This window comes from Streptomyces sp. NPDC045678 (assembly GCF_056432085.1).
Genome location: NZ_JBWKJS010000006.1, coordinates 145,485 through 201,972, shown reverse-complemented (window position 1 = coordinate 201,972; position 56,488 = coordinate 145,485). Strand labels below are relative to the sequence as shown.

Here is a 56,488-nt window from a genome sequence, read left to right as displayed (position 1 = left end):
CGCGCGCTGTCCGTGAAGCGGGCGCCGTGGGGCAACATGTACGAGTTCTCGATCACCTTCTCGACGGTGGCCGTCGGCGTGTACCTCGCCCTGCTCCTCGCCAAGAAGAACGTGCGCTGGATCGGCCTCCCGCTGGTCACCAGCGTCCTGCTCGACCTGGGCATCGCCGTCACCTGGCTCTACACCGACAGCGCCCCGCTCGTCCCCGCGCTCCACTCGTACTGGCTGTGGATCCACGTCTCCACGGCGATCTTCTGCGGCGCGACGCTCTACATGGGCGCGCTGTCCGCGCTGGTCTACCTCTTCCGCGACCGCTTCGAGGTACGGCTCACCGACGGCCGCGTCGCCGCGTCCGAGCGCGGCCTGGCCCTCGCCCTGCGCGACAAGAAGGGCCCGGCCGGAGCCCGCCTGATGCTGTGGGCCCGCGTCGCGGGCAACGACATCATGTCCCGCCTGCCCTCCTCGGCCTCCCTGGACCGCCTCTCCTACCGCATCAACGCGGCGATCTTCCCGCTGTGGACGTTCACGATCGTGGCGGGCGCGATCTGGGCGGGCGACGCCTGGGGCCGCTACTGGGGCTGGGACCCCAAGGAGGTCTGGTCCTTCGTCACCTGGGTCGGCTACGCCTGCTACCTCCACGCCCGAGCCACGGCCGGCTGGAAGGGCCGCAAGGCCGCGTACATCGCCCTGGCCGCCTTCGCCGCGTACCTGTTCAACTACTACGGAGTGAACTTCCTCTTCGGCGGAAAGCACTCGTACTCGGGGGTCTGACCCCCACACGCGAAAAGGAGCTGGGCCCCTTCCCGTGGGAAGGGGCCCAGCTCCTTTTGCTTGCTCACTGCTGCGGAAATGCGGTAGCGAAAGTGGCCATCCAGCGCGTCCAGCACGACACAACGCCATCCACTCCCGACCTTGTGTACACATGGCACACTCGGTACGCTTGAGCGCATGACGCTACCGCTGCCCATAGAGTCCATCCGCGACGTACGTGCGCACCTGGCCGAGGTCGTGGAGCGCGCCGATCGTCATGACGTGCCCACCGTGATCACCCGACGGGGCAAGCAGGTCGCCGCCGTCGTCTCCATCGAGGTGCTGCGCAAGTACCAGGAGTGGGAAGAGCGCGAGATCAACCGGATCATCGACGAGCGCATGGCCAACCCCGCACCCGGCATCCCGATCGAGGACATCATGAGGGAGACGCTGGCGCGCGGTGAGTGAGTACCGGACCGTCTTCCGGCCGGAGGCACAGGCCGAGCTCCGGAAGATCCCTCGCGACCTGGCCCTGCGCATCCTGGCCAAGCTGACGGAGCTGGAAAGCGATCCCCTCGGCTTCAACACCACCGCGCTCGTGTCACAGCCGGAGCGCCGTCGACTGCGGGGCGGGGACTACCGGGTCGTCTACACGATCGACAACGGAGAGCTCATGGTGTGGGTCGTCCACGTCGGGCATCGCTCCTCCATTTACGACACCTGATCCGACACAGGATCGACGAAGGGGTTGACTCCCGGAGGAGTCAACCCCTTCTGACGTGTGTGTTGGCCAAATCAACGATGTGGTGTTACTTCATCCGCTCAGACGTTGAAGCGGAACTCCACCACGTCCCCGTCCTGCATCACATACTCCTTGCCCTCCATGCGCGCCTTGCCCGCCGCGCGGGCCTCCGCTACCGAACCCGTTTCGACCAGGTCCTCGAAGGAGATGACCTCGGCCTTGATGAAGCCCTTCTGGAAGTCAGTGTGGATGACACCGGCTGCCTCGGGGGCCGTCGCGCCCTGGGGGATCGTCCAGGCGCGGGATTCCTTCGGGCCTGCCGTGAGGTAGGTCTGGAGGCCGAGGGTGCGGAAGCCGACGTGGGCGAGGGTGGCGAGGCCGGGCTCTTCCTGGCCCACCGACTGGAGGAGTTCGAGGGCCTCGTCCTCGTCCAGTTCCGCGAGGTCGGACTCCAGCTTCGCGTTGAGGAAGATCGCCTCCGCGGGGGCGACCAGCGCGCTCTGCTCGGCCTTGAACGCGTCGTCCGTCAGCTCGTCCTCGTCGACGTTGAAGACGTAGAGGAAGGGCTTGGTGGTGAGGAGGTGCAGGTCGTGGAGGAGTTCCTCGTTGCCGGAGCCCTGGACGATGCCCGCCGAGAAGAGCGTGTCGCCCTTCTCCAGGATCTCCTTGGCCGCCTCGACCGCCTTCACCTTCGGGGCGATGTCCTTCTTGATGCGCGACTCCTTCTGGAGGCGCGGCAGGACCTTCTCGATCGTCTGGAGGTCCGCGAGGATCAGCTCGGTGTTGATCGTCTCGATGTCGTCCTTGGGCGAGACCTTGCCGTCGACGTGCACGACGTTCTCGTCCTTGAAGGCACGGATGACCTGGCAGATCGCGTCCGACTCGCGGATGTTCGCGAGGAACTTGTTGCCGAGGCCCTCGCCCTCGCTCGCGCCGCGCACGATGCCGGCGATGTCGACGAAGTCGACCGTCGCCGGGAGGACCTTCTGGGAGGAGAAGATCTCGGCCAGTTTCGTGAGGCGGGGGTCGGGGACGCCGACCACGCCCACGTTGGGCTCGATCGTGGCGAACGGGTAGTTGGCCGCCAGCACGTCGTTCTTGGTCAGGGCGTTGAACAGGGTCGACTTGCCGACATTCGGCAGACCGACGATTCCGATCGTGAGCGACACGTTGCGACTTCCCGTACGTGAGGGCTGTGGGTGGACGGCCCGGAGGGCCGGAACGACCGTGGGGCGATCCCCCAGTCTACGGCGTGCGTCCGCCGCCCCCGCCTGCCCGTCGCCTCCGCTTCGAACGGATGGCCAAGGTCGGCCCAAGGGCGTGTCCCGCGCCGGATTCCGCGCCGCGCCCCGCCTAGGTTGGTCCAGTGGAGCAACACAGGACGCGTCCCCCTCAGTCCGGCCCCAGGACCACCTCACCGGCCAGGCCCCGCCGGCCCGCCCCGCTGCCCCCGCAGGGACGGCCCGCCGCCGCGGGCACGACGTACCGGTCCGCGCCCCGCCCGCGCCGTCCCGTTCCACCGTTCGTCCGGGCCCTGCGAAGGGCCCCTCTGTACCGCGCGCTGCGGCGCATGCCCAACCCCCGTCTGACCGGGCTCGGCAGCGGTCTCTTCTGCACGGCGGTGATGTTTCTGCTCGCCTGCCTGCTGCATCTGATCGGCGACGGTTCCGTCGTCGCGTACGGCGTGCTCTTCGTGCCCGTCGCCGCCCTGACGGCCCTCTGGGTGCGCCCCGCCGACCTGGTCACCGCCCCCGTGGCCGTACCCATCGCCTTCGCCGCCGGGGTGCTGCCCGTGGCGGAGGGCACGGCCGGGTTCGGCGGTCAGTTCATGGGGGTCGTGACGACGCTGGCGCTCCAGGCCGGCTGGCTGTACGGCGGAACGCTCCTCGCCGGGATCATCGTGACCGTACGGAAGGTTCGGCTGATGCTGTTGCGGAGGCAGGGGCGGCTGACAGCCGGTGGCGGTGGCGGTAGCGCTGGTAGCGGGGGCGGGGGCGGGGCTTCCGCCGGGAAGGCAGGGAACGCCGGGAACGCCGGCACCACGGGGAAGCGCCTGCCCACCGCCTAGCGTCCCGCCCTACGCCTCCGCCGCCGCCATCGCCGCTCCCACGATCCCCGCGTTGTTCTGCAGCTGCGCCGGGACGATCTCCGCCGAGATGCCCTCGATGAGCGGCAGGAACTTCTGCGACTTGCGGCTGACGCCACCGCCGATGATGAACAGCTCGGGCGAGAACAGCATCTCCACGTGCGCGAGGTACTTCTGTACGCGGCGTGCCCAGTGCTCCCAGCTCAGGTCCTCGTCCTCGCGCGCCTTGGAGGAGGCCTTCTTCTCCGCGTCGTGGCCGCGCAGCTCCAGGTGGCCGAGCTCCGTGTTCGGGACCAGGCGGCCGCCGGTGAACAGCGCGCTGCCGATGCCCGTGCCGAGGGTGAGCAGGATGACCGTGCCGGTACGGCCGCGGCCCGCGCCGAAGTGCATCTCGGCGACGCCTGCCGCGTCCGCGTCGTTCAGTACGGTGACCTCGGTACCGCCCAGCCGCTCGGAGACGAGCTTCTGGATGTCCGTGCCGATCCAGCTCTTGTCCACGTTGGCGGCGGTACGAGCCGTGCCGTTGGTGATCACGCCGGGGAAGGTCGCGCCCACGGGGCCCGTCCAGCCGAAGTGCTGGACGACCTCGCACACGCCGTCGACCACGGCGTCCGGGGTCGCCGGTTGGGGGGTCAGCACCTTGTGGCGCTCTTCTGTCAGGTCTCCACGATCCAGGTCAACGGGAGCGCCCTTGATCCCGGATCCGCCGATGTCCACACCGAAGATCTGCATGGCTCCCACCGTACGACGCCCGCACCCCGGACGCGGGACGGCCCGGCCGCCTCCACGGCACTCGACCGCCCGCGCCGCCTCAGCGCCGCGACCGTCCACGCCGCCTCAGCCCTGCGACAGCTCCGCCGCCTCGGCGCGCAGGTCCCTGCGGAGCTCCTTGGGCAGCGAGAAGGTGATGGACTCGTCGGCCGTCTTGACGGTCTCGACGTCGCCGTAGCCCCGCTCGGCGAGCCACTCGATGACACCGTCGACCAGCACGTCCGGCACGGAGGCGCCCGAGGTCAGGCCGACCGTCGTCACGCCCTCGAGCCACGACTCGTCGATTTCGCCGGCGTTGTCCACCAGGTACGAGGCGGCGGCGCCCGCGTCGAGGGCGACCTCGACCATGCGGATGGAGTTCGAGGAGTTCTTGGAGCCGACGACGATCACCAGCTCGGCGTCCTCGGCGAGCTTCTTCACCGCGATCTGACGGTTCTGCGTGGCGTAGCAGATGTCGTCGCTGGGCGGCGAGAGCAGGTTCGGGAACTTGCCCTTCAGTGCGTCGACGGTCTCCATGGTCTCGTCCACGGAGAGGGTCGTCTGGGAGAGCCAGACGACCTTGTCCGGGTCGCGGACCTCGACGTTCGCGACGTCCTCGGGGCCGTCGACCAGCGTGATGTGGTCGGGCGCCTCACCCGACGTACCGATGACTTCCTCGTGGCCCTCGTGCCCGATGAGGAGGATGTCGTAGTCCTCCTTGGCGAACCGGACCGCTTCCTTGTGGACCTTCGTGACCAGCGGGCACGTCGCGTCGATGGTGGCGAGCTTGCGCTCCGCGGCCTCCGCGTGGACGGTCGGGGCCACGCCGTGCGCGGAGAACATCACGATGGACCCCTCGGGCACCTCCGCCGTCCGGTCGACGAAGATCGCGCCCTTCTTCTCCAGGGTCTGCACCACGTACTTGTTGTGGACGATCTCGTGGCGTACGTAGATCGGGGCCCCGTACTGCTCCAGGGCCTTCTCGACGGCGATCACGGCACGGTCCACGCCCGCGCAGTAGCCACGGGGAGCGGCGAGCAGGACACGGCGGGAGCCAGGCGTAGCAGTCATGCCCCCCATCGTAAGGCCGCGTCCAGCGCGTCAAAGATCGCCCGGTTGGGGACACTGGGGACCTGCGTTGATCTAGGCGTCGCTCTTACGGCGCTCCACGGAGGCACGGAGGCACGATGTCCGGACAGTCCGCCAGTACGGGAGCCCACGCCGAGCCCTCGGGGGGCGCCGAGTCCCCACGAGGTGACGGGCTGCGGCGCAGCCTCGGCTTCCGCGACCTCGTGGTCTACGGTCTGCTGTTCATCGCTCCCATGGCGCCGGTCGGCGTCTTCGGGACGCTGGACGCGAAGTCGCACGGCGCCGTCGCCCTCGTCTATCTGATCGCCACGGTCGCGATGGCGTTCACCGCATTCAGCTACGCGCAGATGGTGCGGGTCGTTCCCCAGGCGGGGTCCGTGTTCGCCTACGCGCGCGCGGGGCTCGGCAACGGGCCCGGGTTCATCGCCGGGTGGATGGCGATGCTCGACTACCTCCTCATTCCGGCGGTCGCGTACCTCTTCTCCGGCATCGCCATGAACTCGCTGGTTCCGTCGGTGTCCCGGTGGGTGTGGACGGCGCTCGCGGTGCTCATCACGACCGCGCTGAACCTGTGGGGCGTGCGGACGGCGGCGCGGGTGGGCTTCGCGGTGCTCGCCCTGGAGGTCGTGGTCCTGCTGGTCTTCGTCGTGGCCGCGGTGGTCGTGCTGGTCAGGGACGGTGCTACGCGCGACTGGCTGTCGCCGCTGGCCGGGGACGGGTCACAGGGCGCGTTCGCGCTGTCGGCGGTGGTGGGCGCGGTGTCGATCGCGGTCCTGTCGTATCTGGGCTTCGACGCGATCGCCTCCTTCGCGGAGGAGGTGACGGGCGGGTCGGCGAAGGTCGCGCGGGCGGTGCTGGTGTGTCTGGCGCTCGCGGGCTTCCTGTTCATCCTCCAGACGTATCTGGTGGCCCTCCTGGAGCCGATGTCGTCGGCCGAGCTCGCGGCGGACCCGGGGAAGCAGGGCACGGCGTTCTACGACGCGGTGGACTCGGCCGCGGGGTCGTGGCTGCACGATCTGGTGGCCGTCAGCAAGGCGATCGGGGCGGCGTTCGCGGCGTTGGCCGGGCAGGCGGCGGCGGGGCGGCTGCTGTTCGCGATGGCGCGGGACCGGCGGCTGCCGAGGATTCTGTCGAAGACGGACTCCGGTACGCCGCGGATCGCGCTGCTGTGCGCGGCCGTCGTGACGCTGGTGGCCGCGGTGTGGGCGGCCCGCAGGGACGACGGCATGGACCACCTGGTGTCGGTGGTCGACATCGGCGCCCTGACGGCGTTCCTGCTGCTGCACGCGAGCGTGGTGGGCTGGTTCGCGCTGCGCCACCGGGACGCGGCGTTCTCCTGGTGGCGCCACGTCCTCGTCCCGGTCCTGGGGGCGGCGATCGTGGTGGCGGTCATCTGGGAGGCGTCGGGCTCCGCCCAGGTGGTGGGGGCGGTGTGGCTGGGGGTGGGGCTGGTGGTGCTGGTTGCTCAGGGGGCGGATCGCGGTGCGGGCGCGGGGGCATCGAAGGCGTAGGGCGCCTCTTCGCGGGCCGGGCCTCCCGTGCGGAGCCCGCCCCCCCGGCGGGCCCCGCCCCGTCCTGCCTCCCGTGCGCCTGCGGGTCGCTCTCGGCTGGTCGCGCAGTTCCCCGCGCCCCTGGGGTGGTCCGGGCCGCAGTGCGTGTGCGGGACGGTGGGGGTTGAGCGCGCAGTTCCCCGCGCCCCTGAGGGGCGCGCCTCTCGGTCGTGCGTTCGGCCGGGGTCACCAGGGGCGCGGGGAACTGCGCGACCAGCCGCAGACGACCCGCACCCGGCCAGAGGCAGCAGGTACACGCGCAGGGCCCCGCGCCAGGCAGGCGGCAAGGCACGACACCGCAAAAGGCCGGGCGGCCCGGCTACGCTCGGCGCATGGCTCTCAACACGTCCGCCGACGCGCCGATCCCCGTCGGCGAGGTGTCGCGGCTCATCGGTGGGTGGATCGACCGGCTCGGTGCCGTCTGGGTGGAGGGGCAGATCACGCAGCTGTCCCGCAGGCCCGGTGCCGGCGTCGTCTTCCTGACGTTGCGCGACCCGTCGCACGACATCTCCGTGAGCGTCACCTGCTACCGCCAGGTGTTCGACGCGGTGGCGGACGTCGTGTCCGAGGGCGCCCGCGTCGTCGTACGCGCGAAGCCGGAGTGGTACGAGCGGCGGGGTCAGCTGTCGCTGCGGGCCGCCGAGATAAAGCCCGTCGGGGTCGGTGAGCTGCTCGCCCGGATCGAGCAGCTCAAGAAGAGCCTGGGCGCGGAGGGCCTCTTCTCGCCCGAGCGCAAGAAGACGCTGCCTTTCCTGCCCCAGCTCATCGGGCTCGTCACCGGCCGTGCCTCCGCCGCCGAGCGCGACGTCCTGGAGAACGCCCGGCACCGCTGGCCCGCCGTCCGCTTCGAGGTGCGCAACGTCCCCGTTCAGGGCGTCCACGCCGTGCCGCAGGTCGTGCAGGCCGTGAAGGACCTGGACGCCCACAACGAAGTCGACGTGATCATCGTGGCGCGCGGCGGCGGCAGCGTGGAGGACCTGCTCCCCTTCTCCGACGAGCAGCTCGTGCGCGCCGTGGCCGCGTGCCGTACGCCGGTCGTGTCCGCCATCGGTCACGAGCCGGACAACCCGCTCCTGGACCACGTCGCGGACCTGCGCGCCTCCACCCCCACCGACGCCGCGAAGAAGGTCGTGCCGGACGTCGGCGAGGAGTACGAGCGCGTGCAGTGGCTCCGCGACCGCGCCCGCCGCAGCATGGACGCCTTCCTCGACCGGGAGACCCGCGGCCTCGCGCACGCCCTCGGCCGCCCCTCCATGGAGCACCCGCACCGCATGGTCGAGGAGCGCGAGGAGCAGGTCTCCGCGCTCGTCGACCGCAGTCGGCGCACGCTCGGGCACCTCCTCGACCGGGCCGGTTCGGAGCTGGCGCACACCCACGCGCGCGTAGTGGCCCTCTCCCCCGCCGCGACCCTCCAGAGGGGGTACGCGGTGCTGCAGAAGCCGGACGGCTCGGTCGTCCGGTCCCCCGAGGACGTGGACGCCGACGACGAGCTGAAGGCACGCGTCGCCGAGGGCGCCTTCACCGTACGAGCGGTACCGGCGGCGCGAACCGCACAGAGTGACCACGATGACGAGAATTAGGGTGGGCGCATGACCAGCACAACGGACGACGTCACCGGCTCCACGGACGCGCTCGGCTACGAGCAGGCGCGGGACGAGCTCATCGAGGTGGTGCGCCGCCTGGAGACCGGCGGCACGACCCTGGAGGAGTCGCTCGCCCTGTGGGAGCGCGGCGAGGAGCTGGCGAAGATCTGCCGGCGCTGGCTCGACGGCGCCCGCGCCAGGCTCGACGCGGCTCTGGCCGGCCCGGAGATGGACGACGAGGCGGACGACGAGACGCACGCCGACGGCGTCTGAGCAGAAACAGCGCTGACCTGCGGTTTGTGAACCGGATCACGCAGCTCCAGTTTTGATTGAAAGTTGAACAGTGGCGGCGTACTGTCGTAGTCGTGAGCCCGGTGACGGGTTCCGCAGACACCCCGTACGTTCAAGAAGGTTGATTCATGTCTCTCGCACTTGACCCCGCCGCCCAGGACCTGCTCTTCCGCGAGGCCCGCACCGCGAACACCTTCACCGACGAGCCGGTCACCGACGAGCAGGTCCAGGCCATCTACGACCTGGTCAAGTACGGCCCGACCGCCTTCAACCAGTCGCCGCTGCGCGTCACCCTGGTCCGCTCCCCCGAGGCCCGCGAGCGCCTGGTGCAGCACATGGCCGAGGGCAACCGTCCGAAGACGGCCACCGCGCCGCTCGTCGCGATCCTGTCCGCGGACAACGAGTTCCACCACGAGCTCCCCGCCCTGTTCCCGCACTTCCCGCAGGCCAAGGACGTCTTCTTCGCGGAGCGCCCGGCCCGTGAGCAGGCCGCCCTGCTCAACGCCGCGCTGCAGGCCGCGTACTTCATCGTCGGTGTCCGCGCCGCCGGTCTGGCCGCCGGTCCGATGACGGGCTTCGACCCGGCCGGCCTCCAGAAGGAGTTCCTGGACGACGACCACACCCCGCTGATGGTCGTCAACATCGGCAAGCCGGGCGAGGACGCCTGGTTCCCGCGCTCCCCGCGCCTGTCCTACGACGACGTCGTCACCACGGTCTGAGCGGAGCGGAGCGAGCCCCCTCGCGCCTGCCCCACGACATGCGAAAGGCCCCCGGCACATCGCCGGGGGCCTTTCCGTCTCTGCGACCAGGAAGTTCAGGACATCTTCAGCGACTCGGCCATCTTCGCCAGCTGATCGAAGGACGCCGTGCCCGTGACCACCGTCGTGGCGCCCTCCCCCTCGATCACCAGGGCGTCGTACTTCGAGCCCTCGTACCGCTGCCAGGTGCGGCCGCCGATCTCGTCGGCGGCCTCCGACTTCGAGGCGTTCTGCGTGACCCTCTTGATGAACGCGGACGGCTTCTCCGTCGACTGCTCGATCGCCACGTACTGCTCGTCCGGATCGAGGAAGCCCAGGTGCCAGGTGTCGTGGTCGGCGCCGTTGAACCGCACGGACGTCGGCTTCCACGCCTTGGCCAGGCCTTCGGGCGCCGCCACGGGGTAGGCCGCGGCCCGGCGGGCCGTCAGGAGCTCCACGCGGTAGTCGACCCGCTTCACGGAGCTCTTGGACTCGTTGTGCGGGACGAAGATGTAGATCACACCCGCGACGAGTGCGATCACCACCAACGACCACAGCATGTTCTTGACGGTCTGAGTGCCTTGTCTTCCTGCCACGCCCCCATGGTCTCAGGCGCGGCCCGCGCACCTTCCCCCGGTCTCGCCCTCACCGCCCTCCGCCGCTCATGCGTGGGGCCCTCTGCTCATTTTGTCGGCCTACGGATAGAGTCGTTCACAATCCCTCATCCGGCCGTCGTCGTATCAAGCAGAAAGGTGCGCTCCGATGACCGAGCATCATCTCCCGTCCGAGCTCGAGGTCTCTCCCGAGGCTCCCGACCGCAACCTCGCCCTGGAGCTCGTCCGGGTCACCGAGGCCGCCGCCATGGCCGCGGGACGCTGGGTCGGCCGCGGCGACAAGAACGGCGCCGACGGCGCCGCCGTGCGCGCCATGCGGACCCTCGTCCACACCGTCTCGATGAACGGCGTCGTCGTCATCGGCGAGGGCGAGAAGGACGAGGCCCCGATGCTCTTCAACGGGGAGCGCATCGGCGACGGCACCGGCGCCGAGGTCGACATCGCCGTCGACCCCATCGACGGCACGACGCTCTGCGCGAAGGGCATGCCCAACGCCATCGCCGTGCTCGCCGCCGCCGACCGCGGCGCCATGTTCGACCCGTCCGCCGTCTTCTACATGGACAAGCTCGTCACCGGCCCCGAGGCCGCGGACTACGTCGACATCAACGCGCCCGTCTCGGTCAACGTCCGCCGCGTCGCCAAGGCCAAGAACTCCTCGCCCGAGGACGTCACGGTCATGATCCTCGACCGCCCCCGGCACGAGGGCATCGTCAAGGAGATCCGCGAGACCGGCGCCCGCATCAAGTTCATCTCGGACGGCGACGTCGCGGGCTCGGTCATGGCCGTCCGCGAGGGCACGGGCGTCGACCTGCTGATGGGCATCGGCGGCACCCCCGAGGGCATCATCTCGGCCTGCGCCATCAAGTGCCTGGGCGGCACCATCCAGGGCAAGCTGTGGCCCAAGGACGACGCGGAGCGCCAGCGCGCCATCGACGCCGGTCACGACCTGGACCGCACGCTCTCCACGGACGACCTGGTCAAGGGCGACAACGTCTTCTTCGTCGCGACCGGCATCACCGACGGCGAACTGCTCCAGGGCGTCCGCTACCGCGCGGCGACCGCTTCCACGTCGTCCCTGGTCATGCGCTCCAAGTCGGGCACGATCCGCAAGATCGACTCCGAGCACCGGCTGTCGAAGCTGCGCGCGTACAGCGCGGTCGACTTCGACCGCGCGAAGTAGGGCCGCGGACGGTCGAACCGGGCTGTCGTATGTCGATGGGGGCGTCCCGTGCGGGGGGGGGCGCCCCCATCGGCGTACGCACACAGGTGTACGCGGTCCGCCGCGTGTGTCCTATCCCGCCGCGGCTATCCCTGCCGCGTGCGCCGCTTTCTGCAGCTCCAGGTCGCGCCTGCGGCGGCGGGCCAGGACCACGCGGCGCTCGGCGGCGGTGAGGCCGCCCCACACGCCGTACGGCTCGGGTTGCAGGAGGGCGTGCTCGCGGCAGTCGACCATGACGGGACAGCGGGCGCAGACGCGCTTGGCGGCCTCCTCGCGGGAGAGCCGCGCCGCGGTCGGTTCCTTGGACGGGGCGAAGAAGAGTCCGGCCTCGTCACGGCGGCACACGGCCTCCGTGTGCCACGGGGCGTCATCGTCCCGATCTCGCACTGGCTCACGCTGGGCCGGGACAGCGGCGACCTGCGGAGACTGATGCGACGACGGTTGCAGCACGGTCTACTCCTGACGACGGCTTCGCGAGCGAGAGACGATGCAGCAAGCTCTACCCGCTGTGTGCGCGCCTATGCACTGAGTTCCGATGTCCGGAAGTCCGGACTCCCCGCGCCCCCCGAGTGCCCCGCGTACGCCCTCAGTGCCCGAGGTGCTTGCGCAGCTGCCGATGCAGATCACGGACGAGCTTGCCGCGCTTGGGCCGGGCCTCGATGCTGCCCATGACCGCTACGCCGTCCACGAAGACGACCGGGGCGTCCTGGTCCGGGGAGTCGAGCGTGTCCACCTCGTAGCTGCCGAGGACGCCCGTGCCGCTGCCGCGCAGCGAGACGTTCTCCGGGACGTGGACCTCGACCGAGCCGAAGAGGGCGAACGCCTTGATGACGACCTGGCGGTGCTCGAAGATCGCCTCGCTCAGGTCGATCTCGACGCTGCCGAACACGGCGTACGCATGGGTGCGCCGGCCCACGCGCCAGCGGCCGCGGCGCACCGAGCCGCTCAGCACCGCGACGAGGTTCTCGTCCGCGACCGGCGGGACGACGCCCGGGGACGGCCGGGACGGCGCGGGCTCGACGGCGGGGCGGCGGGCGGACGGCTGCTCGTGCGCCGCCGGCAGGTCCCGCACCAGCGGCTCCAGCTCGGCCATGGTCTTGGCGCGGTAGACCCCGTCGATCCGCTCGGCGTGCTCGTCGGTGGTCAGGCGGCCCTCGGCCAGGGCCTCCCGGAGTATGTCCGCGGTGCGGTCCCGGTCGGCGTCGGAGGCACGGAGCGCTGAGGGCTGCTGCTTTTCGAGGTCCACACCGGCAGCGTACCCAAACGCGATAGATCGCGACTACCCCTGTGGACAACCGGCCGCCGGTTACTGAGCCTTACCTCACAAACCCGGCCGGGTCAGCGCGCTCTACGCTGGTTGACGCGTCGCCAATGGAGGCCGCGCCGCTGTCTGCCGAGTGAGGAATGGCCGCAATGCCAGAGTTTGAGTACTCCGATCTGCTTCCCCTGGGAGAGGACACCACCCCGTACCGGCTGGTGACCGCCGAGGGTGTCTCCACCTTCGAGGCCGACGGGCGGACGTTCCTCAAGGTCGACCCGGAGGCCCTGCGCAAGCTCGCCGCCGAGGCCATCCACGACATCCAGCACTACCTGCGCCCCGCGCACCTCGCCCAGCTGCGGCGCATCGTCGACGACCCCGAGGCGTCGGGCAACGACAAGTTCGTGGCGCTCGACCTGCTGAAGAACGCGAACATCGCGGCGGCCGGCGTGCTCCCGATGTGCCAGGACACCGGCACCGCCATCGTCATGGGCAAGCGCGGCCAGAACGTCCTCACCGAAGGTGAGGACGAGAAGGCGCTCTCCAAGGGCATCTTCGACGCGTACACGAAGCTCAACCTGCGCTACTCGCAGATGGCTCCGCTCACCATGTGGGAGGAGAAGAACACCGGTTCCAACCTGCCCGCCCAGATCGAGCTGTACGCGACGGACGGCGGCGCCTACAAGTTCCTCTTCATGGCCAAGGGCGGCGGCTCCGCCAACAAGTCGTTCCTCTACCAGGAGACGAAGGCCGTCCTGAACGAGGCCTCCATGATGAAGTTCCTGGAGGAGAAGATCCGTTCACTGGGCACGGCCGCGTGCCCGCCGTACCACCTGGCGATCGTCGTCGGCGGCACGTCCGCCGAGTTCGCCCTGAAGACCGCGAAGTACGCCTCCGCGCACTACCTGGACGAGCTGCCGGCCGAGGGCTCCCCCACCGGCCACGGCTTCCGGGACAAGGAGCTGGAGGAGAAGGTCTTCGAGCTGACGCAGAAGATCGGGATCGGCGCGCAGTTCGGCGGCAAGTACTTCTGCCACGACGTGCGCGTGGTGCGCCTGCCCCGGCACGGCGCCTCGCTGCCCGTCGCCATCGCCGTCTCCTGCTCGGCGGACCGCCAGGCCACCGCGAAGATCACCGCGGAGGGCGTCTTCCTGGAGCAGCTGGAGACGGACCCGGCGCGCTTCCTGCCGGAGACCACGGACGAGCACCTGGGCGAGGAGGAGAACGTCGTCAGGATCGACCTCAACCAGCCCATGGACGACATCCTCGGCGAGCTCACCAAGCACCCGGTGAAGACCCGCCTCTCGCTCACCGGCCCGCTGGTCGTGGCCCGCGACATCGCGCACGCCAAGATCAAGGAGCGGCTCGACGCGGGCGAGGAGATGCCGCAGTACCTGAAGGACCACCCCGTGTACTACGCGGGCCCGGCGAAGACCCCCGAGGGTTACGCGTCCGGTTCCTTCGGGCCGACCACCGCCGGGCGCATGGACTCCTACGTGGAGCAGTTCCAGGCCGCCGGCGGCTCCAAGGTCATGCTGGCCAAGGGCAACCGCTCCAAGCAGGTCACGGACGCGTGCGACGCGCACGGCGGCTTCTACCTCGGCTCGATCGGCGGTCCGGCCGCGCGTCTCGCGCAGGACTGCATCAAGAAGGTCGAGGTCGTCGAGTACGAGGAGCTCGGCATGGAGGCGGTCTGGAAGATCGAGGTCGAGGACTTCCCGGCCTTCATCGTCGTCGACGACAAGGGCAACGACTTCTTCCAGAACCCGGCTCCGGAGCCGACGTTCACGCACATCCCGGTGCGGGGCCCGGGCCTGGCGTAGCACCGGTGCGGGGGTGCGCCCCGTCAGGGGCGCGGGGAACTGCGCGACAAGCCACAGCGCACCCGCGGAGACAGTCCGCGCAGCCCCCCCCCAGGCCTCAGGCGAACCGCTGGTTCGCCGCTCCCGTGCACTTCTGCAGCCGCACCGGCTCCTTGGCCCCCGCGAGGGTCAGACAGAGCCCGGTGTCGGCGGCGGGACGCACCGTGCCCGCGTCACGGACGAACTTCTGGTTGCCGCCTCCGTGGCAGTTCCAGAGCGTGACCGCGGTGCCTTCCTCGTACGCGCCGTCGGGCACGTCCAGGCAGCGGTCCTGGGTGAGGCCGGTGTGCAGCGAGCGCTGTCCACCGGTACCGCCGTCGTACCACCAGGTCTGGTTGCGGTTGCCGGTGCAGTCCCAGCCCTGGACCTTGCTGCCGTTGCGGCTCTTCGAGGCGTCGACGTCGACGCAGGTGCCGGTGGCCGCGTTCTTCAGGGGCCGGTACGCGTCGTCCCAGGCGCCCTCGTACAGCTTCGGGCTGCCCGTGCTCGCGGGGTCGGCGCAGCTGCCCTCGCGCTGCTCGGAGCGGTAGATCTGCGTGAGGCAGGACGCGAAGGCGGCGTGGCCGCGGGCGTTGGGGTGGAAGGACTGGCGCACCGAGTTGGAGTCCGGCGGGAACGGGTTCGACACGTCCACGTAGAGACCGCGCGCCCAGGTGTCCTCCATGCAGACCTCGTGGCCGTGGAAGAGGCGGGAGTTGTCGAGGTAGGTGGCGCCCGCGTTCCGCGCGGCTTTGCGCATGCCGGTCTCGAAGGCCGGGACCGCGGTGTTGCGGCCCCACTCGGTGTCGGAGTCGTAGCCGAGCCCGCCGCAGGCCAACTTGCCGGGGAACTTGGGGTTGTCGCGGAAGTCCGGGCCGATCGGGCTGGGGTAGCCCATGGCGACGAGTTTGTAGTCGCCCTCCTGGTAGCCCGCGTCCTTCATGACGGTCTTCAGGTCGCGGATGGACTGCTCGACCTTGGGGACGAGGGCGTCGACGCGCGCCTGCCAGCCGTCGTTGTACTTGCCGGCGCAGGGCCCCTGGAGGAGCAGGTAGCGGGTGACGCAGTCCGTCATCACGGGGGCGAACTGGAGGTCGTCGTTGGCGCCGATGACGAGCAGGATCGTCTTGATCTTCGTGTTGCGCGCCTTCACGGCGAGGTTGTCGCTCTGGACCAGCTCGTCGGCGTACTGCTTCTGGCCGCCGATCCTGATGTTGACGGTCTGCGCGCCGGAGCAGGCGACGTTGTACGTCACGTCGGCGGGGATGCCGGTGCGGTGGATGGCGGCGTCCGGCGAGCGGTGGCACCAGTTGTCGGGGCCGTCCGTGCCGGGTTCGTACGTGCCGACGCCCTCGCCGGAGATCTCGCTGTCGCCGAGCGAGATCAGGCCGGTCTTGCGGTCGGCCATCGGGCGCTCGGCGGGGCTGCCGTAGAGCTTGGTGGCCTCCGCCGCCCGGATCTTCTCCAGCTCGGGCGGCAGGGGCGTCGCGGCCGTGGCCCTCGCCCCACCGCCGTCCGCCGCCTGGGCGGGTGCGGCCGCGGCCGTGCCGAGCACGACCGCCATCGCGGCGGCCGCCGCGAACGAACATCGCAGCCGTCCCCTGCCGCCGTTTCGCCCGCTGCCTCTGATGCGCTTCATTGCGCCTCCCCGGTGTGGTGTTACCCAGGGTTTTTACTGGTCAGTAGCAGGCTTGGGAATACCTGGAACAAGACAAGTGCTCAACTTTCTACGGGGTTTGAGCGGAGAGGTAGGTTCAGCGCATGACCAGCGACGCCAGCGACGGCCACACCGGCGAGTACCGGACCGAGCACGACTCCATGGGCGAGGTGCGGGTCCCCGCGCACGCCAAATGGCGCGCCCAGACCCAGCGGGCGGTGGAGAACTTCCCCGTCTCGGGGCAGGTCCTGGAGCGCGCCCACATCGCCGCGCTCGCCCGGATCAAGGCGGCCGCCGCCAAGGTCAACGCGGAGCTCGGGGTGGTCGACAAGGACGTCGCCGACGCCATCGCGGACGCGGCGGCCGAGGTCGCCGAAGGGCGCTGGGACGACCACTTCCCCGTCGACGTCTTCCAGACCGGCTCCGGCACGTCGTCCAACATGAACACCAACGAGGTCCTCGCCACCCTCGCCACCGAGCGCCTCGGCCGCGACGTGCACCCCAACGACCACGTCAACGCCTCGCAGTCCTCCAACGACGTCTTCCCGTCCTCGATCCACATCGCGGCCACGGGCGCGGTCAGCAACGACCTGATCCCCGCGCTCGAACACCTCGCCGCCGCCCTGGAGCGCAAGGCCGAGGAGTTCTCGGACGTCGTGAAGTCCGGGCGCACGCACCTCATGGACGCGACGCCGGTGACGCTCGGCCAGGAGTTCGGCGGGTACGCGGCCCAGATGCGGTACGGCGTCGAGCGGCTCCGCGCCTCGCTCCCCCGCCTCGCCGAACTGCCGCTGGGCGGCACCGCCGTGGGCACCGGCATCAACACGCCGCCCGGCTTCTCCGCGGCCGTCATCGCCGAGGTCGCGCGGACCACGGGGCTGCCGCTGACCGAGGCGCGCGACCACTTCGAGGCGCAGGGCGCGCGGGACGGCATCGTCGAGACCAGCGGGCAGCTGCGCACGATCGGCGTCGGCCTGACGAAGATCGCGAACGATCTGCGGTGGATGGCGTCGGGCCCGCGCACCGGCCTCGCCGAGATCAGCCTGCCGGACCTCCAGCCCGGCTCCTCGATCATGCCCGGCAAGGTCAACCCGGTCATCCCGGAGGCGGCGCTGATGGTCGCCGCGCAGGTCACGGGGAACGACGCGACGGTCGCGGCGGCGGGCGCGGCCGGCAACTTCGAGCTGAACGTCATGCTGCCGGTCATCGCCAAGAACGTCCTGGAGTCCGTCCGGCTCCTCGCCAACGTGGCGCGCCTGCTCGCCGACCGCACCGTCGACGGCATCACCGCGCACCGCGAACGCGCCAGGGAGTACGCCGAGTCGTCGCCGTCCGTCGTGACGCCCCTGAACAAGTACATCGGGTACGAGGAGGCGGCGAAGGTGGCGAAGAAGTCCCTCGCGGAGCGGAGGACGATCCGCGAGGTCGTCCTCGAATCCGGGTACGTAGAACGGGGCGATCTCACCCTGGAACAGCTGGACGAGGCGCTGGACGTCCTGCGGATGACGCATCCGTAGCGACACCGCCTCTCGGCACAGGCGGGCGTCTAGTATCTGTGCATGACAGACCTCGACGGGAAGACGGCGGCCGGTGGCGGGGTGGCGCGGTGGGCGCCCGGTGACCACATCCTGTGGCGGTACCGGGAGAACTCCGGGAACCGGGTCCACATCTGCCGCCCCGTCACCGTCGTGCGGGACACCGACGAGCTGCTCGCCGTGTGGATGGCGCCCGGCACCGAGTGCGTGAAGCCGGTGCTCGCGGACGGCACGTCCGTCCACGACGAGCCGCTGGCCACCCGCTACACCAAGCCCCGCACCGTCCGCCGCGACCGCTGGTTCGGCACCGGCGTCCTGAAGCTGGCCGGGCCGGACGAGCCGTGGTCGGTCTGGCTGTTCTGGGAGCCGGGCTGGCAGTTCAGGAGCTGGTACGTGAACCTGGAGGAGCCGCGGACCCGTTGGTCCGGAGGCGTCGACTCCGAGGATCACTTTCTGGACATCTCCGTGAGCCCGGACCGCAGCTGGCGCTGGCACGACGAGGACGAGTTCGCCGAGGCCCGCAGGGTCGGTCTGATGGACGCGGGAAAGGCCGCTGACGTACGTGCGGCGGGCCGCGCCGCGCTCGACGTGATCGCCGCTTGGGGGGCGCCGTTTTCGGACGGCTGGCAGCACTGGCGTCCCGATCCGTCCTGGGTCGTACCGTCCCTTCCGGATGACTGGGACCGTACGCCCGCGCATGTGTCGTCATGAGACCCTTGATGCGCCCCCGTGGTTCAAACGTAGGATCGTCCTCCGCAAGGGCGCACAGCAGTAACTCCGAGGGTCTGCGCGGTGCCTGACAGGAAGTCATCGAGGGGCGGCAGAACGTGAGCGAGGACCGCAGAGGTCAGGCCGAGGCCTTTGATGCCATCGGGCAGCACTACGACGACGCCTTCCCGCACAAGGAGGGTCAGCTGGCCGCGGGGCGCCACCTCATGGCGGCCCTTCCGGCCGGTTCCCGGGTCCTGGACGTGGGCTGCGGCACCGGTCTGCCGACCGCCCGGCAGCTGACCGAATCCGGCCACTCGGTGCTCGGCACGGACATCTCGACGGGCATGCTGGACCTGGCGAGAAAGAACGTGCCCGCCGCCGAGTTCCGACAGCTCGACATCGCCGACCTGCGGGCCGAAGGATCCGGCGGAGTCGGCAGGTTCGACGGCATCACGTGCTTCTTCGCCCTCCTGATGCTGCCGCGCGCCGAGATCCCCGAAGCACTGCGGCTGCTGCACGGCCTGCTGCGGCCGGGCGGCCTGATGGAGCTGTCCATGGTCGAGGCCGACCTGGACGACGCGGCAATTCCGTTCCTGGGGCACACAATCCGGGTATCGGGTTACCTGCGGGACGAACTGCGGCAGGTCGTGCGGGACGCGGGATTCGAGATCACCGGCGAGGACACGTATGCGTACGCCCCCGCAAGCACCGACGCACCACCCGAGCACCAGGTCTTTCTGCACTGCCGACGCGGCTGAGAGCCTGTCCTTGAACCCCCGTCGTTCGCGCGGAGCGCGGGCGCAGTGGCGTTCGGTGCGTGCGATCGGCGTGCGGCGTGCCGGGTCATGTGGCGGAGCCACCTGTCCTGACACGCCGTGCGCCGAGCGTGCGTGCCGGCCTCGGGGCGCAGGCGGGGGTTCGAAGACAGGCTCTCAGCAACGTGCAACGCTGGACGGCGCGCACCGCGCGCAGCCCCGGACGGACGGATTCAGAACGCGTGACGGAGCACCTCACCCCCCACGAGGGTCGCAAGGCACCAGCTGCCCGGCCGACCGCCCCCGCGGATGCCCGCGGGGCGCTGCTGCGTTCCCCGGAGACTTCGGAGGGCGGTGGCAGCACAGCCGTGCCGTCCTTCGGTGAGCACACCCAGCCCTCGGCCGCCGAGCCCGACCCGCACCGCCCGCGCCCCGTGCCCGAGAGCGGCGTGCCGTCCCAGGCGGGCCCCGCGCCCGTGGGGCCGCCGGACGGCGAGGAGCGGCGCTCCGGTCAGCCGAGGCCGCCCGGCACGGGCCCGGTGGCGATGCGGCGCGACGGCGACCGGCTGCGCTTCGTGGGCGCCGCGACCCGGCGCATCGCCCGCGGCATCGACCTCGACGAAATCGTGATGGGGCTGTGCCGGGCGACGGTGCCGACGTTCTCCGACGCGATCCTGGTCTATCTGCGCGATCCGCTGCCGGTCGGCGACGAGCGGCCCACGGGCCCGCTGGTGCTGCGGCTGCGCCGCACCGACCGGCTGCGCTCCATCGAGGAGGGCGGCGAGGAGCCGGACACCGACGGCGGCAGCACGCTGCCCGCGCTGCAAATGGTGCAGCCCGACATCACCGACGTGACGGGCAGCGCCGAGCTGTGCGAGGTGCGGCCCGGCGGCGCGCTCGCCGAGGTGCTGCGCGGGGTGCGCCCGGTCTTCGCCGACTCGGCGGCGGCGCGCGCCGCGCTGCCCGAACTGCTCGGCGAGGGGCGGACCCTGCCGGGCGGGCAGCGGGGCATCCTCGCGCCGCTGCGGGGGCGCCGCCGGGTGATCGGCGCCGCCGTGTTCCTGCGCCGGCCCGACCGGCCCGCGTTCGAGGCGGACGACCTGCTGGTCGCCGCCCAGCTCGCCACACACAGCGCGCTCGGCATCGACAAAGCGGTCCTGTACGGCCGCGAGGCGTATATCGCCGACGAGTTGCAGCGCACCATGCTCCCCGAGACGCTGCCGCGCCCGACCGGCGTGCGCCTCGCCTCGCGCTATCTCCCGGCCGCCGAGACGGCCCGGGTCGGCGGCGACTGGTACGACGCGATCCCGCTGCCCGGCAGCCGTGTCGCCCTGGTCGTCGGTGACGTCATGGGGCACTCCATGACGTCGGCGGCCATCATGGGCCAGCTGCGGACGACCGCACAGACCCTGGCCGGGCTCGACCTGCCGCCGCAGGAGGTCCTGCACCACCTGGACGAGCAGGCGCAGCGGCTCGGCTCCGACCGCATGGCGACCTGCCTGTACGCGGTGTACGACCCGGTCTCGCACCGCATCACCATCGCCAACGCGGGGCACCCGCCGCCCGTCCTGCTGCACCTGGGCGGCCGGGCGGAGGTCCTGCGGGTGCCGCCGGGCGCCCCCATCGGCGTGGGCGGCGTCGACTTCGAGGCCGTGGAGCTGGACGCCCCCGCGGGCGCGACGCTGCTCCTCTACACGGACGGGCTCGTCGAGTCCCGCCTGCGCGACGTGTGGACCGGCATAGAGCAGCTGCGCGAACGGCTCGCCGCCACCGCCCAGCTGACGGGCCCGGACCACCCGCCGCCGCTGGAGGCGCTCTGCGACGAGGTGCTCGACATGCTCGGCCCCGGCGACCGGGACGACGACATCGCGCTGCTCGCCGCCCGCTTCGACGGGATCGCGCCGAGCGACGTGGCGTACTGGTTCCTCGAACCGGAGAACGCGACGCCGTCCCGGGCCCGTCGGCTGGCCCGCAGCGCGCTGGCCCGCTGGGGCCTCGAAGAGCTGACCGAGTCGGTGGAGCTGCTGGTCAGCGAGGTCGTGACGAACGCCGTGCGGTACGCGTCGCGGCCGATCACGCTGCGTCTGCTCCGCACCGACGTGCTGCGCTGCGAGGTCGGCGACGACGTGCCGCAGCTGCCCAGGCTGCGCCAGGCGCGTGCCACGGACGAGGGCGGCCGCGGCCTGTACCTGGTCAACAAGATGGCGCGGCGCTGGGGCGCCACGCGGCTGAGCACCGGGAAGGTCGTCTGGTTCGAGTTGAACCGGAGCTGACAGGACCCGGCGACGTACGGGCAAGTACACGGAAAGGCGCCCCGGACCTCGATGGTCCGGGGCGCCTCTTCTCGTTGCGGAACCTGTGTCAGTCCCTGCTGGGCCTGCCGTCCTCCGGGTCCGGGGGCCCGTCGGTGTCCGTCGGGCCCGGGTCGGCCGTCGGCGTCGGGGTCGTCTTGGTCGGCGTCGGCGTCGGGGTCGGCGTCGTCGACGACTTCGTCGGGGTCGGCGTCTTCGACGGCTTCTTCGTCGGCTCGTCGTCGTCCTCCGGCGCCGTCGGCGTGCTCGACGGGTCCTTCGGGGCCTTCGACGACGGGTCGGGGACCGGCGCGATGGCGGCGCCCATGTTCGTGTCGAGGTCGAACGAGCTCGGCGAGCCCATGGCGTCGAACGTGTAGGCCGCCCAGATCTGGGCGGGGAAGCTGCCGCCGTCGACGCGCGGAAGGCCGGCCGCGCCCTTCATCGAGACCTGGTCGCCCTTGGCGCCCTCGCCGAACAGGCCGACGGAGGTGACGAGCTTCGGCGTGTAGCCGGTGAACCAGGCCGACTTGTTGTTGTCGGAGGTACCGGTCTTGCCGGCGACGTCCTGCGCGGGGTTGCGGACCGCGCTGCCGGTGCCGTCGTCGACCACGCCGGTCAGGACCGAGGTGATCGAGTCGGCGGTGCCGCGCTGGACGACCTGGTCGCCGATCGGGTCGGGCAGGTCGACCGTGCGGTCCTTGTGCTCGACGGAGCCGACCAGGGCCGGGGTGACCTTCTTGCCGTGGTTGTCGAGCGTGGCGTAGACACCGGCCATCTCCAGCGGGCTCGCGCCCATGGTGCCGAGAGTCTGGGCGGGCACGGCGGGGAGTCCCTTGACGTCCATGCCGAGCTTGCCCGCCGTTTCCATGACCTTGGGCATGCCCACGTCCACGCCCATCTGCGCGAAGACGGAGTTGATGGACTTGTTCATCGCCTTCTGGACGGTGACGGGTCCGTAGTCGACGCCGTCCTCGTTGGGCGGTGCGAAGGCCACGTCGCCGCCCTTGACCGGCCGCTTGCTGGTGCCGTCGTAGACGGTGCTCGCGGTGATCGGCAGGCCTTCCTGCGTCTTGGAGCCGTTCTCCAGGGCCGCGGCGAGGATCAGCGGCTTGAAGGTGGAGGCCGGCTGGTAGTCGCGGCGGGTGGCGTTGTTCGTGTAGTGCTTCACGTAGTCCTCGCCGCCGTACATGGCGAGGACCTTGCCCGTCTTGGGGTCGACGGACGCGGCGCCGGCCTGGACGCGGGCGTCCGCCTTGTTCTTCTTGCGGTCGAGCTTGTCGTTCAGCCTCGCGTCGACGGCCTTCTCGAGCTGCTTCTGCTTCTTGGGGTCGATGTTCAGGGTGACGGTGTATCCGCCGGCCTCGAACTCGGCCTCGCTGAGGTTGCTGTTGCGCAGGACCTCGCGCTTGGCCTCCTCCACCAGGTAGCCGATCTGGCCCTCGCGGCCGGGCGGCGCCTTGGGGTCCTTCGGCACGGGGAACTTCAGGCCCTCGCGCTTGCCGGAGTCCAGCCAGTCCTCCTCGACCATGTTGTCGAGGACGTAGTTCCAGCGCTGCTGGACGAGCTTCTTGCCGGTCGGCGTCGCGGCCGCCCAGTCGTACTGGCTCGGGGCCTGGAGGAGAGCGGCGAGGTAGGCGCCCTGCTGGACGTTCAGCTCCTTGGCGTCGACCCGGTAGTAGGCCTGGGCCGCGGCCTGGATGCCGTAGGCGCCGCGGCCGTAGTAGCTGGTGTTGATGTAGCCCGCGAGGATGTCGTCCTTGCTCTTCTCGCGGTCCACCTTCAGCGAGATGACGAGTTCCTTCAGCTTGCGGCTGATGGTCTGGTCCTGGCTGAGGTAGTAGTTCTTCACGTACTGCTGGGTGATCGTCGAACCACCCTGCTTGCCCTTGCCGGTCAGCGTGTTGAGGACACCGCGGGCCGTGCCCTTGAAGTCGATGCCCTCGTCCTTGTAGAAGGACTTGTTCTCGGCGGCGACGAAGGTCTTCTGGACGTCCTTGGGGACCTTGTCCAGGTCGACGATCTCGCGGTTCACGTCTCCGGTCCGCGCGATGACGTCACCGTTGCTGTACTTGTAGACGTTGCTCTGCATCTTCGCCGCTTCGTTGCCCTTGGGGATGTCCACGACGAGGTACAGGATCACGAAGCCGAGCATGCCGAGCAGGCAGAACCCGAGGAACGTTCCGAGGATCTTCTTCCAGGTGAAGAAGCGGCGTATACCGGTGCGCTTGCCGCCGGACGGGCGCTTGCGCGCTGCCCTGCGGGCCCCGCGCTGCCGCGCTTGTCGTTCTTCGGCTCGGCCCATGACTGAGATTGCTCCGCTTCGGTCTAGTCAACATGCGTACGTCGAGTCAGCTCATGAAGCTAACACCGCACCCTGGGACAAACTCCTGCCGATCCGGTCTTTTGCGGACGTGACAATGAGCACCTGCCCCTTAGGAACCGACGATCCCAGGGCCCGGATGGTTGCCCGGCCTCGTACGAATGTGCTCCACGTCCGACGTATGCACTAGGCGTATACACGGCACGTATACACACCGTGTAGAGTCCTCCGCATGTCCATTGGCCACACCCTTCTGGGACTCCTGGAGTCCGGCCCCCGGCACGGATACGACCTCAAGCGCGCCTTCGACGAGAAGTTCGGGCACGACAAACCCCTGCACTACGGACAGGTCTACTCGACCATGTCCCGCCTCCTGAAGAACGGCCTCGTCGAGGTCGACGGCATAGAGGCGGGCGGCGGTCCGGAGCGCAAGCGGTACGCGATCACCGAGGCCGGCATCACGGACGTCCAGCGGTGGCTCGCCACCCCGGAGAAGCCGGAGCCCTACCTCCAGTCGACCCTCTACACCAAGGTCGTCCTCGCGCTCCTCACCGAACGCGACGCCGCCGAACTCCTCGACGTCCAGCGCGCCGAACATCTGCGCCTGATGCGCATCCTCACCGACCGCAAGCGCAAGGGCGACCTCGCCGACCAGCTGATCTGCGACCACGCGCTGTTCCACCTCGAAGCCGACCTGCGCTGGCTGGAGCTCACCGCCGCGCGTCTCGGCAAGCTCGCCCAGGAGGTGCGCTCCGCATGACCCCCGCAGGTTCCCTTCTCGTGGCCCAAGGGCTCCGCAAGTCGTACGGCCCCACCACCGCGCTCGACGGCGCGGGCTTCTCCATCCACCCCGGTGAGGTCGTCGCCGTCATGGGTCCCTCCGGCTCCGGAAAGTCGACCCTGCTGCACTGTCTCGCCGGGATCGTCCGTCCCGACGAGGGCTCCATCACGTACAACGGCCGCTCCCTGACCGGCCTCTCCGACACGGAGCTGAGCGCGCTGCGCCGCAGCGAGTTCGGGTTCGTCTTCCAGTTCGGCCAGCTCGTCCCCGAGCTCACCTGCGTCGAGAACGTCGCGCTCCCGCTGCGGCTGAACGGCGCCAAGCGCAAGGAGGCCGAGGCCACCGCCCGCACCTGGATGGAGCGCCTGGAGGTCGACGACGTCACCGCCAAGCGGCCCGGCGAGGTCTCGGGCGGCCAGGGCCAGCGCGTCGCCGTCGCCCGCGCGCTCGCCACGAGCCCGCGCGTGATCTTCGCCGACGAGCCGACCGGCGCCCTCGACTCCCTCAACGGCGAGCGCGTCATGGAGCTCCTGACCGACGCCGCACGCTCGACCAACGCGGCCGTGGTCCTGGTGACCCACGAGACCCGCGTCGCCGCCTACTCCGACCGCGAGATCATCGTGCGCGACGGCAGGTCCCGTGACATGGAGCGGATCGTATGAGCGCCTGGACACGCGACCTCGGCATGGGCATACGGTTCGCCGCGGGCGGTGGCCGCGAGGGCTGGATCCGTACGATCCTGACCGCCGTCGGCGTCGGGCTGGGCGTAGCGCTGCTGCTCGGCGCGGCCTCGGTGCCCAACCTGCTGCACAACCGCGACGACCGCTCGTTCGCGCGCACACCGCACTCCTCCTTCGACGGCGGACCGGTCAAGGCGACCGACTCGACGGTGGTCATACGCAACACCGGCACCACCTTCCGCGGGAAGAGCCCGACCGGCGTGTTCCTGCGCGCCGACGGCAAGGACCCGGTGCTGCCGCCGGGACTCGACAAGATCCCCGGCCCCGGCGAGATGGTCGTCTCGCCCGCGATGCGCGACCTGCTCGACGACCCGGCGAACAAGCTGCTGAAGGAACGCTTCAGCGACTTCCGCGTGACTGGCACCATCGGCCGTGAGGGCCTCCTCTCACCGGTCGAGCTCTACTACTACGTGGGCAGCGACAAGATCACCGCGACGGGCAACAACTACCGCGTCGTGAGCTTCGGGCAGGACAACTCGCTGCCCCTCGACCCGTTCCTGATGGCACTCGTCGTCCTGATCTGCGTCGTCCTGCTCACCCCGGTCGCGATCTTCATCGGTACGGCTGTGCGGTTCGGCGGAGACCGGCGCGACCGGCGGCTCGCGGCCCTGCGCCTGGTCGGCGCGGACGCCCGTGCGGTGCGCAGGATCGCGGCCGGTGAGGCGCTGTTCGGCGCGCTCCTCGGGCTCGCGGTGGGCGCCGTCCTCTTCCTGCTGCTGCGTCAGCTGGTGGGCGTGGTCGACCTGACGAACGTCAGCGCCTACCCGTCCGACATGGTGCCTTCGGCGGGCCTGGCGGCGCTGATCGCGGTGGCCGTGCCGGTGTCGGCGGTCCTGGTGACGCTGATCTCGCTGCGCTCGGTCGCCATCGAACCGCTCGGGGTGTTCCGGGGCGGCAAGCAGCGCAAGCGCCGCCTGTGGTGGCGGGTGGCGATGCCGGTCCTCGGCATCGGCATCCTGCTCTACTCCGGCCGCATCGACCGCAGCATGGGCAACGACTCCGTCAACGTGACGGCGATCGCGGTGGGTTCGGCGCTCTCCCTGATCGGGCTCAGCGCGCTGCTGCCCTGGCTCGTCGAGGCCGTCGTGGGACGGCTGCACGGCGGTCCCGTGCCCTGGCAGCTCGCCGTCCGCAGGCTGCAGCTGACCACCGGCACGGCGTCCCGCGCGGTCAGCGGCATCACCGTCGCGGTGGCCGGCGCGGTGGCACTGCAGATGATGTTCGCCTCCATGCACGACGACTTCAACCGGATCACGGGGCAGGACACCACCCGCGCCCAGCTCACCGTCCGCAGTGGGAACGCCAGCGGCCCGCTCGCCCAGCGGATGATCGACGACTTCACCGCGACGAAGGGCGTCACCAAGGTCGTCGGGACCGTCCAGGCCTTCGTCACCCGGCCCGGCGGCAAGAAGGTCCGGGACATGACGCCGACCACGGAGCTGACCATCGGCAGCTGCGCGACCCTGCGTGAGCTGGCCCGCCTCGACTCCTGCAAGGACGGCGACACCTTCGTCGTGCACACCGGCAGCACGGAGCAGAACGGCTGGGTGGACGAGACGGCACGCCCCGGCAAGCCGGTCAACGTCGGACCCGACCCCGACTTCAACAAGGGCGCCAAGCCGGTCCTGTGGACGCTGCCGAAGGACACCCCCACCGTCGACGCCAGGAACAACCCGTCCGGCAGGAGGATCGACGGCATCTTCGCCACGCCCGGCGCCGTCGACATCGGGAAGCTGGACGACGCGTCGACGACCTCCTGGGTCAAGCTCGACCCGAAGGTGCCGGACGCCGAGGAGTACGTGCGCAACACGGCGGCCCGGATGGGTCCCTTCATCGGCGTGGACTCGCTGCAGTCGGTCGACCGCGACAAGCAGTACGCCTCCATCTCGCGCGGCCTGCAGATCGGCGCGAGCGCCACGATGGCGCTGATCGCGGCGTCCATGCTGGTGTCGATGATGGAGCAGCTGCGGGAGCGCAAGCGGCTCCTCGCGGTCCTCACCGCGTTCGGCACGCGCCGCTCGTCGATGGGCTGGTCGCTCCTGTGGCAGACGGCGATCCCCGTCGCCCTCGGCCTGGCCCTCGCCATCGCCGGTGGCCTCGGGCTCGGCGTGGTGATGACCCGCATGATCGACAAGGGCGTCACGGACTGGTGGTCATTCGTACCGCTGACGGGAGCGGGCGCGGCGATGGTAGCGGCGGTAACGCTGCTGAGCCTCCCGCCACTCCGCAGAATGATGCGCCCGGAGGGGCTGCGCACGGAGTAACTTCAGTGGACCCGGCCGCCCCTGGGGCCCCCGCAGGGGGCTCTCAGGGGCGCGGGGAACTGCGCGATCAACCCCCACCGGCCCGCGGATTCACACCACCCGCACCGGCAACGGCCGAACCGCCTCCTTCAAGGCAGACGCCAACTCCTCATACTCGGCGCCCCGCGCCGCCCCCGTACGCATGGCGAGCGCGATCCGCCGAGTAGGGGCAGGATCGGCGAAATACCCGGTCAAGAGCTGATTGCTGCGCGTCGTCTCCACCCGCACAGCCGTCCGCGGCAGCAACGTCACCCCCAGCCCACCCGCGACCAGCTGCACCAGCGTGGAGAGCCCCGCGGCCGTCGTGGTGACGGGCGCGTCCGCCCGCCCCGCCTCACGGCAGATGTCGAGCGCCTGGTCGCGCAGACAGTGGCCCTCGTCCAGGAGCAGCAGGTTCAGTTCCTTCAGCGCCTCGCGCGGGATCCCCTCCCGGCCACCGAGCCAGTGGTCGAGAGGGGTGACGAGCACGAAGTCCTCGTCGAAGAGGGGGAGTTCGGTGACGCCGGGCATGCCGAGCGGCACGGCGAGCAGCAGCAGGTCGAGCCTCCCCGCGGTGAGCCCTTCGAGCAGCGAGGAGGTCTGCTCCTCGTGCACCTGGAGGTCGAGGTCCGGGTACCTCTCGTGGACCAGGGCGATCACCGTCGGCAGCAGGTAGGGCGCGACCGTCGGGATGACGCCGAGCCGCAGCGCCCCGGTGAACGGCGCCTTGACCGCGTCGGCCTCCTCCATGAGCGCCTCGACCTCGTCGAGGACCGCCTCGACCCGCACCGCGAGCCGCTCGCCGGCGGGCGACAGGAGCACCTTGCGCGTGGTGCGCTCCAGGAGCTGGACACCCAGTGCCTCCTCCAGCGCGGCCACGGCTCCCGAGAGCGCGGGCTGACTCATGCCGATCGCCGAGGCGGCATCGCGGAAGTGCAGATGCTCGGCCACGGCGGCGAACGCGCGCAGCTGCGCCAGGCTGGGCTGCTTGCCGCTGGGTTGCTTGCCCCTATTTATGGCTCGCACTGATAACCACCTCCGATCAACACGACCCACTCTAGCTATTTCCCTAATCAATGCACCCTGTGCCACCATCGACATCAGTCCAACCCCACAGGAAAGTCCTCAAAAGGGACTCTCTCGCGCAAGGAGTACGTGTGCTCACTGTCGGTGACAAGTTCCCCGAGTTCGACCTGACCGCCTGTGTCTCCCTGGAGGCCGGCAAGGAGTTCGAGCAGATCAACCACAAGACCTACGAGGGCAAGTGGAAGATCGTCTTCGCGTGGCCCAAGGACTTCACCTTCGTGTGCCCGACCGAGATCGCGGCGTTCGGCAAGCTGAACGACGAGTTCGCCGACCGTGACGCCCAGGTCCTCGGCTTCTCCGGCGACTCCGAGTTCGTGCACCACGCCTGGCGCAAGGACCACCCGGACCTGACGGACCTGCCCTTCCCGATGCTGGCCGACTCGAAGCACGAGCTCATGCGTGACCTCGGCATCGAGGGCGAGGACGGCTTCGCGCAGCGCGCCGTCTTCATCGTGGACCAGAACAACGAGATCCAGTTCACGATGGTGACCGCCGGTTCCGTGGGCCGTAACCCCAAGGAGGTCCTCCGGGTCCTCGACGCCCTGCAGACCGACGAGCTGTGCCCCTGCAACTGGAGCAAGGGCGACGAGACCCTCGACCCGGTCGCGCTGCTCTCCGGCGAGTGAACGGAGCCTTCTGACATGGCACTCGACGAACTGAAGTCCGCCGTACCGGACTACGCCAAGGACCTGAAGCTGAACCTCGGCTCGGTCATCGGCAATTCGGACCTGCCCAAGCAGCAGCTGTGGGGCACCGTGCTGGCCTGCGCCATCGCGTCCCGCTCCCCGAAGGTGCTGCGCGAGCTGGAGCCCGAGGCGAAGGCGAACCTCTCCCCCGAGGCGTACACGGCCGCCAAGTCGGCCGCCGCCGTCATGGCGATGAACAACGTCTTCTACCGCACGCGTCACCTGCTCTCCGACCCGGAGTACGGGACGATGCGCGCCGGTCTGCGGATGAACGTCATCGGCAACCCGGGGGTCGAGAAGGTCGACTTCGAGCTGTGGTCCCTCGCGGTCTCCGCGATCAACGGCTGCGGCCAGTGCCTGGACTCGCACGAGCAGGTCCTGCGCAAGGCCGGGGTCGACCGCGAGACGATCCAGGAAGCCTTCAAGATCGCCGCGGTCATCCAGGCCGTCGGCGTCACGCTGGACTCCGAGGACGTCCTCGCGTAACGCACCCGAAGACACGACAGTGGGCCGGAACCCTCGGGTTCCGGCCCACTTCGCGTTTCCGGCGGACCGTCGGCCCGTACGCGACTACTGCGGCGGCGGATCCGTCGGCGCCGAGTCCTCCCGGCCGACGCTTTCCCGAGCCTCGTCCGCACGGGCGTCGTCCACCCGCGCCGCGCCCACGGGCGACGCGTCCATCGCCGTCGCGCCCCGCGGCTGCGGCGCCTGCTTGAGCGCGGCCTCCCTGGAGTACGCCCGCAGGTAACCGACGACCGTGTTCGTGACGGCCACCAGCGGCACCGCCACGACCGCGCCGCCGACCCCGGCGATCATGCCGCCCGCGGCGACCGAGAGGATCACCGCCAGCGGATGGACCCGCACCGCGCGGCCGAGGATGAACGGCTGCAGGATGTGCCCCTCGATCTGCTGCACCGCGAGGACCACCACGAGCGCCATCACCGCGGTGAACACGCCCTGCGTGACCAGGGCGACGACGACCGCGAGGGCACCGGAGACCACGGCACCGACCAGCGGCACGAACGCGGCCAGGAAGATGATGACGGCGAGCGGCACCGCCATCGGCACACCGAGGAAGTAGATGCCGAGGCCGATGAAGATGGCGTCGATCAGAGCCACTATCACCGTGCCGCGCACATACGCGGTGAGGGTGCGCCATGCCCGCGGACCCGCGCCCGCGATGCCGGGCCGCGCCTGGGCGGGCACCAGCTTCAGGAACCACTGCCAGATGCGCTTGCCGTCGTAGAGCAGGAAGAGCGTCGAGAACATCGCGAGCAGGATGCCGGTCAGCGTCTCGACGATGACCGTGACGCCTTCGAGGCCCGCTGAGGTGAGCTCCTCCGTGTTGGCGCCGACCGCGTCGCGCAGGCTCTTGGCGATGTCGTTGATCTGGTCCTCGGTCACGTGGAACGGGCTGTTGAGGAGCCACTTGCGCAGATCCTCGATGCCGTCCTGGACCTGCCGCGACAGTTCGTCGGCGTTCTCCATGACCTGCCACACCACGAACCAGCCGACCAGCCCCATGATGACGAAGCCGAGGATCGCGGTGACCGCCGTCGCGAGACCGCGCGGCAGACCGATGTTCCTGAGCCGGGCCACCGTGGGCTGCAGCAGCGCGGTGATCAGCAGGGCGGCCACGAACGCGAGCACCACCAGCTGCACCGCGCTGATGACCTTCATCAGGACCCAGAGGGTGCCCGCGAGGACGAGCAGCCGCCAGCCGGCCTCGGCGGCGACGCGCATGCCCCAGGGCACGGCGTCCACGGGTTCGGGTCTGGCCGCTATGGCCGGCGCGTACGCCGGCGGCGCGGGCACGTGGTCGTTCTCCTCCGCGGAGGAGTCTCTCGGCTCGTCGGTGTCCGAGTCGGCGTCCCTGTCGCGGCGCTGCTCGTTCAACCGCTCGCCCATCCCGCTCAGTCCGGCGCCGAGCCGGCCGAGCCACCCTGGCACTCGCGACATGATCCGTCCTTTACCCCCGTCTTTCCCCACCACTCCTCCCCGGAGCTGTCCGGACCGACCGTACACGGGCGAGGCCCCTCACCGTAGGACGGTGAGGGGCCTCGCGAGGTTGAGCGCGGTACGGCCGCGGAGGGGCCTAGTACCAGCTGTTCGCCTGCCAGAAGCTCCAGGCTCCGCACGGGCTTCCGTAGCGGTCGTTCATGTAGTTCAGGCCCCACTTGATCTGCGTGGCCGGGTTGGTCTGCCAGTCGGCGCCCGCCGAGGCCATCTTGGAACCGGGCAGTGCCTGGACAAGGCCGTAGGCACCCGAAGAGGCGTTGGTCGCCTTGTAGTTCCACGTGGACTCGTGGTTGACGATGTTGCTGAAGCACTGGAACTGGTCCCCGGGGACCATCTGCCGTGCCATCGCCTGGACCTGGGCGACCGTGTAAGAGCCCTGGGGCTTGAAGTCGGAGGCGTCGCGGGCGGAGGAGCGGCTGGCCTTGGTCTCGGCCTTCTCCTCACGCTCCTTCTTGAGCGCGGCCTTCTTGGCCGCCTCTTCCTTCTCCGCGGCCTTCTGCTTCTCGATCGCCGATGCGGCGGCCTGCTTGCGGGCCTCCTCCGCTGCGGTCTTCTTCGCTGCGGTGTCGGCGGCCATGGCCTGCGCGTCGGCCTGCTGCGTCAGGGACGCGGTCTGGACCTGGGCCTGCTGACCCGCGGGTATGTCTGCGAGGAGCGTCGCGTCGCTTGCCGCTGCCTCGATGTCGTTCGTGTTCGAGGGCTGGGTGTCGCCCGAGGCGACACCCACGACAGCGCCGACGGTGGTGACCGCGGTGGCAGAAGCCACGGCGAATCCCCGGACCGAAATCCGGCTCACACGGTTTCCTTCCAGCATCGCCCGCATAGGTGACCTCGCGGACGCAATCGTGCCCCTGGCGCTGGCCTCCGCTGTCCATCGGTCACGGGAGGCACGGACCCGGTGGACAACTCCCGTGCCGGGAGCGTCGCGTGGTGCTTCGGGCGGCATGCGACGGTCACTATGAAGTTCTGTGGTGCCTGAGTTGTCGTACCTCCCCCACTGCTTAAAGCGTGGGAGGTACCCCCAGGTACACGTGTGTCGCATGCGGGGCCTGACAGGACCCAGACTCTGCCCCAGCCGGACACCGCAAGGCAATTCTCCGTTGCGTGGGAAAGCTCACACCCCGTTTGCCCCAGGAGTTTTTCGGAAACAGGGGTGCAGCAAGACGCCGCCCGGCTAGGCTCCTTCGCTTTGCCGGACGGCGTCCTGTGTGGTGCAACTGCCGTGAACCGCCTCAGATGTGACCGTCCTCCAGCATTTCGGTCACCAGGGCCGCGATCTGCGACCGCTCCGAGCGGGTGAGCGTCACGTGGGCGAAGAGCGGATGGCCCTTCAGCTTCTCGACGACGGCGACCACGCCGTCGTACCGCCCCACGCGGAGGTTGTCGCGCTGCGCCACGTCATGGGTCAGTACGACACGGGAGTTCGCCCCGATCCGGGACAGAACGGTCAACAGGACGTTCCGTTCCAGGGATTGCGCCTCGTCCACGATCACGAACGCGTCGTGCAGCGAGCGTCCGCGGATGTGGGTGAGAGGGAGCACTTCGAGCATCCCGCGCGCGGTGACCTCCTCGATGACCTCCTTGCCCGCCACCGAGCCCAGCGTGTCGAAGACCGCCTGCGCCCAAGGGCCCATCTTCTCGGCCTCGGTGCCGGGCAGATAGCCGAGCTCCTGCCCGCCCACCGCGTACAGCGGCCGGAAGACCATCACCTTCTGGTGCTGCCTGCGCTCCAGGACGGCCTCCAGGCCCGCGCAGAGCGCGAGCGCCGACTTGCCGGTGCCCGCGCGGCCGCCCATCGACACGATGCCGACGTCCGGGTCGAGGAGCAGGTCGAGCGCGACCCGCTGCTCGGCGCTGCGCCCCTTGAGGCCGAACGCCTCGCGGTCGCCGCGCACGAGCCGGACGTTGCCCTCGGCCGTGACACGGCCGAGGGCCTTGCCCCGCTCCGACTGGATGGTGAGGCCCGTGTGCACGGGCAGGTCCGCCGCCTCGGGGACGTAGAGGGTGTCCTCTTCGAAGAGGAGGTCCACCTGTTCGCCCGAGAGCGTCAGTTCGGACATGCCGGTCCAGCCGGAGTCCGTGATGGCGAGCTCGGCGCGGTACTCCTCGGCGAGGAGGCCCACCGACGACGCCTTGATTCTGAGCGGCAGGTCCTTGGAGACGACCGTGACGTCGTACCCCTCCGCCTGGAGATTGCGTGCTACGGCGAGAATCCGTGAGTCGTTGTCCCCCAACCGGTAGCCGGCCGGGAGCACGCCGGGATCGGAGTGGTTGAGCTCGACGCGCAGCGAGCCGCCCAGGTCCCCGATGGGGATCGGGGCATCCAGGCGGCCGTGCCGGATACGGAAGTCGTCCAGCAGGCGGAGCGCCTGCCGGGCGAAGTAACCGAGCTCCGGATGGTGCCGCTTGGCCTCCAGCTCCGTCACCACGACGATCGGCAGCACGACTTCGTGCTCGTCGAAGCGGGTCAGGGCGTTCGGGTCGGCCAGCAGGACGCTGGTGTCGAGAACGTAGGTGCGCCTGTCGGGCATGCGGCGCTTTGTGCTGTTCACCACGGAAGGACGTACCCCCTCGGATGAGGTCGGGGAGCGACGGGAGGGATACCGGGTGCGATCCGGCGGGTGTGAGCCGGACCGGTCACGGGCCGCGCTGCGCGGGCCGAGCACCGGCCCTCCACGTCGCCCGCGCTGCTCACACGGTCGTCCTGGTGCAAAGGGCCTCCCGGGCGGACGGCCCATGCCGCCCGCTGAGATACGACGTCCCTGTCGGACACTGCTCGGACGTCGACCTGGAAGGGGTATTCCCTCGAACATGCGCAGCCATGCCAGGGCATATGACGACGCGTTGGTTAACTCTGGGTGTCCCCGACCTCAGGGGCGCTGTGGAGTCATCCCCCGTAACGGCGGTGGCGGGCCGCGTAATCACGCAGCGCACGCAGGAAATCGACCTTTCGGAAGGCCGGCCAGAAGACTTCGCAGAAGTAGTACTCGGAGTGAGCGGACTGCCAGAGCATGAACCCGGAGAGCCGCTGCTCACCACTCGTACGGATCACCAGGTCGGGGTCCGGCTGGCCGCTGGTGTAGAGGTGCTTGGAGATCTGGTCGATGTCGACGCTCTCCGCGACCTCCGCCAGGCTGCGGCCCTTGTCCGCCTGTTCCAGGAGCAGCGAGCGGACCGCGTCGGCGATCTCCTGGCGGCCGCCGTAGCCGACGGCGACGTTGACCAGTATCCCGGTGTTGGTGCGGGTCGCCTCTTCGGCTTCCTTCATGACCATCTGGGTGTGGGCGGGCAGCAGGTCGAGCGCGCCGACGTGGTGCACGCGCCAGCGGCCGTCGGCGACGAGCGAGCGGACGGTGGCCTCGATGATGCCGAGGAGCGGCTTCAGCTCGTCGTCCGGCCGGTCGAAGTTGTCGGTCGAGAGCATCCACAGCGTGACGACCTCGACGTCCGTCTCCGCGCACCAGCCGAGGAACTCCTCGATCTTGTGTGCGCCCGCCTGGTGGCCCTGTGCGGTGGTCCCGCCCGCAGCCTTCGCCCAGCGACGGTTGCCGTCGAGGATGACCCCGATGTGCTTCGGCACCTGGTCGTGGTCGAGGCGGCCTTCCACCCGGCGTGCGTAAAGTCCGTACACCAGGTCGCGCAGGTTCACGTGTGTCAGCCTCCAGCAGATGGCGGTCTCCAGGGGCGCGCCCAGAGCAACCCCGAGGGCGACACCCTACCGCCGCTCGAGCGTCCCTCCACAGTCGGGGCCCAGGCTGCTGAAGTAGCTTCGTACCCATGAACGACACGTCTATGTATCGCGCGGCACAGGACCGGTACGACTCGATGGAGTACCGCCGTACGGGTCGCAGCGGCCTGAAACTCCCCGCCGTCTCGCTCGGTCTCTGGCACAACTTCGGCGACGACAAGGCCCTCGACACGCAGCGCGCGATCCTGCGCCGCGCCTTCGACCTGGGCGTCACCCACTTCGACCTGGCGAACAACTACGGGCCGCCGCCCGGTTCCGCGGAGCTGAACTTCGGCAAGCTCTTCGCACAGGATTTCGCCCCCTACCGCGACGAGCTGGTCATCTCGACCAAGGCGGGCTACCTGATGCACCCCGGCCCGTACGGCGAGTGGGGCAGCCGCAAGTACCTGCTGTCGTCGCTCGACGCGTCGCTGGAGCGCATGGGCCTCGACTACGTGGACATCTTCTACTCCCACCGCTTCGACCCGGACACCCCGCTCGAGGAGACGATGGGCGCCCTGGCCTCGGCGGTGCAGCAGGGCAAGGCGTTGTACGTCGGCGTGTCGTCGTACAACAGCGAGCAGACAGCGGAAGCGGCGCGGCTGCTGCGGGAGATGGGTGTGCCCGCGCTCATCCACCAGCCGTCGTACTCGATGATCAACCGCTGGACCGAGGACGACGGGCTGCTCGACACGCTGGAGACGGCCGGCATGGGCTGCATCTCCTTCGTGCCGCTCGCGCAGGGTCTGCTCACGAACAAGTACCTGAAGGGCATCCCGGAGGGTTCGCGCGCGACGCAGGGCAAGTCCCTCGACCCGGATCTCCTGAGCGACGAGGTCGTACGCCGCCTCAACGGCCTGAACGACATCGCGGCGGCCCGCGGCCAGTCGCTGGCCCAGCTCGCCCTCAACTGGGTGCTCCGCGACGAGCGCATGACGTCGGCTCTGATCGGCGCGTCCAGCGTCAAGCAGCTGGAGGAGAACGTGGCGGCGCTCGCGGGCCCGAAGCTGACGGACGAGGAGCTGACGGCGATCGACACGTTCGCGGTGTCGACGCCGGGCACCAACATCTGGGCCGGACGAGGCTGATCCGGCGCGGGTGGACGCGAGGGAGCCCCGGGCGGTGATTCCGCTCGGGGCTCCTCGCCGCGTGCCGGGCGTGTCTGCCTGGGTGCCGGGCGTGTCTGCCTGAGTGTCGGGCGTGCCGGGCGTGTCGGTCTGTCAGGCGCGCGGGCGCTTGAACCAGGCGCCCGCGGCGCTCTGCGAGAGCAGGATCACCGTGGCGATCGCGCCGAGCAGCGGCAGCAGGCCGCCCGGGTTGCCGGCGGCCGTGCCGCCGAGCCCGAAGAGGATCTGCACGCTCATCAGGACGATGCACGTCACGCGGATGCCGTGGCCCGCACTGCCGAAGCGGAAGGCCATGCCGGCCGCGACGAGGAGGCAGATGTTCACGCCGAGCGCGGCGCCGCCCGTCTCCGGGTTGACGGCGGCTATCAGGATGATGCTGCCGAGGACGGTGAGCCCGGCGAGCACCCATATGACGATCTGGGCGGCGCGGACGACGCCGGGCATCTGCGGCGGCCCCATGGGCCCCTGCCCGTAGCCGTACCCATACCCCTGTCCGTATCCCTGCCCGTACGCGTGGGCGGGGTCCTGGGCGGGGCCGTTGTACGTGGGGAGCCCGGGCTGGGCGGGCGCCTGCTGCGGAGGGCCGGACTGGTGCGGAGGGCCGGGCTGCTGCGGAGGGCCAGACGGCGGGGGGAATTGGTTCGACATGTCCCTGACGATAACCGGATGTCGATCTTCCGCGGATCTCCGGCCGACGCGGGCGCGAACCCCCTGCCCACGCCCCGGCGGAACGAAATCCTGCCGCGTCGTGCAACGAAATCCTGCCGCGGCCCGTGGCACAAAAAATCGGGCCGGTCCGTGGGGGGGAGACGGACCGGCCCGAGGGGGGGTTTCCACCATAACCCTTCGTAAGTGCTGCTGGGTGCATTGGCGCCCCACAACTACTCTCCGAGACCGGCCGACGACTGCGCGATCCCGTTCTACCGGCGGAATTACGGGTTCGAGGGCGAATTTCGGCCGGGCGCGGCGGTAACCCCCAAGAGGGACCCCTCGGACGTCGCGTGCTTGACGCGCCGGAGTGCCGGGCCGCTAACTTCGCGGACATGGCGACGATGAAGGTATCCGCCCCCTCGCAGAACCTTCCGATCCCGCTGGAGATCGCGGACTCGCCCCGGGCGCGGCGACGCGGCCTGCTCGGGCGCACGGGCGTGTCGGGGGCGCTCCTGCTGACTCCGGCGCGCGGCGTGCACACCCTGGGGATGCGGTTCGCCCTCGACGTGGCGTACCTCGACCGCGAGTGGCGTGTGCTGTCCGTCCGCACGATGCGGCCCGGCCGCCTCGGGCTGCCGCGATGGCGGGCCAGGCATGTGCTCGAGGCGGAGGCCGGGGCGATGGCGCGGTGGGGCGTACGCCGGGGCGCGCGGATCGTCGTGGACGGTGCCGGGCGGAGCGGCGTGTGACGGCTCGCGGTGCCGCGCGGCCCCCTCCACCGCACGGCACCGCACGCGCGATTTGCTCACGCGAATTAGCCTTGGTCTGAACTTACGCGACGCTCACGGGCGGAACGAGCCAGTATTGATAACGATGCGGAATCAAGCCTTCTGGTTCGGGCCGTACGTCACGAAGTGAGCTGTTGGACCGTTCTGCCCGTTTGGATGCGCTAAGCGGTATTAGGCGGCGCTATCGGCGTTGTTGGGGGCGGCGGCGGAGCCGCGAACGGCGGTTCCGGACCCGACCCCGCCCCCGGACTCGGACCCGGCCCCGGATTCAGACTCGGACTCGGACTCGGCTGCGGCCTTGTTCGCCATCACCTGCTGCATGTGCTCGTCCCCCCACAACCCCAGGGGCACCAGCGCCGTGTTGAGGGATTCGCCGAGGGCGGTCAGTGAGTACTCGACCTTCGGCGGCACTTCGCGGTACACCTCGCGGTGCACGATGCCGTCGGACTCCAGCTCGCGGAGCTGCTGGATCAGCACCTTCTCGCTGACACCGGCGATGTGCCGCCTGAGTTCACCGAAGCGCAGCGTCGTTCCCGCGTGCAGCGCCCAGAGGATCATCGGCTTCCACTTGCTGCCGACGACGTCCACCGCGGCGTCCAGCCCGCAGGCGTACGGTTCACTGCGCTTGGCCACGGTCAACTCCTCGCCTTCACCCCTCACTTACCCGTTCGACAGTACCGGCTTGCGCAGGTCGAAGAGGTGCCGCGTGCTGTGGGCCACGAAGGGGCCTTCCGCCTGGATACGGTCGTGGAGCTCGCGCAGCCGCGGCCGGTACGCGTCCACGGTGAAGCCCGGGACCATCCACACCACCTTGCGCAGGAAGTGGACGACCGCGCCGATGTCGTGGAACTCCATGCGCAGCCGCTCCGCGCGCAGATCCACGACCTCGAGCCCCGCCGCCTCGGCCTCGGCGCGCTCAAGGTCCGGGTGGCGGGCGTTCCTGATGTCCTCCGGTTGCGGGCCGAGGAAGTACTCGACGACCTCGAAGACACTGGCGGGCCCGACGTGCTGCGCGAAGTACGCACCGCCGGGGCGCAGTACGCGGGCGATCTCGTCGAAGTGGGCCTTGACCGGGTGGCGGCTGGTGACGAGGTCGAACGCACCGTCGGCGAACGGCAGCGGCGCGTCCTCCGGCGCCGCGACGACCGCGACGCCGCGCGGGTGCAGCAGGGCGGTGGCCTTCGCGACGTTCGCGGGCCAGCCCTCCGTGGCGACGGCGAGGGGCGGCAGCGTGGCGGCCGAGGCCAGCACTTCGCCGCCGCCGGTCTGGATGTCGAGGCTCGCGGAGGCGCGGGCGAGCCGTCGGGCCATCGACTCCGCGTACCGCCACGAGGGCCGCGCCTCGGTGGCTCGCCCCTCGAACCAGGAGAAGTCCCACCCTTCGGTCGGCGCGGCCCCGGCTTCGGCCACGAGGTCGTCGAAGGTGCGGGGGGTCTGCCCCTGGTCTGCGGGATTGCTGTTCATGGGGCAATCCTGACATCAGGGGCGCGTGGGACACATCTGGGTTTCGCCGACCGCGTCGCCGCCGCGTCGCCCTCGCCTCTCCCCCTTCGGTGTGCCTCAGCCGCTGGTTTCCGTGCCGGGGGCGTTGTCCGTCGTGCCTCGGGGGAAGGACACCTCGACGCGGCGGTTCTTCTTGCGGCCCTCCTCCGATCCGTTGTCCGCGATCGGGTAGTCCTCGCTGTAGCCGCGCACGGAGTACGTGACCTCCGGGCCGAGGTAGCTCGCGAGCTTGTCGTGGACGATTTCCGCGCGTTCGCGGGAGAGCTTCTTGCCGTGGTCGTAGGAGCCGAGGCTGTCCGTGAAGCCGAAGACGCGGACGTCCGTGGCCTTCTGGGCCTTGGCCTCCTCCGCGATCGCCTTGATCCGGGCGGTCGCCTCGGGGTTCAGCTTCGGGCTGTCCTTGGGGAACAGGACCTCCGCCTGCAGCGCGAACTTCACGTCGGTGTTGGTGTCCTCGCGGCGCTCCTCGCCGCCGAGGTCTTCGACGACGGACTTGATGTCCAGCACCTTCGCCGGCGCGAGCGTCGCCCCGTCGGCAAGCTTCAGCCCCGGACTGGTGGAGTCGACTTCCGGGGGCGGAGAGGTGGTGGTGCTGCCGGGTGGGGCGGGGGGGTCGTCGTCGGCGTGGGCCGACGGGGCGATGAGGATCAGGGTCGTGAGGGTGGCGGCGCCCGCGAGGTGGCGGAGGTGGCGGGTCATGCGGTCACTCGCCCTGGGAGATCTCGATGGGGGCGGGGGGCATCGACCCCACCTGGAAGGTGACCTTGTCCGTTCCTTCTGGGGGGGCGGGGAACTGGGCGAACCAGTTCGCGGTCTCTCCTTCTCTCACCCGCCCATTGAACTTGGTGCACAGGCATCGGCCTGAAGTGTCCCTGAGGACGAGGTACTTCTTCTTACCCTCACTGTCCACGAGAGCGGCGCCTGAAAGAGACCCCCCGTTAGACCGCAACTCTCTCTCGTCGCTAGACCAGTTGGCGCCCATCCAGGACTGGTTGCCGTTGTTCGTCACCGTTCCGGACACGGTGACGAAACCGCCAGCGTCTCGAGAAGCCGATGTGATGCTCACCCCGATGTCGCCGTCCTTGGTCTCCGCCAACACCGCATCAGCGGAGGGAGCACCGGTCTCCTCCGGCCCTTCGTCGCCACTTCCTTTCTCTGTCGATGATGACCGTTCCGCCTTTTCGGGCTTGTCATCATCTCCCCCGCCACCGCAGCCTGCGACCGTGAGGACCAGACCGGTCGTGATCGCCACAGCGGCCATTGCCCTACGGGCCGTCGCGGAACGCCGAATCGCAATCACCACGGCTCCCTTCTCATCGATCGCTCATCAGTCGGCCAAGTGCACGGAAAAGAGGGCTGACGCGTCGGGGAGGTCGCCCAATTCGAAGTCGTCCGGGTCGACCTCGAAGACTTCCCCACCGTCGCATTTGAACTCCACGGGCTTCTCCGGGTCAGCCGACGGAGGGATATCGCAGCGAGGTTTGATGACGGCCGTTGCTTCAGCCTTTGCATGCTTCGACTCAGTGCCCGGGATGATCGAGTCGCCAACCGTATATGTGGTCTCGATCTTCGCCCGGAAACCCCGGAATCCGTTCACCTCGCCGGGACCGAATGCGATCACGATCGAGTCGTTTGCAGCAGCCAGGGCTTCTGCCGCATCTCTAGCCCCTGCACCGGTGAACTTGTCACCTGTAAGCCAGTCCAGCCAACCGTCGCTGCTGCCTATGGACAGTTCCAATCCGTCCATGAGCTCACCCCTGGCGTCCTGCGCAGCGGCCAACGCTGCTGCGTCAGCAGCAGATTGAGCTCCGTTGCGCGCCGAGGCCGCTTGAGCGAAAGCGAAGAAGGCGAGGGCCACGAACAGCAGAATGCCCGTCAACCAGATGTAGATGGGAAGGGCCTGCCCACGATCACTCCGCAGGTAGCCGGCTGTCAGCCGCCGACGACGTCGTCGACCGCATCCCCGATGGCGCTGGAGATCACGCCATCCAGTCCGAGCTGGTCGATCAACGTGAAGATCCCCGCAATAAGAATCATCAACCCCGCATACTCCACAAACCCCGCCCCCGCATCCCGCCCCTCTCCCCGAACCCGCGACGACACGGAGACCGTCCAGTCGACCCAGACTTTGAGCACGCGTTCCTTCAGCACGACGGCCCCTTCTCTCCCACCCGATACCGCGCCCTTTGTGGTCAGAGGCAACGTACGCCACACGGCGTGCATCGGCAGCAACTCTGCGCGACGCAAGCGGTATCCGGGGTGCCCGGCCCACAAGTTGGCGGGTTCTCTTCCCCCTCGTTGAGATCACCATGCACGAAGTCCCCTCACGCGAACCGTGAACTCAGCCTGACTGTCCCACATCGAGTTGCATCCGCGAAGAGCTTTCGCGAAGTCGTTCATCTCAACCGTCCCCACTCAACGGTCCAGAATGGAGCCGAAGTCGGATCCCGAGCCCAGGAACATGCCCGCCGCGATCAGGATCATCGTGGCCGGGAGCATGAAGACGAGCGTCACCATCGTCGCCTTGGGGATCGTCTTCGCCGCCCGGCGGCGGGAGTTCTGCGCGTCCGTGCGGCGCATGTCCGTGGCGATCTGGATCAGCGTGTCCGCGATCGGGGATCCCAGCTCCTCCCCCTGCTGGAGCGCCGAGACGAACTGGGCGACCTGCTCGGACGCGTTGCGGCGGCGCAGGTCGTCGAAGGCCTGGCGGCGGCTGACGCCCATGTCCATCTGGCGCAGGGTGATGCGGAGTTCGTCCGCCCACGGCCCCTCGTACCGTTCCGCGACGCGGTCCAGCGCCTGGCGGAAGCCGAGGCCCGCCGAGACCACCACGGCGAGGACGTCCAGGAAGTCGGGGAGCGTCCGGTCGATGACCTCGCGGCGTTCGCGGATCGCCTGCCAGATCAGCGCGTCCGCCGCCACCGCACCGAAGGCCAGCGTGAGCAGGCCGAAGAGCGGGGAACCGTTGGTGAGGAAGACGAGGCCGAGGACGAGGCCGAAGACGCCGTAGACCGCCCGCCGTGCCGCGTAACGGTCGATCGTCAGGCCGCCGGGGTTGCCCGCCATGTCTATCCTGCGGCGCTTGGCGTCGACCCGTTTCGGGCCCATCAGGCGCAGGACCAGGGGCGCGAAGCGCATGCCGAGGCGGTCCACGGCCGAGCCCGCGACCGAGACCCTGGTCGCGCCGACCTCCAGGGCCACGGCCAGGTCGGTCGGCAGCTTCGCGTCCGCGCGGTACATGCGGATGCCCTGGCAGACGCCGGCCACGGCGAGACCCATGACGGCCGCGAGGAGCAGGCTCAGCACGGTGGCTCCTTCCTCAAGGTCCCTGGTTCCAGCAGGGCTCCCCCGGCGTTCCTCGGCATTCCTACACCTCGATCTTGCCGAGGCGGCGGATCACGAAGAAGCCGACGCCGTACAGGCCCAGCGAGATCAGGATCAGTGTCTGGCCCAGCGGTGAACCCGTCACCCGCTCCAACGCGCCCTCGTTCGAGGAGTTGATGAGGAGCAGGGAGCCGAGGCCGAGGAGCGGGACCGTGAAGGCCGTCGCGTTGACCTCGGAGAGCATCGTGCGGACCTCGCGCCGCGTCTCCTTGCGGTCCTCCAGGGTCTGGGTGAGGTTCCGCAGGGAGTTGACCACCGTGCCGCCCGCCTTGTTGGACAGGACGAGCGTCGTGACGAGGACGACGAGTTCGCGGGACGGGAGGCGTGCGGCGAGCTCGCCCAGCGTGTCGTCGATGGATCTGCCCATGGTGAGCTGGTCCGCCACGTGGGAGAGTTCCTCGCCGGCGGGGGCTTCCAGTTCCTCCGCCGCCATCGCCAGGGACGTGCGCAGGGCCAGGCCCGCCGCCGTCGCGTTCGCCAGGATGCGGGCCACGTCCGGGAGTTGGTTGATGAACGCCTCGATGCGCTTCTGGCGCTGCCAGTTGAGGAAGGCGGCCGCTCCCCATATCGCGACGATGCCCGCGATCGGGCCGAAGAAGGGGGCCAGGGTCGCGGCCGCGATCAGCCAGAGGGCGGCGACGACCGCGACGACGTAGGTGAAGAACTCGCCCGCCGTGAGGTCGAGGCCCGTCGAGGACAGACGCAGGTGGATCGCGCGGCCCAGGCGGGTGCGGCGCAGGCGGCGGTCGACGGCGGCGAAGCGGCGGGTGCGGCCGGGTGGGCCGCCGTCCCCCGTGCCGGGGCCGAGCGCGAGGCGGTCCACCAGGGCCTGGCGCTGGGCGCGGCCCGACGCGTACGTGTGGACGCCCGCGACCGCGAGCGTGCCCGTCAGGAGGGTGGCGCCCAGGGCGAGGAGTGCGGGGTCGTTCATCCGATCGCTTCCCTCGTGTCCAGTACGTCGATCGCCTCCGCCACCCCGAACGCGGGCGGCACCGGTTCGTTCGCGACGTACAGCTTGTCGGCGATCTCCCGCGGCAGCGGCAGGTGCTCGAAGTGGCCGTGCACGACGCGGTCCGCGCCGAGCGGGCGTGGCACGAAGCGGGAGACCGGCACGATGCGGAAGTGCTGGCGGCCATGGGAGACGAGCAGCACGATCTCGGCGACCTTGCGAGAGCCGTCGCCGTGTCGGGCGAGCTGGACGACGACGTCCACGGCCGAGTTGATCTGGTCCTTCAGCGCCTCGAAGGGGATCTGGACCTCCGACATGGAGCCGAGGGTCTGGAGGCGCATGAGGGCGTCCTCCGCGGTGTTCGCGTGGACGGTGGCGAGCGAGCCGTCGTGGCCGGTGGACATGGCCTGGAGCATGTCGAGGGTCTCACCGCCGCGGACCTCTCCGACGATGATGCGGTCGGGCCGCATGCGGAGGCTGTTGCGGACGAGGTCGCGGATGGTGATCTGGCCCTTGCCCTCCACGTTCGGGGGGCGGGACTCCAGGCGGATCACGTGTTCCTGCTGGAGCTGGAGCTCCGCCGAGTCCTCGATGGTGATGATGCGTTCGCGGGCCGGGATGAGGCCGGAGAGGGCGTTGAGGAGGGTCGTCTTGCCGGTGCCGGTTCCGCCGCTGACGATGAGGTTGAAGCGGGCGCGTACGAACGCGGAGAGCAGCATCAGCATCTGCTCGTCGAGGGAGCCGAGGCCGATGAGTTCGGGGAGGGTGTAGGCGCGCGGGAAGCGGCGGATCGTGAGGGTGGCGCCGGTGAGGGCGAGCGGGGGGATGATCACGTTGACGCGTTCGCCGGTGGGGAGGCGGGCGTCGACCATGGGGTTCGACTCGTCCACGCGGCGGTTGACGGTCGACACGATGCGTTCGATCGTCTGCATCAGCTGGTCGTTCGAGGCGAAGCGGAGGGGGAGCTGCTCCACGCGTCCGGCCCGTTCGACGAAGATCGAGTCGGGGCCGTTGACCATGATCTCCGTGATGGAGGTGTCGGCGAGGAGCGGTTCGAGCACGCCGAGTCCGAGGGCCTCGTCGACGACGCGGCGGATCAGCTGGGAGCGCTCGGAGGTGGAGAGGACGGGGCCTTCGCGGCTGATGATGTGGCCGAGTACGCGCTCCAGGCGGACGCGGCGGTCCGCGGCCGTGAGCGACGACATCTCGGCGAGGTCGATCTCCTCCAGGAGCTTGGAGCGGTAGACGGCGACGAGGCCGTCGTCGCGGCTCGGCTCGGTCTGGTGGGTGGGGGCCACGCGGTCGCGCAGACTCATGTCGTCCTTCAACCTCCTTCGGGAGTACGGGGCATGGGGTACGTACGGGGGTTCGCGGCCGGGTCAGTCGGCGTCGGGTGCGTCGTCGTTCGGCATCGTCGCCTCCTTGGTCACGCTCCAGTCCGTGTCGACGAAGGGGAGCAGGGTGGGCACCTGGACCTCGACCGTGGCGGTCGTCGTGGCGCCGCCCTTGCTGACGCCGACGGACGCGGTCAGGCCGCCGTCCATGGCGGCGGCGCCCGCGGCCTCCCCGGAGTCGCCCCGCGAGGCCGCGCGGGCGGCGGCCCTGGCGCCGGAGCCCGCCTGGTTGGCCGCGTAGCCGACCAGGCCGAGCTGGATCGCGGCGAGGCCGATGAGCAGCAGGATCGGCAGGAAGCCGGCGAACTCCAGCATGGAGACGCCCTGGTCGCCCCAGCGTCGGCGGCGCCCGTGCCGGGGCCGTGGACGTCTCACCCGTCCTCCCCCTCCTTCGCCGCGCCCGCCTCCCCGTCCACGTGCCATCCCGCGTCGAAGCCCGGGAAGAACACCGGTACGTCCACGGAGACGTGGGCCTTCCACACCGTGCCCTCGTCCGTGCAGGACACCGCCGCGTCCTGCCAGGCGTCGGGCAGGTGTTCCTGGGCCGCGGCGGAGCAGGCCCCGGCCGCCCCCGTGCCCGCCGCGTGGGCCGCGGTGGCCGCCCGGGCCGCCTCGTCCGCGGCGTTTCCCGCGAGAGAGTACGTGTAGCCGTACAGCGCGCACTGCCAGAGGATCGCCATGACCGCGAGCAGCAGCGGGAACATCGCGGCGAATTCGAGGGTGACCGCGCCGCGGTCGCCGGTCGCCGCCTTCCTGCGCAGGGCGAGCCCGCCTCGTTTTCCGCCCGTGCCCGCGGCGTCCGGGTCGACCAGGCCCAGTTCGCCCGCGAGGCCCCAGAGGGCCTGTTTGACGGTGGAGCGGCTTTCGAGGTCCTGCATGCGGCCCGCGTCGACGGCGGCCTGCAGTTCCTTGAAGCAGGCGGGCACGGTGGTCCGTGCGGTCTTCGTGCCGGTGACGCGTTCGACGAGGACGGGCTGGATCTCCGCGCCCTTGCCGTGCCGGTTGACGACGGTGACGGTCTCCTCGGCCTTGCGGATCTGCAGCCGGTCCCAGAGGCGCACCATGCGCTTGGCGGCGCGGACGGCGACGACGTCGGGGGTGACGAGCAGGAGGGCCCGGTCGGCGAGTTCGACGGCGGTGGCGCCTGCTCCGGTGACGTAGGAGCCGCAGTCGACGATCACGACGTCGTAGCGGGCGCGCAGGGCGCCGATGGTCTGGCGGACGACGCGGTCGGTGATCTCTTCGCCGCGTTCGCCGTCAGCGGGGGCGAGGAGCAGGCCGATGCCGGTCTCGTGGGTGTAGACGGCGTCCTGGAGGACGCGGGGCGTGATGTCGGAGATGGCGGCGAGGTCGGCGATCGAGCGGCGGAACTGCACGTCGAGGTAGGAGGCGACGTCCCCGGACTGGAGGTCGAGGTCGACGAGGGCGACGCTGCGGCCCGACGCGCACGAGGCGAGGGCGAGGTGGACGGCGGTGAGGGTCGTGCCGACGCCGCCCTTCGCGCCGCTGACGGTGACGACGGTGCCCGCGGCCTCGGGCCCGCCTCCCGCGTACAGCTCGAGGCCGCCCCCGCTGCCCAGGTGCCTGCGCATCCCGGTGGACCAGGCGGCGGCGGCCTGGATGCGCTCGGCGAGGGCGTCGTAGGCGAGCGGGAGGCCGACGATGCCGCGGGCGCCGGAGTCCATGGCGGCGGTGAGGAGCCCGGGGCCGGTGTCGGCGGTGATCAGGACGACGCCGACCGCGGGGAAGCGCAGGACGAGGTCGCGGATGAGGTCGAGGGCGGGGACGGGCCCGATGCGCTCGTGGACGAGGACGACCTCGGGCAGCTCGTCGACCGACTCGGCGGCGAGCCGCGCGAGGGTGTCGAGGAGCGCCGTGGAGTCGCCGACGGGCAGCGCGGGTTCGGTGTCGGGAAGCTGGCCGGTGAGGGTGGACAGCGCGCGGGCCGCGTCGGTGTCGCCGACGGCGGGGAGGATCCGAGTGGTCATCCGTGACCTCCTACTTGTCCTCGTCGAGGGTGTACGTCCGGTCCCTGGGCGGCACGGTCGCATCACCGCCGGCGCCGACCAGGGCGAGTCGGACGTGGGTGGCGAACGATTCGGCGTACGCGACGCGCTGGGCGTCCGCGGTGCCGAGGGCGAAGGTGATCGGTACCGCTTCCGTGGCCCGGCGGCGCGTACGGTCGTCCTGGTCGGGTTCGAGCGGGGTCAGCTTGCCGACGTCCAGCACCTTGGCGCCCTCCACGATGACTTTGGACTGGTCCTCGGCGTCGTCGGCCTCGCCCTTGAAGGTGGCGTAGATGTTGACCTTCGAGCCGGGGGTGATCTTGCCCGCGACACCGGTCGCCGCGTCGATCATGATGGCGATCTCCTGCTGCCCGGGGCCGAGTTCGGGGCGTCCGACGATCATGTCGGACTGGAGCAGGGAGCCCTTGCGCAGCTGGGTGACGGCGATCTTGCCGCGGATCTCGCGCAGGTCGGTGACGGCGTTGTCGGACAGCCACCGCTCGGGCATCTCGACCTTCTCGAACTGGTCGGCGGTCAGTTCCTTGTAGGGCGCGATGTCGCCCTTGAGCTTGTACGCGGGGACCTCGGGTCCGACCTTCGAGTTCGCGTCGCGGATCACCGAGAGGACGCCCGCGAACGCGCCGAACGCGCACAGGACCGAAAGGACCAGCAGGATGACGCCGCGGCGCTGGCGTGAGTTCATGGCCGGACTACCTCGATCGAGTGCGGTTGGCTACGGACAGTGAGCGGGGTGGCGCACGTGCGGTCGTCGGTCGCGTACGAGGGGCGGTGTCGGGCGGGAGCGGTCTAGGTGGTGCCGCGGGGCAGGGCGGTCGTGCCGGGTGCGGGGGCCGTGTCGGCGGCCGGGCGGAGCCGGTGGCTCGCGGGGACGAGGGTGCGCGTCGGCTGCGCGGGGCGCTCGCCGGGCGGCGGCAGGGGCGCGGCGCAGAACGCGCAGCGGTCGCCGATGAGTTCGAGGCCGCACCAGTGGCAGTCGTCGCGTCTGACGGAGGACACCAGCTGGTAGAGGACGGAGATGTCGGGGATGGCGGCGGCGAACTCGACGAGTTTCGCGGTGGCCCACCAGCGTTCGGACTCGGCGGGCAGCCTGGCCTCGGTGACGTCCTGGACCTTCCAGGCGGGGGCGAGGGCGGCGGTGACCCAGTCGGGGTCGAGGCGGCCGGGGGCGTAGAGCAGTCGCGTACCGAAGCCGGGGCCGGGCAGCTCCGCCTCCTCGCCGCCGCCCGTCACCTTGACGAGCTCGGGGCTCGGGGTGGCGAGGGCCGCGAACCGGCTGCCCGGGAGCCAGGACTTGGCGTGTGATTCCAGGCTGACGTCGATCCTGCCGCGGTCGAGGCGGGCGACGGAGCCGAGGAGAGCGCCGGCGTAGATGTAGTGGGACAGGAGGCGGGCGGCGGAGGCCAGGACGCCGGGGCTGAAGTCGCAGACCGACAACTGCCGCAGCTGCAGCGCGAGTACGGCGAGGCCGAGCGGCGGCAGGTCGGAGCGGACGACGGCGATGCGGTCGCTCTCCAGGACGGATCGGACGGCGTACAGGCGCCGGGCGACGGACGCGGGCGCGGAGGACGGGCACAGCGCGATCACGTAGCCGTGGTGCTCGATGAGGGTGTGCATCTCCGTGAGCGCCTGGTCCAGGGAGTACGTCCGCGGGGACTGCACGGCCGACTGGAGGACGGCGGCCGACGGGGTGTGCCGGTCGGGTGACGGCAGCACGAGGTCGGGGCCGGTGACGGCTATGGCGGTCGGCAACGCGTACACCCCCGGTGGTCGTGCACTCCTGCCTCAGCACCATATCCACGTCATGGTCGCCTCAACACCCAACTTCGCACTGTTCATGTGGAGGTGGGCGCGTACTCCTGTGCACCAAGTGATGTTTGATCCCTTGACAATGCAATTGGTCTGGACCAGCTTGTACGACCAAGCAGACGGCGGTGGCCACCGTTCCGACGTACCTCTCCCCCCACCGGAGGCAGCAGTGGACCGCACACGCAGGAGAAGGACCGGTGCTCTCACCGGCGCCGTCGCCGCCCTCGCTCTCACCCTGACGGGCCTGTCCACCGGCGGCGCCGCGAGCGCCGAGAGCGCCGCCGACGCCGGGACCCGCACCGTGCCCGAGCACGCGGTGACCGGCTACTGGCAGAACTTCGACAACGGCGCCCAGGTGCAGAAGCTGGGCGACGTGCCGGACGCGTACGACATCATCGCCGTCTCCTTCGCCGACGCCACCGCGACGCCCGGCGAGGTGACCTTCCACCTCGACTCGGCGGGGCTCGGCGGCTACACCGTCGACCGGTTCAAGGCCGACATCAAGGCCAAGCAGGCCGCGGGCAAGTCAGTGATCATCTCGGTCGGCGGCGAGAAGGGCGCGGTGGCGGTCAACGACGCGGCGTCCGCGAACGCGTTCGCCGACTCCGTGCACAAGCTCATGGCGGAGTACGGCTTCGACGGCGTCGACATCGACCTGGAGAACGGCCTCAACTCCACGTACATGACGCAGGCGCTCAAGTCGCTCGCGGGCAAGGCCGGTCCGGGCCTCGTCCTGACGATGGCGCCGCAGACCATCGACATGCAGTCCCCGTCGACCGAGTACTTCAAGACCGCGCTCGCCGTGAAGGACATCCTCACGGTGGTCAACATGCAGTACTACAACAGCGGTTCGATGCTCGGCTGCGACGGCAAGGTCTACAGCCAGGGCACGGTCGACTTCCTCACCGGGCTCGCCTGCATCCAGCTGGAGAACGGCCTCGCGCCGTCGCAGGTCGGCATCGGCGTCCCGGCGTCGCCGCGGGCGGCCGGCGGCGGGTACGTCGCGCCGGACGTCGTGAACGACGCCCTGGACTGCCTGGCGAAGGGCACGGGCTGCGGCTCCTTCAAGCCGTCCAAGACGTACCCGGGCATCCGGGGCGCGATGACCTGGTCCACCAACTGGGACGCGTCCGCGGGCAACGCCTGGTCCACGTCGGTGGGCGCGCACGTGCACGGCCTGCCGTAGCACGACGGATACGGACAGCGGCGCCCCCGCTCCCCCGGAGGCGCCGCTGTCGATCACTGTCGGACCGGACCGGACCGGAATCGGACCCGGCCGGAACCGGACCGCGTCAGAAAGTGACCCCCGCCCACAGCAGCTTGTGGTCGGAGTGGATCGCGTCGGTGGCGTCGGCCCAGTCGACGTGCGTCGACGTCGGTACGAAGAGGTAGTCGATCTTCTTGTTGTCGCCCGCCATCGTGGCCTCGCCGTCCCGGCACCACAGGAACACCGGGAAGGGCGAACCCCCGATCACGTCACCCCAGTGCGGGTTGTTGCCGCAGTGGCTGTCGGCCTCCTTGAACTGGCCGAACGCGCCCCGCCCGTAGTCGGAGTGGTAGAAGTTGTCCGGCGCCTGGTGCAGCGGCTCGGCGTTGAGGTCGCCGCCCACGAACTTGGTGTATCCGGCGTACGTGGTGTCCAGGATCTGCCTGGCCCTGGCGGACTCCGTGCGGCGCTCGGCCTTGCTGTCGTGCGTGAGGTGCACGCTGCACAGGGCGAGCTGCCTCGCGGCAGAGGTCACGCAGAGCATCTCGCGCTGCTCCCGGTCCGCCGAGGTGCCGAGGGAGTGGCCGACGAGCGTCGCGGGGTCGAAGCCCAGGTCGCTGCGGACGAGGAGGCCGTTGCCGAAGTCCGTGCGCTGCTCGTCCGGCACGCCCACCGGGTGGTAGCACTTGGTGTTCGGTCCGCCCGCGCTCCGGGTCACCGGGTCGAACAGCACCGTGTACTCGCCGCCCAGCTGCGTCCGCAGTCGGTCCGACCAGTCCGCGCAGGCCTCGTTCAGCGTCATGAAGGCGGGCTTGCGGTCCTGGACGCTGCGCACCAGGGCGTCCGGCGCCTCGTCGCCGTCGTCGCCGTGCTGGGCGTTGCCGCCCGCCATGTTGAACTGCCCGATGGTGTACGACGCCGCGGGGGCCGGGGCGGTGCCGGGCTCGGCCGGGGCCGCGGAAGCGGTCGGTCCGGCCCACAGCAGCGCGCCGCCGAGCAGTGCGGCGAGCGAGACGAGCGTACGCGCGCGGCGCGCCCTTCTGGTGGCTCTCGTGGTCATGATCTCCCCCGTTCGCCCGGCTGAACGGCAGCCAGGCTTGAGTGGGCCATGACAGTACTGAGGCTGCCCGGTACAGACAGCCCCCGAAAGCGAGGTTGGCCGAACCCGTGCCCCGGAACGGCCACCTCCCCCCGGGTCAGAAGAAGCTGCCCCAGTCCTGGTCGGTGATCTGCTTGACGCACAGCACCAGGAACAGCAGGCCCGCGACGGTCAGCATGCCGTTGCTGAGCCAGCCGTTGCGCCACTCCTTCGGCGTACGGCTCGAATTGAGCAGCCAGACCAGGGTGAGGGCGAGGAAGGGCATGAAGGCCGCGCCGAGCACGCCGTAGAGGATGATGAGGCGGAACGGCTGCCCCTCGAAGAGCAGGATCATCGGCGGGAAGGTCAGCCAGAGCAGGTAGGCGCGGAACGGCACCGACTTCTCGTGGCTGCCGGACGCCACCTCCTTGCCGGTCAGCGCCTGGTCGTCGGCGCCGACGCGCTGTTTGCGGTAGCGCTCGACGAAGTCCGCGAACATCAGGCTCACGCCGTGCCACACACCGATCAGCGAGGTGAAGGACGTGGCGAAGAAGCCGACGAGGAACAACTTGGCGGTGGCGGCGCCGTACTCCTTCTCCAGGATGTCGGAGAGCTGGACGAGGCCCTTGTCGCCGCTGGCAATGGCGACGTCGGCGGAGTGCAGCATCTCGGCGCCGACGAAGAGCATGGCGACGACGAAGATGCCGGTGGTGATGTACGCGACGCGGTTGTCGAGCCGCATCACCTTCATCCAGCCGGTGTCGGTCCAGCCCTTGGCGTTGACCCAGTAGCCGTACGCGGCCAGGGTGATGGTGCCGCCGACGCCGCCGATCAGGCCGAGGGTGTTGAGGACGGAGTCCTTCTCGTCGGGGAGGACGGGCAGCAGGCCCGCGAAGGCGTCGCCCAGGTGCGGGGTTACCCGGACGGCGAGGTAGACGGTCACGAGGAACATCACGCCGACGAGGACCGTCATGACCTTCTCGAAGACGGCGTACTTGTTGAACCAGACGAAGACGAGGCCGACGACGCCCGTGAGGATGGCCCACCACTTGAGCGCCATGACGTCGGGGAACAGGGCCTGCAGGGGCAGCCCGGACGACGACATCGCGGCCGCGCCGTAGACGTACCCCCAGATCACCACGTAGACGACGAAGAACCACGTCGTCCAGCGGCCGAGGCCGGCCCAGCCGTCGAAGAGGGTGCGGCCGGTGGCCAGGTGCCAGCGGCCCGCCGCCTCGGCGAGCGAGATCTTCACGACGCAGCCGATGACGGCGGCCCACAACAGCGTGTAGCCGAAGTTGCTGCCCGCGATGAGGGTCGCGACGAGGTCGCCCGCGCCGACGCCGGTCGCGGCCACGACGATGCCGGGACCGATGTACTTCCAGCTCGATTTCCGGGGCCGGGGGGCCGCCGCGTCGGCGGTGGTGCCACTGCCTGTCGTTTCAACCATGCCGATCAAGAAAGCGCATCGCGGGCCGGGGCACAAGAGGTTGGCCAAAGACTGTGTTGACCGGTGCATGCCACGCGTCGACGATGGGCCCGCGCATCGCACCCCGCACGTCGCGCACCCGCACGTCGCACTGAACAACCCCCCACCCCTGAGGAGACTTCATGCGACTCCGCATACGCGGCAGGAGATCCGCGGCCCTCGCGGCGCTTCTCGCCCTGGCCGTGGCGGCCCCCCTGACCGCCAACGCCTCGACAGGACAGGCCGACCCGGCCCCCCGCAACGCGGCGACCGCCGCCGACGAAGAAACGCGCCAGTACGAGATCCCCCTGCGCGACGACCGCGCCGCGCGCACCGCCCTCGCCCGCACCGGCGTCTCGATCGACGAGGTCGACGCCCGCGCGGTGGTCGTCTCGGCGAATGCGACCGAGGCGGCGGCGCTCCGGAAGGCGGGCTACGAGCTCAAGCCGCTCGCCGGGCCCCCGAAGCGTACGAACGGGCAGGAGGTGCGGGTCAAGGACTTCCCGCCCGCCGACGCGAGGTACCACAACTACGCCGAGATGAACGCGGAGATCGACCAGCGCATCGCGGCCTACCCGGGCCTGATGTCGAAGAAGGTCATCGGCAAGTCGTACTCCGGCAGGGACATCGTCGCCATCAAGATCAGCGACAACGTGGGCACCGACGAGGCCGAGCCGGAAGTCCTCTTCACCCACCACCAGCACGCCCGTGAGCACCTGACGGTCGAGATGGCGCTGTACCTCCTCCGCGAACTGGGCGCGGGCTACGCCTCCGACGCCCGCGTCAAGAAGCTGGTGGACTCGCGCGAGATCTGGATCGTCCCGGACATGAACCCGGACGGCGGCGAGTACGACATCGCGACCGGCTCCTACCGCAGTTGGCGGCTGAACCGGCAGCCCAACTCCAACGGCCGCACCGGCACCGACCTGAACCGCAACTGGGGCTACAAGTGGGGCTGCTGCGGCGGCTCTTCGGGCACCCCGGGGTCGGAGACCTACCGGGGTTCGGCCGCCGAGTCGGCCCCCGAGGTGAAGGTCGTGGCCAACTTCGTGCGCAGCCGCGTCGTCGGCGGCAAGCAGCAGATCAAGGCCGGGATCGACTTCCACACGTACAGCGAACTGGTCCTGTGGCCGTACGGCTACACGTACAACGACACGGCGCCCGGCCTGACCCAGGACGACCGTGACGCGCACGCCGCCGTCGGAAGGAAGATGGCCGCGAGCAACGGCTACACGCCCGAGCAGTCCAGTGACCTCTACATCACGGACGGCACGATCGACGACTGGCTGTGGGGCGACCAGAAGATCTTCAGCTACACCTTCGAGATGTATCCGCGGTCCGGCGGCGGCGGCTTCTACCCGCCCGACGAGGTGATCGAGCGCGAGACGTCCAGGAACCGGGACGCGGTGCTCCAGCTCCTGGAGAACTCCGACTGCATGTACCGGTCCATCGGCAAGGAGCAGCAGTACTGCACGAGCTGACGCTCGCGGCAGCGCGGCCCCGGGCCCACACAGGGGTCCGGGGCCGCGGCACGCCTTGGGTCGTGGCCTCTTCGCGGACCGCCTCCTCTAGAGGAGCCGCTGCTGCCCGGCACCGGCGATCTGGCGCCGCGGCCCCTTGGAGCAGGTCCGGTCGTCGGCGGGGAGCCTGCCGGTGGCCAGGTAGCGGTTGACCTTGCTGTCGACGCAGACGTTCTCGTAGAGGCCGTAGACCGCGTGCCGGTTGGCGCCCTTGACGGTGATCAGCCTGGAGCTCGGGAGCTGGTCGTGCAGGGCGACGGCGCCCTTGTGCGGGGTGCGCGGGTCACCGGTGGCGGACACGATCAGCGCCTTGGCGTCGTGCCTCACCTGGGTGGGCCGCTCGCGGGGCCGGTCCCAGAAGGCGCACGGGCCGATGTTGTTGTTCACCGCGCCGAAGCGCGGGTACGCGGCGCGGCTGCGCCGGATGTCGCGCCAGTAGACCTCGGGGTCGCGCGGTGCGGCCGCGTCCCCGCAGATGACCGCGGTCTGTGAGCTGCCCATGTTCGACTGGTCGCCGGTCGTCGCGAGCCGCAGGAGCCCGGCGAACTGCGGCGAGAGCCTGGTCGGCGCCTGTCCGGCCGCGGCCTTCGCCAGGGCGGACACCTGCTCGCCGAGGGACGCCCGGGAGGTGTCGGTGTCGCTGTCGAGCCCGGCGAGGAGCACGAACGGGACCTGGGTGTCGTCGAGCCGGAAGGCGTCCGGGGCGGTGCCGACGGTCAGCGGGCCGCGCGAGGACTTCTTGATGACCCGGTCGACGGTGGCGAGGACCTGGGCGCGGGTGCGGCCGAGTCCGTAGGTGTCGTCGCGGGCGGCGGCCCACGCGGCCCAGTCGGTGAGCGCCCGCTCGTTCTCGCCGACGGCCTCCCGCAGCAGCCGGGGGCCGAACTTGCGCGGGTCGATGGCGCCGTCCAGGACCATGCGGTCGGTACGGCCGGGGAACATCTGGGTGTATACGGTGCCGAGGTAAGTGCCGTACGAATAGCCGAAGTAGGAGATCTTCTTCTCGCCGAGCGCGCCGCGGACGACATCCATGTCGCGGGCCGTGTTGCGGGTGCTCACGTGCGGCAGCACGTCGGCGTTGGTGGCGCGGCACTTGGCGGCCAGGTCCTTGTGGAGGTCGACCTGGCGCTCGAAGCTCGCCCGGCCGAGACCCGCCGAGAAGAGCGTGGTGCCGACGTTCCAGCCGCAGTCCAGCGGGGTGCTGCGGCCGACGAAGCGCGGGTCGAAGCCGACGATGTCGTACCGCGGGCCCGTCTTCTTCATCCACGCGTGGAATTCCGGCGGGGACTGGACGGCGCCGTTGCCGGGACCGCCGTTGTTGAGCAGCATCGAGCCGATGCGGTGGCGGGTGTCGGTGGCCTTGAGCCGGGATATCGCGACGGTGATCGTACGGCCCTTGGGCTTGGAGTAGTCGAGCGGCACGGTGACGTCCGCGCACCGCACACCGGCCTTGTCCAGCTCGTGGCCCATGGTGTCGTCCGGGCCCTTGGCGCAGTCGCCCCAGCTCAAGCGCTGGTCGTAGTAGCGGTCGAGATGACGCCCGGGCCCGGGCCCGGACTTCGACGCGGTGGCGGTCGCGGCGGAGGCCGCCGTGGCGGTAGCGGCGGGAGCCGCGCCGAGGCAGACGGCGAGGGCGAGGCCCAGGGTCGAGATCCGTATGTGTCCCATACCGTCAGACGCTAAGTGGAACGACTATCCCCACTCACTACGGCTGTCCCCCCACTCTCGCCGGGGGCAACCCCCTCCACGGGGGCGGCCCCCGTCCGCGTACGGCCGAAGGGAAAGGGAGGCCAACTCCCCCTTACACGACGAGACTCACCACAGCGGCGACCGCGAACCCGGCCACCGACAGCACCGACTCCAGAACCGTCCACGTCTTCAACGTGTCCCGCTCGCTGATGCCGAAGTACTTCGCGACCATCCAGAACCCGCCGTCGTTGACGTGCGAGGCGAAGATGGAGCCCGCCGAGATCGCCATGATGACCAGGGCCACGAACGCCTGGGAGTGGTCGCCCTCGGAGAGGAGAGGGGCGACGATGCCCGCCGTCGTGACGATGGCGACGGTCGCCGAGCCCTGGGCGACGCGCAGGATCAGGGAGAGCAGGTAGGCCAGGACGATGATGGGCAGGCCCACGTCCTGGAAGGTGTCCGAGATGGCGCCGGCCACGCCGCTCGCCTTCAGGACCGCGCCGAAGATCCCGCCCGCGCCGACCACCAGGAGGATGTTGCCGACCGGCTTCAGGGACGAGGTCGACACCGTCTCCAGGGACTTGCGGGACCAGCCGCGCCGGATGCCCAGCAGGTAGTACGCCATCAGCAGGGCGATCGTCAGGGCCACGAACGGGCTGCCGAAGAACTCGATCACCGAGCGGAAGGTGGAGGGATCGAAGGCGATCGAGGAGAACGTGGCGAGGAGGATCAGGACCAGCGGCGTGCCGATGATCGTGAAGACGATGCCCAGCGGGACCGGCTTCTCCTGCGGC

54 protein-coding genes (2 of these 54 only partly in view) are annotated in these 56,488 nt (G+C 70.1%); 23 read left to right on the top strand and 31 right to left on the bottom strand.

Annotated features, from left to right (window positions below; genetic code table 11):
* The 3 genes from ccsB to AC07DO_RS22165 all read left to right on the top strand — a co-directional run.
* A protein-coding gene (gene ccsB / locus AC07DO_RS22175; RefSeq protein ID WP_479061926.1) for a c-type cytochrome biogenesis protein CcsB crosses the window boundary here: on the top strand, positions 1–771 show its 3' portion. The gene continues 390 nt to the left of window position 1, outside the view; 771 of the gene's 1,161 nt are visible here — the last part of the coding sequence; its start codon lies beyond the left edge, outside the window; its stop codon occupies positions 769–771.
* 177 nt (positions 772–948) lie between these two features.
* The gene (locus tag AC07DO_RS22170; protein WP_479061924.1) at positions 949–1,218 is read left to right on the top strand and encodes a type II toxin-antitoxin system Phd/YefM family antitoxin; all 270 of its coding nucleotides are present in this window, start codon (positions 949–951) and stop codon (positions 1,216–1,218) included.
* Positions 1,211–1,474, top strand: a complete 264-nt coding sequence (locus AC07DO_RS22165) for a type II toxin-antitoxin system RelE family toxin (protein ID WP_479061922.1) — start codon at positions 1,211–1,213, stop codon at positions 1,472–1,474. Before AC07DO_RS22170 ends, AC07DO_RS22165 begins: the two co-directional genes overlap by 8 nt.
* Positions 1,475–1,572: 98 nt before the next feature.
* On the opposite strand, the gene ychF is transcribed toward AC07DO_RS22165, so the two are convergent.
* Positions 1,573–2,661, bottom strand: coding sequence for a redox-regulated ATPase YchF (ychF, locus tag AC07DO_RS22160; protein WP_268773249.1), 1,089 nt, complete (start codon positions 2,659–2,661; stop codon positions 1,573–1,575).
* Positions 2,662–3,062: 401 nt separating this feature from the next.
* Between ychF and AC07DO_RS22155 the strand changes: the two genes are divergently transcribed.
* Entirely contained in the window at positions 3,063–3,560 is a 498-nt protein-coding gene (locus AC07DO_RS22155) for a DUF6542 domain-containing protein (protein ID WP_479061919.1), read from the top strand.
* A 9-nt stretch (positions 3,561–3,569) separates the two neighbouring features.
* Here the strand turns inward: AC07DO_RS22155 and ppgK are convergent, their stop codons facing one another.
* Together ppgK and AC07DO_RS22145 are read right to left on the bottom strand one after the other, a co-directional pair.
* Entirely contained in the window at positions 3,570–4,310 is a 741-nt protein-coding gene (ppgK, locus tag AC07DO_RS22150; protein WP_479061917.1) for a polyphosphate--glucose phosphotransferase, read from the bottom strand.
* 105 nt (positions 4,311–4,415) lie between these two features.
* Complete coding sequence (locus tag AC07DO_RS22145; RefSeq protein ID WP_479061916.1) at positions 4,416–5,408, bottom strand: 4-hydroxy-3-methylbut-2-enyl diphosphate reductase; 993 nt, start codon at positions 5,406–5,408, stop codon at positions 4,416–4,418.
* A gap of 107 nt (positions 5,409–5,515) precedes the next feature.
* On the opposite strand from AC07DO_RS22145, the gene AC07DO_RS22140 reads away from it, so the two are divergent.
* The 4 genes from AC07DO_RS22140 (at position 5,516) to AC07DO_RS22125 (ending at position 9,560) form a co-directional block, all read left to right on the top strand.
* Complete coding sequence (locus tag AC07DO_RS22140) at positions 5,516–6,928, top strand: APC family permease (RefSeq protein ID WP_479061915.1); 1,413 nt, start codon at positions 5,516–5,518, stop codon at positions 6,926–6,928.
* A gap of 371 nt (positions 6,929–7,299) precedes the next feature.
* Entirely contained in the window at positions 7,300–8,547 is a 1,248-nt protein-coding gene (xseA, locus tag AC07DO_RS22135; protein WP_479061914.1) for an exodeoxyribonuclease VII large subunit, read from the top strand.
* 9 nt (positions 8,548–8,556) lie between these two features.
* Complete coding sequence (locus AC07DO_RS22130; protein WP_479061912.1) at positions 8,557–8,823, top strand: exodeoxyribonuclease VII small subunit; 267 nt, start codon at positions 8,557–8,559, stop codon at positions 8,821–8,823.
* 146 nt (positions 8,824–8,969) lie between these two features.
* The gene (locus tag AC07DO_RS22125; RefSeq protein ID WP_479061911.1) at positions 8,970–9,560 is read left to right on the top strand and encodes a malonic semialdehyde reductase; all 591 of its coding nucleotides are present in this window, start codon (positions 8,970–8,972) and stop codon (positions 9,558–9,560) included.
* Between the two features lie 95 nt (positions 9,561–9,655).
* Here the strand turns inward: AC07DO_RS22125 and AC07DO_RS22120 are convergent, their stop codons facing one another.
* Positions 9,656–10,174, bottom strand: coding sequence for a DUF4245 domain-containing protein (locus AC07DO_RS22120; RefSeq protein WP_479061910.1), 519 nt, complete (start codon positions 10,172–10,174; stop codon positions 9,656–9,658).
* 166 nt (positions 10,175–10,340) lie between these two features.
* On the opposite strand from AC07DO_RS22120, the gene glpX reads away from it, so the two are divergent.
* Positions 10,341–11,372, top strand: coding sequence for a class II fructose-bisphosphatase (gene glpX / locus AC07DO_RS22115; protein WP_479061908.1), 1,032 nt, complete (start codon positions 10,341–10,343; stop codon positions 11,370–11,372).
* Positions 11,373–11,483: 111 nt separating this feature from the next.
* Here glpX and AC07DO_RS22110 read toward each other — a convergent pair whose 3' ends face one another.
* Together AC07DO_RS22110 and AC07DO_RS22105 are read right to left on the bottom strand one after the other, a co-directional pair.
* Positions 11,484–11,861 (bottom strand): WhiB family transcriptional regulator, encoded by a 378-nt coding sequence (locus AC07DO_RS22110; RefSeq protein WP_479061907.1) that lies wholly within the window; start codon positions 11,859–11,861, stop codon positions 11,484–11,486.
* A gap of 136 nt (positions 11,862–11,997) precedes the next feature.
* Positions 11,998–12,657, bottom strand: coding sequence for a DUF1707 SHOCT-like domain-containing protein (locus AC07DO_RS22105; RefSeq protein WP_479061906.1), 660 nt, complete (start codon positions 12,655–12,657; stop codon positions 11,998–12,000).
* 158 nt (positions 12,658–12,815) lie between these two features.
* Between AC07DO_RS22105 and AC07DO_RS22100 the strand changes: the two genes are divergently transcribed.
* Positions 12,816–14,492, top strand: a complete 1,677-nt coding sequence (locus tag AC07DO_RS22100) for a fumarate hydratase (RefSeq protein WP_479061905.1) — start codon at positions 12,816–12,818, stop codon at positions 14,490–14,492.
* A gap of 97 nt (positions 14,493–14,589) precedes the next feature.
* On the opposite strand, the gene AC07DO_RS22095 is transcribed toward AC07DO_RS22100, so the two are convergent.
* Positions 14,590–16,149: a ricin-type beta-trefoil lectin domain protein gene (locus AC07DO_RS22095; protein ID WP_479061904.1), complete on the bottom strand. Its 1,560-nt coding sequence runs from the start codon at positions 16,147–16,149 to the stop codon at positions 14,590–14,592.
* Positions 16,150–16,271: 122 nt separating this feature from the next.
* Here AC07DO_RS22095 and AC07DO_RS22090 point away from each other — a divergent pair, with 122 nt between their 5' ends.
* The 4 genes from AC07DO_RS22090 to AC07DO_RS22075 all read left to right on the top strand — a co-directional run bounded on the left by AC07DO_RS22090 (position 16,272) and on the right by AC07DO_RS22075 (position 21,441).
* Positions 16,272–17,684 (top strand): class II fumarate hydratase, encoded by a 1,413-nt coding sequence (locus AC07DO_RS22090; RefSeq protein WP_479061902.1) that lies wholly within the window; start codon positions 16,272–16,274, stop codon positions 17,682–17,684.
* Positions 17,685–17,726: 42 nt separating this feature from the next.
* Positions 17,727–18,413, top strand: coding sequence for a cytidylyl-2-hydroxypropylphosphonate hydrolase (fomD, locus tag AC07DO_RS22085; RefSeq protein ID WP_479061900.1), 687 nt, complete (start codon positions 17,727–17,729; stop codon positions 18,411–18,413).
* A 116-nt stretch (positions 18,414–18,529) separates the two neighbouring features.
* Positions 18,530–19,171, top strand: coding sequence for a class I SAM-dependent methyltransferase (locus AC07DO_RS22080; RefSeq protein WP_479061898.1), 642 nt, complete (start codon positions 18,530–18,532; stop codon positions 19,169–19,171).
* 239 nt (positions 19,172–19,410) lie between these two features.
* Positions 19,411–21,441, top strand: a complete 2,031-nt coding sequence (locus tag AC07DO_RS22075) for an ATP-binding SpoIIE family protein phosphatase (protein WP_479061896.1) — start codon at positions 19,411–19,413, stop codon at positions 21,439–21,441.
* Between the two features lie 88 nt (positions 21,442–21,529).
* On the opposite strand, the gene AC07DO_RS22070 is transcribed toward AC07DO_RS22075, so the two are convergent.
* Positions 21,530–23,764 (bottom strand): transglycosylase domain-containing protein, encoded by a 2,235-nt coding sequence (locus AC07DO_RS22070; protein ID WP_479061894.1) that lies wholly within the window; start codon positions 23,762–23,764, stop codon positions 21,530–21,532.
* A gap of 250 nt (positions 23,765–24,014) precedes the next feature.
* Here AC07DO_RS22070 and AC07DO_RS22065 point away from each other — a divergent pair, with 250 nt between their 5' ends.
* The 3 genes from AC07DO_RS22065 to AC07DO_RS22055 are packed head-to-tail and all read left to right on the top strand — an operon-like array spanning position 24,015 to position 27,567.
* Positions 24,015–24,542, top strand: a complete 528-nt coding sequence (locus AC07DO_RS22065; protein ID WP_150171593.1) for a PadR family transcriptional regulator — start codon at positions 24,015–24,017, stop codon at positions 24,540–24,542.
* Entirely contained in the window at positions 24,539–25,225 is a 687-nt protein-coding gene (locus tag AC07DO_RS22060) for an ABC transporter ATP-binding protein (protein WP_479061891.1), read from the top strand. The genes AC07DO_RS22065 and AC07DO_RS22060 overlap by 4 nt, the downstream gene beginning before the upstream one ends.
* The gene (locus AC07DO_RS22055; protein WP_479061889.1) at positions 25,222–27,567 is read left to right on the top strand and encodes an FtsX-like permease family protein; all 2,346 of its coding nucleotides are present in this window, start codon (positions 25,222–25,224) and stop codon (positions 27,565–27,567) included. Before AC07DO_RS22060 ends, AC07DO_RS22055 begins: the two co-directional genes overlap by 4 nt.
* A 90-nt stretch (positions 27,568–27,657) precedes the next feature.
* Here the strand turns inward: AC07DO_RS22055 and AC07DO_RS22050 are convergent, their stop codons facing one another.
* A complete protein-coding gene (locus AC07DO_RS22050) occupies positions 27,658–28,611 on the bottom strand; it encodes a LysR substrate-binding domain-containing protein (RefSeq protein ID WP_479061887.1) in 954 nt (317 codons plus the stop codon).
* Between the two features lie 131 nt (positions 28,612–28,742).
* Between AC07DO_RS22050 and AC07DO_RS22045 the strand changes: the two genes are divergently transcribed.
* Both AC07DO_RS22045 and AC07DO_RS22040 read left to right on the top strand, forming a co-directional pair.
* On the top strand, positions 28,743–29,297 hold the full coding sequence (locus tag AC07DO_RS22045; RefSeq protein WP_030358042.1) for a peroxiredoxin: 555 nt from the start codon (positions 28,743–28,745) through the stop codon (positions 29,295–29,297).
* A gap of 15 nt (positions 29,298–29,312) precedes the next feature.
* A complete protein-coding gene (locus AC07DO_RS22040) occupies positions 29,313–29,843 on the top strand; it encodes an alkyl hydroperoxide reductase (RefSeq protein ID WP_361181900.1) in 531 nt (176 codons plus the stop codon).
* Between the two features lie 84 nt (positions 29,844–29,927).
* On the opposite strand, the gene AC07DO_RS22035 is transcribed toward AC07DO_RS22040, so the two are convergent.
* The 4 genes from AC07DO_RS22035 to AC07DO_RS22020 form a co-directional block, all read right to left on the bottom strand.
* Positions 29,928–31,316, bottom strand: coding sequence for an AI-2E family transporter (locus tag AC07DO_RS22035; RefSeq protein WP_479061885.1), 1,389 nt, complete (start codon positions 31,314–31,316; stop codon positions 29,928–29,930).
* Between the two features lie 136 nt (positions 31,317–31,452).
* The gene (locus AC07DO_RS22030) at positions 31,453–32,172 is read right to left on the bottom strand and encodes an aggregation-promoting factor C-terminal-like domain-containing protein (RefSeq protein WP_479061884.1); all 720 of its coding nucleotides are present in this window, start codon (positions 32,170–32,172) and stop codon (positions 31,453–31,455) included.
* 436 nt (positions 32,173–32,608) lie between these two features.
* Complete coding sequence (locus tag AC07DO_RS22025) at positions 32,609–33,931, bottom strand: PhoH family protein (protein WP_479061883.1); 1,323 nt, start codon at positions 33,929–33,931, stop codon at positions 32,609–32,611.
* Positions 33,932–34,263: 332 nt separating this feature from the next.
* Positions 34,264–35,025, bottom strand: a complete 762-nt coding sequence (locus tag AC07DO_RS22020) for an isoprenyl transferase (protein WP_150216450.1) — start codon at positions 35,023–35,025, stop codon at positions 34,264–34,266.
* A 128-nt stretch (positions 35,026–35,153) separates the two neighbouring features.
* Between AC07DO_RS22020 and mgrA the strand changes: the two genes are divergently transcribed.
* Positions 35,154–36,191 carry an L-glyceraldehyde 3-phosphate reductase gene (mgrA, locus tag AC07DO_RS22015; RefSeq protein WP_479061882.1) on the top strand — a complete coding sequence of 346 codons (1,038 nt, stop codon included), beginning with the start codon at positions 35,154–35,156 and terminating at the stop codon, positions 36,189–36,191.
* 132 nt (positions 36,192–36,323) lie between these two features.
* On the opposite strand, the gene AC07DO_RS22010 is transcribed toward mgrA, so the two are convergent.
* Entirely contained in the window at positions 36,324–36,878 is a 555-nt protein-coding gene (locus AC07DO_RS22010; protein WP_479061881.1) for a hypothetical protein, read from the bottom strand.
* A gap of 395 nt (positions 36,879–37,273) precedes the next feature.
* Between AC07DO_RS22010 and AC07DO_RS22005 the strand changes: the two genes are divergently transcribed.
* Positions 37,274–37,630, top strand: a complete 357-nt coding sequence (locus tag AC07DO_RS22005) for a DUF192 domain-containing protein (protein ID WP_479061880.1) — start codon at positions 37,274–37,276, stop codon at positions 37,628–37,630.
* Between the two features lie 210 nt (positions 37,631–37,840).
* On the opposite strand, the gene AC07DO_RS22000 is transcribed toward AC07DO_RS22005, so the two are convergent.
* The 13 genes from AC07DO_RS22000 to AC07DO_RS21940 form a co-directional block, all read right to left on the bottom strand.
* The gene (locus AC07DO_RS22000; RefSeq protein ID WP_479061879.1) at positions 37,841–38,302 is read right to left on the bottom strand and encodes a winged helix-turn-helix transcriptional regulator; all 462 of its coding nucleotides are present in this window, start codon (positions 38,300–38,302) and stop codon (positions 37,841–37,843) included.
* A 27-nt stretch (positions 38,303–38,329) separates the two neighbouring features.
* On the bottom strand, positions 38,330–39,133 hold the full coding sequence (locus tag AC07DO_RS21995; RefSeq protein WP_479061878.1) for a class I SAM-dependent methyltransferase: 804 nt from the start codon (positions 39,131–39,133) through the stop codon (positions 38,330–38,332).
* Positions 39,134–39,229: 96 nt separating this feature from the next.
* Entirely contained in the window at positions 39,230–39,871 is a 642-nt protein-coding gene (locus AC07DO_RS21990; protein WP_479061877.1) for an OmpA family protein, read from the bottom strand.
* A 4-nt stretch (positions 39,872–39,875) separates the two neighbouring features.
* Positions 39,876–40,469, bottom strand: coding sequence for a hypothetical protein (locus AC07DO_RS21985; protein WP_479062469.1), 594 nt, complete (start codon positions 40,467–40,469; stop codon positions 39,876–39,878).
* A gap of 30 nt (positions 40,470–40,499) precedes the next feature.
* Positions 40,500–41,093 (bottom strand): pilus assembly protein TadG-related protein, encoded by a 594-nt coding sequence (locus tag AC07DO_RS21980; protein ID WP_479062467.1) that lies wholly within the window; start codon positions 41,091–41,093, stop codon positions 40,500–40,502.
* Between the two features lie 11 nt (positions 41,094–41,104).
* Positions 41,105–41,308, bottom strand: coding sequence for a hypothetical protein (locus AC07DO_RS21975; RefSeq protein WP_479062466.1), 204 nt, complete (start codon positions 41,306–41,308; stop codon positions 41,105–41,107).
* 279 nt (positions 41,309–41,587) lie between these two features.
* The gene (locus tag AC07DO_RS21970; RefSeq protein ID WP_479061875.1) at positions 41,588–42,478 is read right to left on the bottom strand and encodes a DUF5936 domain-containing protein; all 891 of its coding nucleotides are present in this window, start codon (positions 42,476–42,478) and stop codon (positions 41,588–41,590) included.
* Positions 42,479–42,539: 61 nt separating this feature from the next.
* Positions 42,540–43,487, bottom strand: a complete 948-nt coding sequence (locus tag AC07DO_RS21965; RefSeq protein ID WP_479061873.1) for a type II secretion system F family protein — start codon at positions 43,485–43,487, stop codon at positions 42,540–42,542.
* Positions 43,484–44,821, bottom strand: coding sequence for a CpaF family protein (locus AC07DO_RS21960; protein ID WP_479061872.1), 1,338 nt, complete (start codon positions 44,819–44,821; stop codon positions 43,484–43,486). The genes AC07DO_RS21965 and AC07DO_RS21960 overlap by 4 nt, the downstream gene beginning before the upstream one ends.
* A 63-nt stretch (positions 44,822–44,884) precedes the next feature.
* Positions 44,885–45,274 carry a TadE family protein gene (locus tag AC07DO_RS21955; protein WP_479061871.1) on the bottom strand — a complete coding sequence of 130 codons (390 nt, stop codon included), beginning with the start codon at positions 45,272–45,274 and terminating at the stop codon, positions 44,885–44,887.
* Positions 45,271–46,887 carry a CpaE/TadZ family protein gene (locus AC07DO_RS21950; RefSeq protein WP_479061869.1) on the bottom strand — a complete coding sequence of 539 codons (1,617 nt, stop codon included), beginning with the start codon at positions 46,885–46,887 and terminating at the stop codon, positions 45,271–45,273. The genes AC07DO_RS21955 and AC07DO_RS21950 overlap by 4 nt, the downstream gene beginning before the upstream one ends.
* A 10-nt stretch (positions 46,888–46,897) precedes the next feature.
* The gene (gene cpaB / locus AC07DO_RS21945) at positions 46,898–47,608 is read right to left on the bottom strand and encodes a Flp pilus assembly protein CpaB (protein ID WP_479061867.1); all 711 of its coding nucleotides are present in this window, start codon (positions 47,606–47,608) and stop codon (positions 46,898–46,900) included.
* Positions 47,609–47,712: 104 nt separating this feature from the next.
* The gene (locus AC07DO_RS21940) at positions 47,713–48,684 is read right to left on the bottom strand and encodes a hypothetical protein (protein WP_479061865.1); all 972 of its coding nucleotides are present in this window, start codon (positions 48,682–48,684) and stop codon (positions 47,713–47,715) included.
* Between the two features lie 217 nt (positions 48,685–48,901).
* Here AC07DO_RS21940 and AC07DO_RS21935 point away from each other — a divergent pair, with 217 nt between their 5' ends.
* Positions 48,902–49,918, top strand: coding sequence for a chitinase (locus tag AC07DO_RS21935; RefSeq protein WP_479061863.1), 1,017 nt, complete (start codon positions 48,902–48,904; stop codon positions 49,916–49,918).
* A gap of 106 nt (positions 49,919–50,024) precedes the next feature.
* Here AC07DO_RS21935 and AC07DO_RS21930 read toward each other — a convergent pair whose 3' ends face one another.
* The gene (locus tag AC07DO_RS21930) at positions 50,025–50,999 is read right to left on the bottom strand and encodes an endonuclease/exonuclease/phosphatase family protein (RefSeq protein ID WP_479061861.1); all 975 of its coding nucleotides are present in this window, start codon (positions 50,997–50,999) and stop codon (positions 50,025–50,027) included.
* A 136-nt stretch (positions 51,000–51,135) separates the two neighbouring features.
* On the bottom strand, positions 51,136–52,467 hold the full coding sequence (locus tag AC07DO_RS21925; protein WP_479061860.1) for an Nramp family divalent metal transporter: 1,332 nt from the start codon (positions 52,465–52,467) through the stop codon (positions 51,136–51,138).
* 161 nt (positions 52,468–52,628) lie between these two features.
* Here AC07DO_RS21925 and AC07DO_RS21920 point away from each other — a divergent pair, with 161 nt between their 5' ends.
* Entirely contained in the window at positions 52,629–53,966 is a 1,338-nt protein-coding gene (locus AC07DO_RS21920) for a M14 family metallopeptidase (RefSeq protein ID WP_479061857.1), read from the top strand.
* A gap of 87 nt (positions 53,967–54,053) precedes the next feature.
* Here the strand turns inward: AC07DO_RS21920 and AC07DO_RS21915 are convergent, their stop codons facing one another.
* Together AC07DO_RS21915 and AC07DO_RS21910 are read right to left on the bottom strand one after the other, a co-directional pair.
* Positions 54,054–55,673, bottom strand: coding sequence for an alpha/beta hydrolase (locus AC07DO_RS21915; protein ID WP_479061855.1), 1,620 nt, complete (start codon positions 55,671–55,673; stop codon positions 54,054–54,056).
* Positions 55,674–55,806: 133 nt separating this feature from the next.
* Positions 55,807–56,488, bottom strand: the final stretch of a protein-coding gene (locus AC07DO_RS21910) for a GntP family permease (RefSeq protein WP_479061853.1). 809 nt of this gene lie beyond the right edge of the window; 682 of the gene's 1,491 nt are visible here — the last part of the coding sequence; the start codon falls outside the window, past its right edge — the gene reads right to left on this strand; its stop codon occupies positions 55,807–55,809.

Coding starts and splice junctions, on each gene's coding strand:
- AC07DO_RS22170 (WP_479061924.1), top strand. CDS start 949: ATGACGCTACCGCTGCCCATAGAGTCCATCCGCGACGTACGTGCGCAC.
- AC07DO_RS22155 (WP_479061919.1), top strand. CDS start 3,063: ATGCCCAACCCCCGTCTGACCGGGCTCGGCAGCGGTCTCTTCTGCACG.
- ppgK (WP_479061917.1), bottom strand. CDS start 4,310: ATGCAGATCTTCGGTGTGGACATCGGCGGATCCGGGATCAAGGGCGCT.
- AC07DO_RS22145 (WP_479061916.1), bottom strand. CDS start 5,408: ATGGGGGGCATGACTGCTACGCCTGGCTCCCGCCGTGTCCTGCTCGCC.
- AC07DO_RS22140 (WP_479061915.1), top strand. CDS start 5,516: ATGTCCGGACAGTCCGCCAGTACGGGAGCCCACGCCGAGCCCTCGGGG.
- xseA (WP_479061914.1), top strand. CDS start 7,300: ATGGCTCTCAACACGTCCGCCGACGCGCCGATCCCCGTCGGCGAGGTG.
- AC07DO_RS22130 (WP_479061912.1), top strand. CDS start 8,557: ATGACCAGCACAACGGACGACGTCACCGGCTCCACGGACGCGCTCGGC.
- AC07DO_RS22125 (WP_479061911.1), top strand. CDS start 8,970: ATGTCTCTCGCACTTGACCCCGCCGCCCAGGACCTGCTCTTCCGCGAG.
- glpX (WP_479061908.1), top strand. CDS start 10,341: ATGACCGAGCATCATCTCCCGTCCGAGCTCGAGGTCTCTCCCGAGGCT.
- AC07DO_RS22100 (WP_479061905.1), top strand. CDS start 12,816: ATGGCCGCAATGCCAGAGTTTGAGTACTCCGATCTGCTTCCCCTGGGA.
- AC07DO_RS22095 (WP_479061904.1), bottom strand. CDS start 16,149: ATGAAGCGCATCAGAGGCAGCGGGCGAAACGGCGGCAGGGGACGGCTG.
- AC07DO_RS22090 (WP_479061902.1), top strand. CDS start 16,272: ATGACCAGCGACGCCAGCGACGGCCACACCGGCGAGTACCGGACCGAG.
- fomD (WP_479061900.1), top strand. CDS start 17,727: ATGACAGACCTCGACGGGAAGACGGCGGCCGGTGGCGGGGTGGCGCGG.
- AC07DO_RS22070 (WP_479061894.1), bottom strand. CDS start 23,764: ATGGGCCGAGCCGAAGAACGACAAGCGCGGCAGCGCGGGGCCCGCAGG.
- AC07DO_RS22065 (WP_150171593.1), top strand. CDS start 24,015: ATGTCCATTGGCCACACCCTTCTGGGACTCCTGGAGTCCGGCCCCCGG.
- AC07DO_RS22060 (WP_479061891.1), top strand. CDS start 24,539: ATGACCCCCGCAGGTTCCCTTCTCGTGGCCCAAGGGCTCCGCAAGTCG.
- AC07DO_RS22055 (WP_479061889.1), top strand. CDS start 25,222: ATGAGCGCCTGGACACGCGACCTCGGCATGGGCATACGGTTCGCCGCG.
- AC07DO_RS22040 (WP_361181900.1), top strand. CDS start 29,313: ATGGCACTCGACGAACTGAAGTCCGCCGTACCGGACTACGCCAAGGAC.
- AC07DO_RS22035 (WP_479061885.1), bottom strand. CDS start 31,316: ATGTCGCGAGTGCCAGGGTGGCTCGGCCGGCTCGGCGCCGGACTGAGC.
- mgrA (WP_479061882.1), top strand. CDS start 35,154: ATGAACGACACGTCTATGTATCGCGCGGCACAGGACCGGTACGACTCG.
- AC07DO_RS22010 (WP_479061881.1), bottom strand. CDS start 36,878: ATGTCGAACCAATTCCCCCCGCCGTCTGGCCCTCCGCAGCAGCCCGGC.
- AC07DO_RS22005 (WP_479061880.1), top strand. CDS start 37,274: ATGGCGACGATGAAGGTATCCGCCCCCTCGCAGAACCTTCCGATCCCG.
- AC07DO_RS21995 (WP_479061878.1), bottom strand. CDS start 39,133: ATGAACAGCAATCCCGCAGACCAGGGGCAGACCCCCCGCACCTTCGAC.
- AC07DO_RS21990 (WP_479061877.1), bottom strand. CDS start 39,871: ATGACCCGCCACCTCCGCCACCTCGCGGGCGCCGCCACCCTCACGACC.
- AC07DO_RS21965 (WP_479061873.1), bottom strand. CDS start 43,487: ATGAACGACCCCGCACTCCTCGCCCTGGGCGCCACCCTCCTGACGGGC.
- AC07DO_RS21960 (WP_479061872.1), bottom strand. CDS start 44,821: ATGAGTCTGCGCGACCGCGTGGCCCCCACCCACCAGACCGAGCCGAGC.
- AC07DO_RS21950 (WP_479061869.1), bottom strand. CDS start 46,887: ATGACCACTCGGATCCTCCCCGCCGTCGGCGACACCGACGCGGCCCGC.
- cpaB (WP_479061867.1), bottom strand. CDS start 47,608: ATGAACTCACGCCAGCGCCGCGGCGTCATCCTGCTGGTCCTTTCGGTC.
- AC07DO_RS21930 (WP_479061861.1), bottom strand. CDS start 50,999: ATGACCACGAGAGCCACCAGAAGGGCGCGCCGCGCGCGTACGCTCGTC.
- AC07DO_RS21925 (WP_479061860.1), bottom strand. CDS start 52,467: ATGGTTGAAACGACAGGCAGTGGCACCACCGCCGACGCGGCGGCCCCC.
- AC07DO_RS21920 (WP_479061857.1), top strand. CDS start 52,629: ATGCGACTCCGCATACGCGGCAGGAGATCCGCGGCCCTCGCGGCGCTT.
- AC07DO_RS21915 (WP_479061855.1), bottom strand. CDS start 55,673: ATGGGACACATACGGATCTCGACCCTGGGCCTCGCCCTCGCCGTCTGC.